Source organism: Chryseobacterium sp. MMO-72 (genome assembly GCF_037146035.1).
Taxonomy (GTDB): Bacteria; Bacteroidota; Bacteroidia; order Flavobacteriales; family Weeksellaceae; genus Chryseobacterium; species Chryseobacterium indicum.
In genome coordinates, this window is sequence record NZ_JBBCWG010000023.1 from 1 (window position 1) to 41,782 (window position 41,782).

Sequence of the window (41,782 nt, forward strand, 5' to 3'; positions counted from 1 at the left end):
TTTTTGTTCGTTTTTCGCGGTTCCCCCCCTTTTTTTTTTTTTTGGGGGCGCGGGGGCGCCCCCCCCCCCGAAAACCTAAAAAGAGCTCAGACATGCCGCTCAATCACGACTATAAAGTTGTCGGATCATAAAAACGCGAGACAATAATCAGCATTTCAGCATCACAGATTTTAAAACAGATCCATAATCCGACAGATTCTGTAAATTAATTTTTTTGATAAAACCCATATTAAAATCGTTTCACCGAACCCTATTTTAAGAAACTTTTTCCGAACTTTGACCTATAAAATTTAAATTATGTCACAATCGCTTACAAGCAGAACGCCGAAACCAAAATACGACGTTGTTCTAATAGGTGGCGGAATTATGAGTGCCACTTTAGCTACATTATTACACGAATTTGATCCTGAGCTCGAAATAGCTATTTTCGAAAGGCTGGGAAGGTTTGCCAAAGAAAGTACAGCAGCCTGGAATAATGCAGGAACAGGTCATTCAGCGTTTTGTGAGCTTAATTATACTCCCGAAAAACCCGACGGAACCATTGATATTTCCAAAGCGGAAAGCATTGCCGAACAGTTCGAAATTTCAAAACAGTTCTGGTCTTACTTAATTACCAAAGGTTACATCAGCGAACCTAAGGATTTCATCAATTCCTGTCCGCACATGAGTCTCGTTTTTGGAGAAAAAGATGCAGAATATCTTAAAAAACGTCATGAGAGAATGTCAGAATCCGTTCTGTTTAAAGGAATGGAGTTTTCAACCGATCACGATAAATTGAGAGAATGGATTCCTTTGGTAATGAGCAAAAGAAATCAGTCTGAAGTAATGGCGGCAACCAAAATGAATATGGGAACAGATGTTAATTTTGGAACATTAACCAGAAAAATGGGAAGACATTTGCTGGAAGATTCCAATGTTGAAGTTTTCCTGTACCACGAAGTAAAAGACATTGATCCGAAAGAAGACGGAACATGGGAAATGAAAGTGAAAGACAGAATTCATAATCACAAACAGGAAGTAGAGGCGGATTTTGTATTCATTGGGGCAGGAGGGTATGCTTTGCCGTTGTTAGACAGTTCAGAAATCAAAGAAAGCGAAGGCTACGGCGGTTTTCCGGTTTCCGGACAATGGCTGGTAAGTCATAATCAGGAATTGGTAGAAAAACATCAGGCAAAAGTATATACACAGGCAACGGTGGATGCTCCGCCAATGTCGGTTCCTCATTTGGATTTAAGAATTATTGATGGAGAGAAAGCACTTCTTTTCGGACCTTTTGCAGGATTTTCAACTAAGTTTTTAAAAGAAGGAAGCTATCTGGATCTACCTGAAAGTGTGAATACTAAAAATTTGAGATCCCTTTTCGGAGCTTGGTGGCATAATATTCCCTTAACGAAATATCTGGTTCAGCAGGTGGCAATGACGAAATCCCAAAGAATTCAGCATTTGAGAGAGTTTATTAAAGATGCCAAAGAAGAAGACTGGGAACTGAAAGTTGCCGGACAACGAGTTCAGATCATTAAAAAAGATGAAAAACACGGCGGTAAACTGGAATTCGGAACTGAAGTAGTAGTGAATAAAAAAGGAACCATTGCTTCACTATTGGGAGCTTCTCCGGGAGCGTCTACAGCAGTTTATGCAATGCTGAGCGTACTTGAAAAATGCTTCCCTGAAAAACTTCATGGCGAGTGGAAAGAAAAACTGCTGGAAATAGTGCCTTCTTACGGACAGAAACTGGCAGACAATCCTGAACTTACAGAAAAAGTAAGAAACTATTCAAAAGAAAAATTGCAGCTGAAATATTAAAAAAAAGTGATTAAAGAATAGTCAGATTTCAAATTAAAATACTAAATTAGAGGAACTGACTATTTACTTCACAAAGAAATTATGTCAGAAACAATTGTAAAACCGGTGATCGTGAAAGAATTATTAGAATCCCTCCAGATTAAGATGGAAGAGGAACGGCAGGTAATTGTACATTGCTGTTTTCCGGCTTCACCATTCTTTGGGAACTTCATCAGAATCTGGCAGTCTACCTATCTTTTTGATAATCAGTCAGAACATCAGAGCAAACTAATTCATGCAGAAAATATTACCATCTATCCCGACTGGACTCCGGTTCCGTTTATGAGAGATTTCTGGTTTACTCTCGTGTTTTCAGGATTGCCGAAAGATTGTGAAAGTTTTGATTTAAAGGAGATTATTCCGGAAGAAGGCGGGTTTTTTGTGGAATCCATCAAACGAAATTCATCCGATATCTACCGTGTGAAAATTTCAGAATCTTACTGAAAATTTAATTCGCTGAATAGCTTATTTACAGTAAAATTTTCATCGTAAATCATAGTTTTAAGTTCATGAAAAAATACATATTTATCTTTTTACTTTTTCCACTTCTGATATTTTCTCAAAAATTGTCAAAAGAAGAATCCGAAATTAAAAAATTTCAGAAAGAACTCAATGCAGAATATTTAAACCCGAAAGAAACTCCTTTGCGCGGAGATAACTTTAAAAATTTTAAGCAGCATCCTTTCTTTCCGATCAATTTAAAATACAGAGTTACTGCAAAATTCCAGAAAACGGAAAACGCAAAACCCTTTGATCTTCCTACCTCTTCAGGCAAAACAAAACCTTACAGAGAATTTGGAAAAGCAACATTTCAGTTAGACGGAAAGTCATATACATTAACGCTGTATCAAAGTCTGGATTTAATCAGACAGAAAAAATACAAAGACTATTTATTTCTGCCTTTCCGTGATGCCACCAATGAAAAAGAAACCTACGGCGGTGGAAAATATCTCGATTTAACGATTCCGAAAGACAAAACCATTATTCTGGATTTTAATAAATCGTATCATCCTTACTGTGCCTACAACGCTTACGATTACAATTGTCCCGTTGTTCCCGAAGAAAATAAGCTGCCGGTTGAAATTCGGGCAGGAGTAATGTATGAAGACATTTATCATCATTAAATTATGGTAAAATTAAAATTTTTTGAACCGAAAGATTTTCCCGGAGTAAGTTATACTTTGGACGAAACGCAATTGCAATACACCGCTACCGCAGAACAGGCACTACAGAAAATTGAAGAACGCAGCGATACCCTTGCTTTTCCCATAACCATTCTGGAAAATAATCTTCCGGTCGGCTTTTGTGTGTTGGATTTCGGAAATGATAAATTAGATATCACAGACAATCACAATTCCATGTTACTTCGTTCCCTTTCTGTAAATCCTCAACTGCAGGGAAAAGGAATCGGAAAAGCTGCAATGATTCTTCTTGATGAATTTGTTAGGGAAAACTTCAGAGACTGCAATGAGATTGTTCTTGCTGTGAACCAAAACAATACTTCTGCTTACGAATTATACCTCAAAGTCGGCTACAAATTCGACGGAAAAACAAGAATGGGCAGAAGCGGAATACAATATCTGATGTACAAAAAACTCTAAACAAAATTTCTGAAAAGATCGTTGATTCCGTAAAACGAATTTAGCTTAATCCGCAAAATAGTAAACTTTAAGAAATTTTTAATTCAGAATTTTCATGTTTGGCGTGAAACTTTCACCTAAATTTGAGTAACATCAAATAATAAAACATGGAAATATCTCTTCACAATCAGGTTGCTGTCGTTACCGGAGCTTCCAGTGGAATTGGTTCGGGAATTGCAAAATCACTCGCTTCAGCAGGAGCAACCGTAATTGTTAATCACTCTTCAGAACACTCTTTAGATGAAGCAAAAGCCGTTTTAAAAGAAATTACCGATGCAGGCGGAAACGGAATAACCTATCAGTGCGATGTTTCCAAAGAAGATCAGGTCATTAAAATGTTTCAGGATGTGGTTTCACAATTCGGAACAGTCGATATTCTCATCAACAACGCAGGCGTTCAGAAAGACGCAAAATTCACCGAAATGACGCTCGATCAGTGGAATACCGTCATTGGCATCAATCTTACAGGGCAGTTTTTGTGTGCAAGAGAAGCCATTAAAGAATTTCTTCGCCGTGGTATCGATCTTTCGCGTTCCGTTGCCTGTGGAAAAATTATTCACATCAGTTCTGTTCACGAAATCATTCCTTGGGCAGGTCACGCCAATTATGCTTCAAGCAAAGGAGCCATCAGAATGCTCATGCAGACTTTGGCGCAGGAATATGGTGCAGACAAAATCCGTGTCAATTCCATTTGTCCCGGAGCAATTCAGACGCCCATTAACAAAGCTGCGTGGAGTACTCCCGAAGCTTTAAATTCCTTATTAGACTTAATCCCTTACAACAGAATCGGGCAGCCACAGGACATTGGAAATATGGCGGCGTTTCTGGCAAGTGATCTTGCAGATTACATCACCGGAGCCAGTATTTTCGTAGATGGCGGAATGACAACTTTCGAAAGCTTTTCAACAGGAGGATAATTCTTTGGGCACACAATTCCGGCTTTCACTACTCGCTTTTTTGTGCCTTTGCTTTTTCCGGAGCTTACAAAAAGAGCTCAGACAGACCGTTCAATCCGGGGCGCATTTAAGCCGAAGCAGAGAAGAAAGTCTTTCAAAAATCAATTGTTACTGATGAATCCGTTTCGCTGTCAATTTTAAAATAAGCATTTAAATTATCATTCTGAAAACCTCATAGGTTTTTAAAACCTATGAGGTTTCACAAAACAATAAAATATTCATAGATTATTGGTTAATCATCATTTATAAAAAACATGAAAGAAAAAGAAAGACTGTCCGACGTTACATGGAAAAAATGGGGACCTTACGTCAGCAACCGCGAATGGGGATTGGTGCGCGAAGATTACAGCGCAAATGGTGATGCATGGAACTACACCAATCACGACATTGCGGAAGCCAAAACCTACCGTTGGGGCGAAGAAGGAATCTGCGGCATCTGTGATGACCTTCAGAAACTTGTTTTTTCAGTCGGATTCTGGAACAAAAAAGATAAAATGGTGAAAGAACGCTTCTTTGGCTTATCAAACGGTCAGGGAAACCATGGTGAAGATGTGAAAGAATATTTTTACTATCTCGATTCCACGCCAACGCATTCTTACATGAAAATGCTGTACAAATATCCTCAAAACACATTTCCCTATGACGATTTAATAAAAACCAATGCGGAAAGAGGAAAAGAAGATCCCGAATACGAATTAATCGATACCGGAATTTTCGACCAAAACGAATACTTTCATATTTTTATTGAATATGCCAAAAAAAGTCAGAACGATATTCTGGTAAAATTAACAGTGGTCAATAAATCAGAAAAAGAAGTTCCGTTAATCGTTCTTCCTACAGTCTGGTTCAGAAATACATGGAATTGGGGATATAATAATTACAAACCACTGATGAATGCTGAAAATTCAGATTGCATCAGGATTAATCATCAGGATTTAGAAATCAAAAATGTATACGCAGGAAATGCTCAGAAAGTATTATTCTGCGATAATGAAACGAATAATGAGAGACTGTATCATTCTCAAAACCAGTCAAAATATACAAAAGACGGAATCAACGATTTTGTCATCAACGGAAATTCCCAGTCTGTAAATCCAAAAGATTTTGGAACAAAGGCTTCCTTTTTCATCGATGAAAATTTTAAACCAAAAGAAACAAAGATTTTTGAATTCAGACTTTCGGATCAGGATCTGAAACAGCCATTTCAGGATTTTGAAGAAATTTTCGTTTCAAGACAAAATGAAGCAGACGAATTTTATGCAGACATTCAGTGCGGAATAAAAACAGAAGACGAAAAACTGGTTCAGCGGCAGGCTTTTGCAGGAATGCTCTGGAACAAAATGTTCTATCATTACAATGTGGAACGTTGGCTGAAAGGAGATCCGTCACAGACTCCTCCTCCAAAATCCCGTGAACACATCAGAAATTCTGAGTGGAAACACCTCAACAACGAACACATTATTTCCATGCCCGATAAATGGGAATATCCGTGGTACGCAACGTGGGATCTGGCTTTCCACACCATCAGTTTTTCATTAATTGATCCGGATTTTGCAAAACATCAGCTAAAATTGTTTCTTTTTGAATGGTATATGCATCCAAACGGACAGCTTCCGGCTTATGAATGGGATTTTAGCGATGTAAATCCTCCCGTTCATGCATGGGCTGTTTTCAGGGTTTTTAAAATAGATGAATATCTGAAAGGAAATCCTGATCTGCAATTTCTGGAAAGTGCTTTTCAGAAACTCCTGATGAATTTTACATGGTGGGTCAATAAAAAAGATAACAACGGAAATAATATTTTCGAAGGAGGATTTTTAGGACTCGACAATATTGGTGTTTTCGACCGGAATATGCCGCTTCCAAACGGAGAACATCTTGAGCAATCCGACGGAACAAGCTGGATGGCAATGTTTGCTTTAAATATGATGAGAATTGCTCTTGAACTTGCTTTGTATAACAATGTGTATGAAGAAATGGCGATGAAGTTTTTTGAGCATTTTCTGGCAATTGCCAATTCTCTGGACAACATGGGAGAAGAATGTTTCAGCCTTTGGGATGAAGAAGACGAATTCTTTTATGATGCCATTGCTTCAAGCGACGGAGATCATATGTATCTGAAATTAAGAACAATTGTGGGACTTATTCCTATGTTTGCGGTTGAGGTTATCGATGACGAAATGATCGAAAAACTTCCGAATTTCAAGAAAAGAATGACCTGGGTTCTGGAAAATAAACCTGAACTGGCTGCTTTGGTTTCTCATTGGGAAGTAAAAGGTGATGAATCCAAACACTTGCTTTCTCTTTTAAGAGGACATCGTTTGAAGAGATTATTAAGCAGAATGCTCGATCCGAAGCAGTTTTTAAGCGAATTTGGTGTTCGCGCGCTTTCAAAAGAATATGAGGAAAATCCGTTTACCCTAAATCTCAACGGAACAGATTACAAAGTAAAATATACTCCTGCAGAAAGCGACAGTGGATTATTCGGCGGAAACAGCAATTGGCGTGGTCCGATCTGGTTTCCGATTAATTTTTTAATTATTGAAAGTCTGCAACGGTTCTTTTTCTATTACAGTCCCGATTTTTTGGTGGAATATCCTACCGGAAGCGGAAACTATTCCAACCTTGACGAAATTGCAGAGGCTTTAAGCAGAAGACTGTCTAAATTATTTTTGAAGGATGAACATGGAAACCGTCCTTTTAACAGTCAGTATCCCAGATTTCAGACCGATCCGAATTTTAAAGATTATATTTTATTCTATGAATATTTTCATGGTGATACCGGTCGTGGAGTAGGAGCATCGCATCAGACAGGCTGGACAGGTCTTATTGCCAAAATTTTAATGCCAAGATTTTCCAGAAAAAATATTGCAGAATCTGAGACTGAAACACCGAAAAATGTGGAATTTTAAATCAATAATATGTTACTTAACGCCAATTCTCGGGTATTAATTATTCAAATATCTGCTGAATGACTTCCAGAGAAGCTGGAATTTTAAAATCGGTGATATGGTAATGATAATACACAAGTAAGCTGTCTAGAAAATCTTTTCTGAAATTGGAATGTATTTTAATACTATAAGGATTTTCGGCCGACAGAATGGTTTTCCAAATGGCTGAAACTTCTTCTGTAAAGAGTTGATGCATTATTTCATGCGTGAAAGTTCCGGTTTCCGGATCCAGATATTTTCCCGAATTCAATAAAGGTGCAACACCCTGAATTTTTAGAATTTTAATTAAAAGAATTAAATGAGACTGATAATTCCGGTTTTCCAGCTCATCTGTAAATTCTTCAAGACAGAAAAAAATGTGATGGTTTTTGTTTTCATGTCTCAGATTTTGGTTTAAAAAATCTGAAATAAAAAATACAACCGTATTACAACGAATATCCGTATAAATATCGTTGCTTTTAATCAGTTCAAATTTTGAAATCGTCTGGATTCCGTTTCCTTTTACAGGATTTACAGAGAAATTAAGTTTGCTTAATGGAAGAAGAAGGGCTTTTTTCTTATTTTTCTTAGCATATATTCCTTTTAAAAAATAAGACTGAAACCCGTCTTCTTCAGTGAAACAATGCAGGACCGCATCATTTTCACCATATTTTATATAAGATAATAAAAATCCGCTTTGTGAATTCATTAATTTACGACAGCAATCTTTGCCGTAGCTTTATCGGAGCCGTCCTCATTGGTCATTAATACAAAATAAACTCCGGAGGCAACTCTGGTTCCTCTCTGGTTATTGAGATCCCACTCATAATATCCACCTCTTGCCACTGCGGAATGTACAACGTTTCCGGCAGCATCAGCAATTCGGATGTTGGTAACTTCTGCCAAACCTTTAATAGTAACTTTTCCTTTAAAATTAGAATAAACTACAGGGTTTGGATATACCAGAACATTTCCGAAATTTGATGTTACATCGGCAACATCTCCTTGATACGTCACAATTCCGTCATAAGAAACAAAATATACTTTTCCAGTTTTTTTATCAACCTTAATGTCCGTAATTGTATTTGTTGGGAGTGGAGAATTTTCTTTGGTAAAATGTTTAATCGTTTGCTGTCCATCAGCAGAAAGATAATACACTCCGCCGCCGTCAACAGAAACCCACTTATGATCTCCGGCATCTAGTTCGATCTGTAAAATCTGTCCGTCTCTGAAGAGTTCTTCTCCCAATCCGTTCTGTTCTATGATGATAGGTTCCATCTTTGCTGTAGAAGGGGTTTTTATTGCTGAAACAGCATTAGAAAGAACTCTTAATCCCACATCTGTACCAATCCATGCGTCCCCTGATTTATCGACAGCTACAGAAATCGTTCCATTTGCTGTGGTTGGGAAGCCATTGGGCTGGGTTAAAATATAGGCAGTATCGTCCGATGTACTTTGCGTTTTCTTTGTATCATACGCTATAAAATTACTAGTTCGCGGCGTAGGAATAAAAAGAAGTCCTTCACTATATAAAGCTTTTTGTGCCGCTCCAAATTGAGAAGTTGTGTTTTTTATCACGAAATCATCTGTTGTTCTGTCATAGGCTCCGATAGCAGTATAAGGCCCAAGTGCGGCACCATCACCAGAGAAAGCTATAGAAGCAAACAGATTATTGGAATCATCAAAGATTAAACCTACAGGTCGTCTTGTGAAGATATTGGTGGTTCCTAAATCATAACTTTTGACTAAAGTAAAATCTTTGCTTCCTGCGTTGTATTTCATTTTATAAATTCCGCGTGCACCATTGAGCATATAGTTTGTGAAGAATACATCAGTTGGATTTACTGGATCTGCTACCACGTCCAGAACATTAAAAATTGTAGAGCTACCTTTAAAATATGAAGGATATATCCAGCTCATTCCGTCAAAATAATAAAATCCTGGATTTTTTGGATTGATAATTGCGGTATTAAACCGAGCTTCTCTTCCTCCAGTTGAAACCAAAATCTGATTTTCACCATAGAGGCTGATTTTGTAGGCATAATTGAGATAAGGACCATCCGGCTTGAAAGTGTTTCCGCCCTCGTTTTTAATTCCTGAAAAGGCAGTTCCTCCATAAACACTGCTTCCAACCGTTGTTGCAGTATTGCACTCTTCTCCGAAAGTTACATTTCCGTTGAAAGTTCCGTTGGTACTGAATGTATACACTCTGCTCGCATCTGTAACGACAATATTGTTATTTGTAACAACTACATCACGCACATTAGTGAAGGACTGTGATAGAGCAGTCGGAGTTCCGTTATTATAAAGATAGGCTGTATTTCCGGAAGAAAAACTTAATACTCCTTCAGAATCTATATGGCTGAATGAGCCCGGCAATTCCGTAGTCCATGTTGAAAAAACAGGAAAAGTGGTATTCATTTCATGGCTTCTAAGACCGGTATTGGTAACAGAAAAAACTTTATTTCCGAAAATAGTAGCTTCGTTACTTGCCTGATAAACGCCTCCTGATAAAAAGAATGCTGAATCCTTAAATTCTTTCTTCTTTAAATCGAAAATTGAGACTCCATATCCTACAGAAATCACAGCAAGATCGCCGGTAATCGATATATGATTGATTTTTTTGCTTCCGTTGTATCCTGTTGCAATAGGAATATCTACAACATAAGTAATCCCATCCGGAGTGATTATATCCAGTGAACCGTTTTGATAACCTACCAGTCCGATTTTATTCTGTGGATTATAATCAAAAGCCGAAACTTTAACCTCATGTAAACCGTTTGCCTTAGAAAGTTTGGTAATTTCGCCGGTAGAAATGGTATAATAAAAAATCCCGCTGTCTGCCGCTGCAACTATTTTTCCGTTATCTTCTTTCATGGCAAGAATATTATTGTAGGAAAATAAATCTGCCCATTTTTTTGAAGAAATAGTCTGTGCATGTGCAACTTGCAGGGATGCTAAAATACCAAGAGAGATTAAAGAAAGTTTTTTCATGCTTATGCTTTTATGCTGCTGTCTATTACCTGATTATTCCAGGAAATATGTTTTACATTTTTATTAGTATCAAAAAAGAAATCTATTCTGCCGAGCAGAAGACCTGCCCATCCTACTTGATTTACCAGAACATTTTTACCCGCTCTGTTGGTAAAAGTCTGGGGTTCCGGCAGGAAGGTATGGGTATGACCGCCCAGAATAATATCAATATTTTCTGTTTTGGCAGCTAAGATTTTATCACTTATTTTATTGGGTTCGTCTTTGTAATCGTAGCCTATGTGTGAAAGGCAGATCACAAGATCACATTTTTGTTCATTTTTCAGGAAGTTTGAATAATGTTGGGCAACATCTACAGGATCGGAGTAAACCGTTTCTCCATATTGTTTTTTGCCAACGAGCCCGTCGAGTTGAATTCCCACTCCGAAAATTCCAACTTTGATTCCGTTTTTATCGAAAATCTTGTAAGGAGAAGTTTTCCCGTCCAGAACTGTATTTTTGAAATCGTAATTTGAACAGATGAAAGGGAATTTTGCATTCGGCAAAACCTTTAAAAAACCGTTCAGTCCATTATCAAAATCATGATTTCCCATCGTGGAAGCATCATACTTCATCATCGACATTAATTTGAATTCCAGTTCCCCTCCGAAAAAATTGAAATAGGGTGTTCCTTGAAATATATCTCCCGAATCCAGAAGTAAAACATTACTTTCCTGATTTCTGATCTGCTGTATTAAACTTGCTCTCCTTGCAAAACCTCCCTGATTAGGATTTTTCGTATAGCTTGCATCGAAAGGCTCTATTCTGCTGTGCTGATCGTTGGTGTGAAGAATAGTAAGTTTCGTTGCGGACTTTAAATCAAGAATGTTTAATTCTTCCGCCATCATCATATTGGGAGCTAAAGCCATTGCTAAAGTTCCGCCTCCTATTGCTTTTAAAAAACTTTTTCTATCCATTACTTCTTACCGATAAAATTTAAACGAACATCTGTATTAGAAACTACTTCAGGATTTTTCTTAAAATAATCAATGAAAAGATCTCTTAATTTCATTCCTGTAGGAATCATTTCTCCTTTCGAGAAGAATTTCATATTATCGCCTCCCAATGCAAGATAATCTGAAGTTGCAAGATAATAATCCTGATCCGGATTCACTGCCTTTCCGTTGATTAAAGCTTTGGTTAGCTGCTTATTATTGGTTTCTATATATAAATGAGAAACAGGATTGTTTACCTGATGTTCTGCATAATAATCAAAAAGTCCCTGAAGATCGCTGCCTTTCATTTTCACGATAATTACTTCATTTTCAAAAGGCATCACTTCAAAAACACTTTTCAGTAAAATATCTCCTTTCCCGATCGTGGTACGGATTCCTCCGATGTTGATGAGGGCTGCGTCTACATTTTTCTGTAAATTTTTCTTTGCCCATACATCAGCTCCGTCAAAAGTATAATCTGCTAAAAGATTGCCTAAATTACTGTTATCCCCCTGTTTTGTAAGATCTGTATTGGTATGAGAGATCTTTTGGTTCATTTCTTTGTCCAGTTTCAGTTTGTAAGGTTCAATAATTTTTACAAATTCCTCATCATTTTTCAGCTCATTATTAATAGAAATATTTTTCTGCGTTCTCACATTCGCAATCTGCATGGAAGAAGCCGAAGAAGCCGTCTTACAAGCCGAAAGAGTAGCCAGAGCAATTCCTAATAACAAGAATTTATTTTTCATACGCTGTAAATTATTTATTAAAGCATCTGTACTTATCAGTCTATTGGATAAACATTTTAGCAGATAACTTAGCCATACTTTTTTTAGTATATGCAAATATAATTATATGTATAATAAAACATTATTAATTATTAGAAATTCTTCTCGTAAATGATTAAATTTGACAAAAATAATTCTAACAGATGAGCATTTTAAAAGGAGTAGGTGTTGCTTTGGTAACGCCCTTTAATGAAGATTTATCCGTAGATTTCGAAAGTTTAACAAAATTGGTAGACTACAATATCGAAAACGGAACCAGTTATTTAGTTGTTTTGGGAACTACAGCAGAAGCTGCAACACTTTCTGCTGAAGAAAAAAAACAGGTGGTTGAACACATCATTAAGGTTAATAATAAACGCGTTCCTTTGGTTTTAGGAATCGGCGGAAATAATACTCTTGAAGTTAAGAAACAGATTGAAGAAGCTGATCTTTCTGAATTTACAGCAGTACTTTCTGTGTCTCCTTATTATAACAAACCTAATCAGGAAGGGCTTTATCAGCATTACAAAACGTTGGCTTCCACAGGAAAAAATATTATCATTTATAATGTACCTTCCAGAACAGGACAAAATGTTGAGGCAGAAACAACACTGCGTCTGGCAAAAGAATTTCCGAACCTGTTCCTGATAAAAGAAGCAGCTCCGAATATTCTTCAGTATTTTGATATCTTAAGAAAAAAACCGGAAGGCTTCAATCTGGTTTCAGGAGATGATGAATATACACTTCCTGTAACTTTGGCCGGTGGAGCAGGAGTGATTTCTGTAATCGGACAGGCTTATCCTAAAGAATTTTCTACCATGGTTCAGTTAGCTTTTGATAAAAAAGTGGATGAAGCGTATGAAATTCATAACAAGCTGGTTGAGATCACAAGACTGATTTTTGCAGAAGGAAATCCTTGTGGAGTTAAGGTAATTTTGGCAGAAATGGGAATCATCAAAAATTATCTGAGACTTCCTTTGGTAGCTGCTTCAGAAGGTCTTCATGCAAAAATTAAAGCTGAAATGGCGAATATTTAAAAGAGAATTGCAGGCATCTGCTTTAAAATGAACTGTGAATCTGCAATAACATTTGAAGCGATACTAAAATATCAGGTGAAAGATAAGTTCTTTCACCTTTTTCAATTTTTAAAATTTAATTATATGAAATTAATAGAAGCTACAGAAAAAGATATTTCTCTGATTCAGAATTTGGCAAGAAGATCCTGGGAAAGTGCCTATTCAGGAATTATTTCTGCCGAACAGATTAATTATATGTTGGGAAAAATGTATTCTGAAGAAGAAATTTCCACACATTTGAAAAATCCTGATTATCATTATTTCTTAATTTTTGATGAAAATAACAATTCTTTTGAAGGCTTTATGGGTTATGAAAACGGATATGAAGAACAGACGACCAAACTTCACAGGATTTATCTGGTTCCTGAAAGTAAGGGAAAAGGTTTTGGAAAAGAAGCCCTGAATTTTTTAAAGCAGAAAATTTCTGAGAGTAATGATAAAAGAATTATTCTGAATGTAAATAAAGAAAATAACGCTAAAAAGTTCTATGAATCTCAGGGCTTTAAAGTGTATGATGAAGTGGTTCTGAATATTGGAGACGGTTTTGTTATGGATGATTTCCTGATGGAATTTGTATTTTAAGATGCTGCAGATTGAAATTTTATAAATCTTAAACATAATTCTATAAAATGTGATTTATTTATTTTGTCCATCTTTGCAATACCAAATCACCTAAAACAGTACATTCATATGCTTGGTGCTAAGCTTTTTTAGCTTTTTATCAGTATATATTTTTTTTCATCCTTAGTGTTTAAATTCCTGTATTAATTAATGCAGGAATTTTTTATTTATGCTAGAAATAACAAATTTCAATTATATCACATTTAATTGAAATAAAATTTTTATATTTACAATAAACATAAAAGGATTTATAAAAGATGAAAATGTACGTAAAGTTTGACTTTAATACCCTCTGTAAAAAAATACTTGACGAAAAGCTTCGGGAGCATGGTCTCAAGTACAGGCTTTTGAACTTTGGTGAAGTAGAATTCTATGAATCTCTTACCCAGGAACAGCACACAACTTTCAAAAGAAATCTGGAAGATTACGGAATAGAAATTATTGAAAATCAGAAAGCTGCATTGGTACAGAAGATTAAAGATGCCATTGTGGAGCTGATCTCTTCAGAAGAAGGTGTCTCTGTAAAAGCTTCTATCTATATTTCTGAAAAGCTGAATCACAGCTACGGATATCTTTCTAATCTGTTCTCTGAAATTACCCATACGTCTATCGAAAACTTTCTTATCATCCGTAAAATAGAGTTTGCAAAAGAGCTCATTATAAGTAAAAAGCTTAGTTTTACGGAAATTGCTTACCGTCTGAATTACTCGAGTGTGGCACATCTAAGCACACAGTTTAAAAATACTACCGGTATGACGCCTTCGCAATTCCAGAAAATTATTGCACTGAGAAGGAAATTCTCACATACAAATGAACAATATCTGAAGGCTGTATGATCAAAGATTATCTGAATATCATTCTTGTAGAAGAAGATGAAGGAAAACGGATCTTTTTTGAGAATATATTCAAGGATTCAAAAATAGCCATAAGAGCAAATGTTCTTCATCATATACAATCTGCTTTGCAATTATTGGCTGAAGAAGATATTCCTACTCCTGAAATATTATGTATCAGTAAAGATCTGACCGAAAAATATGCTTCTGAATTTTTATCTGAGATTAAAGGAGATATCAAGTTTAATGATACGATTCTCGTTATTTATTCAGATAATTTTAAAAATGAAGACAAAGATGAGTTTCTGGTTAATGGAGCGAATATAGTAATGGAACTTCCTGATAATTATAATGATATGAAAAAAATCGTGAACGAAATTATTGCTATAAACTGGCAGTATCATACTTCAGGATTCAACAGAAATAATTTTATCATGAAACTGTGAAAAATTATGGTTAAATTATTTTGGAATTAAAATTAAAGTTTTATATTTGTAAAGTAATACTCACACAAAGGTGATAATTAAGTAGAGAAGATACTTATATTGTCTGTGAAGCATTACCGAAATTGAAACACAGATTTATTATATCAAAAAAACGATAAATGAATGAATAACAATTGTTTCAATCTTGAAATAAATTATATAAATCACAATGTTAGTTAAACAAAATGAATTATAATAATTTCCAATTAAAAGCGCAGAAGATCTTTAAACAAAACGGTACAATCATGAAAACTCAGTACTGCCAAAGGAATATATCGTTTCATTTTTCAAATCCTTTGTCAGAAACCTAGTTAGTTTTTATAAATAAGCAATTGGAAACATAATTCATTTTGTTTTTTTTTACTTTAATTTTTAAGCTTAAACATCATAACATTATCATATCAACACACCACATCACAAAATATTAAGCGAAAAGCGAAGTGAATTTTTAAAGAAGTAAAGTAAATTTTCTTCAAATAACAGTTTTATAAGGGGAAGCCGCGTGAAGACAAGATCTTTTCGCGGTTTTTTGTTTTCAGGAGATTTTACTCCATTTGTTTTTACCGTTATAATTTCTCAGATAGTAATTCTTAATGATCTGATTTTCCGGTCTTGATAACAGTGGATCGGCTTCTAAAATTCTTTCTACCGTCTTTTTTGTTGCCTTAATAATAGCAGAATCATTCACAAGATCTAGCCTTTTAAAATCTACAACACCGCTTTGCTGGGTTCCCAGAATATCGCCGGGACCTCGAAGCTGCATATCAACCTCTGAAATTTTGAAGCCATCGTTGGTTTCTACCATTGTTTTTATGCGGGTTCTGCTGTCTTTAGATAATTTATCCGAAGTCATCAGAATGCAATAACTCTGTTCCGCACCACGACCGACGCGTCCGCGAAGCTGGTGGAGCTGCGAAAGCCCGAATCTTTCAGAACTTTCAATAACCATTACGGAAGCATTCGGAACATTCACCCCGACTTCAATTACTGTTGTGGCAACCATAATTTCTGCTTTTCCGGAAGCAAAATAATTCATAGCAGCATCTTTTTCATCAGGTTTCATTTTTCCGTGAAGCATGGCTACATTGTAATGCGCGAAATTATCCATCACATTTTCCAGACCTTCCATCAGGTTTTTGTAATCTAAAGTCTCCGATTCTTCAATTAAAGGGTACACAAAATAAACCTGTCTTCCTTTCTGGATTTCCTCGCGGCAGAAGTTATAGACATATGCACGGTCTTTTTCTCTTCGGTGAGCCGTAATGATAGGCTTTCTTCCGATAGGAAGCTCATCAATAACCGAGACATCAAGATCAGAATAAAAGCTCATCGCGAGAGTTCTCGGAATCGGAGTTGCTGTCATGACCAGAATATGAGGCGGAATCTTATTTTTTGCCCAAAGTTTTGCTCTTTGTGCCACTCCAAATCTGTGTTGTTCATCGATGATTGCCAAACCGAGATTCTTAAATTTCACTTTATCCTCCAGAACGGCATGGGTTCCTACGAGAATAGAAAGTTCACCATTTTCCAGTTCTTCATGAATTTTATTCCGTTCGGATTTTTTGGTGGAACCTGTTAAAAGCCGGATTTTAACTTCCGTTTTTTCTAAGAGCTCTTTAATTCCGTTATAATGCTGCTGGGCAAGAATTTCTGTAGGAGCCATGATGCAGCTTTGGAAACCATTATCTTTCGCAATAAGCATCGTTAAAAGAGCAACCATGGTTTTTCCTGAACCTACATCACCCTGCAAAAGACGGTTCATCTGGATGGGACGTTTCATATCCATCCGGATTTCTTTAAGTACTCTTTTCTGAGCTCCCGTTAAATCAAACGGAAGATGATTTTCATAAAAATCATTGAAATAATCTCCGACGATCGGAAAAGGATTTCCTGCCGTATGGCTTTTATGGTGAAGTTTTTTCAGTCCGAATCCTAACTGAAAGAAAAATGATTCTTCAAATTTTAAGCGGTAATTGGCTTTCTCAAAATGTTCCATATCCTTCGGAAAATGGATGTTGAGATAGGTGTGCTGTCTTGATAAAAACTTAAATGCCTTTAAAAGATAATCCGGAAAATTTTCGTAGATCAGATTAGGGATTTCTTTGCAGATATTTCTTAACACAACCTGAAAAAATCGTTGATTCAGCCCTCTTTTGGTCAGTTTTTCAGAACTTGGATAAATTGGTCTTAGCCTGTTTTCGGAATCTTTCTTTTCTTCGATTTCTATTTCCGGATGTGGCATAGAAAACTGATTATTGAAAACATTGATTTTCCCGAAAATAAAAACTTCCTTATTCACAGGAAGCTGTTCTTTCAGCCATTTTGAATATTGGAACCATACCAGATCCATTGATCCTGTTTCATCATTGAATTTTGCAGAAAGTCTTTTGGTTTTTCCGGTCTGTATTTCCTGAATATTGGTGATTCTTCCTTTCAGTTGTACGTCTGTGGTGAGGTCTCCAAGCTGCGAAATCTTATGAACTTTGCTTTTATCCAGATAACGGAGCGGGTAGAAGTTCAGCAGATCTTCCACGGTGGAAATTCCCAATACACTTTTGATAAGTTTGGCTTTTTCCGGACCGATTCCTTTTACATATTCTATAGAGGTTTCTAAAGTCATTTTAGGAGCCACGAATTTCGGGAAATCTTCTAAAAAATAAAACCTCTTAAGCTATTTTTTAAAAGGTTTTTTAGAATAGAAGTTTTCAGAATAGATTTTATTCATAAACAAGTGCTGTAAGCTTCATTTTAACAGCCATACAAAAATCTTTTTCATAAATAAGTTTGTTAATTTTAAAGTTACAGCTCTCAGTAGGTGTATTTCCGTTTGCAGGTGCATCTCCAAAATCAAAACCTCCGCAATTACATCCGGTAAGCTGTTTTTGATATCCGTATTTTAGAATGGAACAGTTATTAGGGCATCCTGTAATGTTAATGCAGGTTACAACATGTCCTGTAGACGGAATAAAAAAATAATTGGGGGATTGATCTGCTGCTCCCAAAGGAAGAAATATTGTGGTAATTTTTTTAGATTTATCGGTTCCTACAATGGCAAGATAATACGTTTTAATATTAGATGCTGCAATTTTCACATCATCAACATGAAAATTCTGCTTTAGGTCACTTACTGCAGATTGTACTGCTTTTTGTAGTATTTCTTTTTTCACAGCCAAAATTATCTTTCCGTTTTCTTCTTTTGCAATAGGAATATCATTTAATCTTTTTGCTTTTACCGCAGTAATGGCAGAGGAAACTTTCTGTGTATTTTGAGCCATTGAAAACTGACAGGCGAAAATAAAAATTAACAGTTTGAGAATGTTTAAGTTTTTCATGATTTCTTGGTTTTTAGGTTAATAATTAAATGGTGAAAAACATTTTCTTTTCTCAAAGTTTATGATTTATTTAAAAATATTATACAGGATTTTTACGGGATCTTCTTAGTAAAATGCCCATATTTTAAACTTGTCTAAAATTTTTTATCGCAAAAGGTTTTAACACTTTAGTTGCTTAAGTTTAATATTAAATGGGAAAAAAGAGCACATAAGTTTAAAAAAAAATCAAAGATTTTTTCTCTTTGCAGACAGATTTTTGAAATACTTTAAATAAATCCAATAAAGTCTTTTGTCTCTTTTTCGGTTAAATTTAAAATTAGTTTGAACAAACTTTTAAATAGAAAAGGCTTTCAGTAATGAAAGCCTGTATTTTTATTCTTTTATTTTAGATTTAAATTTTTTCTGATAATCTTCCCACTGTTCCCGGGAACGGATTTTTTTGAAGAGATCTTTAGAAATAAATTCCAAATAAGGTTCTAATTCTCTGGCGGACAGTTCTCCCTGTAAAATAGTAATCGGATTACCGCTTTCATCCAGAAAAACTGTGCTAGGAACGGCTGCAACATTCATGTACTGCGTAAATTCGTGCAGAGAATTTTTACCTTTTTTATGTTCTGTATTCGGGTTAGAAAACTTTCTGCCGAAAATTTCGATCTCCTTTTTATCTTCCGCATTGAATTTTACCGGATAATAACTTTGATTCAGCATATCAGAAATTACCTGATGTCCATATGTTTTTTTATCCATGATCTTACACGGACCGCACCAGTCTGCGTAAAAATCGATAAGAATTTTTTTAGGATTTTCTTTTTGTGCTTTCAGTGCTTCTTCAATCGTCATCCATTTGACCTGTGCAAAGCTGAAAGTGACAAGAAAGAGTGCTATTAAACTTATAATTTTCTTCATGATTTGGTATTTTTGAAGTAAATGTAAGCATTTACTATTTTTATTTTACATCCTGCATTAATTTTTTCACAAGCGGGGAAATCAAAATTAGTACCAATCCGGCAATTACGGCATATAATCCTAATTGTTTATATCCATCGGTGTAAGTGATCAAAGAATCGTAATTCGTAGAACCTTCTTTTGCGGTCGCCAGACCGGCTCCGATGATTCCTGCAACATACTGACCGTAAGCAGATGCCAGAAACCACATTCCCATCATCATTCCCTGAAGATTTTTTGTAGAAAGCTTTGTCATGATGGATAAACCGATGGGAGAGAGGCATAATTCTCCCAGAGTGATAACGAGTAAAGCAATGGTAAAGAAATTAAGGGAAGTAATACCCTGAAGATCTGCAAAAAAACGGGTGGCGAATAAAATATAATATCCCACACCTAAAAAGACGAATCCCAGACCAAATTTAATAATGGTGTTCGGTTCAATTTTCTTTTTACCCAGCCAAATCCAAAGTAATCCGATTAAAGGAGCTAAAAAGATAATGAAGAAGGCACCTCCGGAATTGTTAACTCCATTCGGATCTAATCCTAATAGATCTTTATTCAGATTTTTTGCCGCAAAAATACTTAATGAACCGCCGCTTTGTTCATAAATTCCCCAAAATAAAATTGAGAATAGAATGAAGACTAAGGCTGCCCAAAGTTTGTTTCGTTCAGCAGGAGTCACTTTAGTCATTTCATAAAATAAATAGATTAATGTAATCGGACCAATTGTCCACATAAAATAATCTGTATATTCTGTTTTTGCAACCATTACCATGATAATCGGAACGAAGATTAATGATAAAACATACACTCCGTATTCCTGCCATTTCGGGATAGTTGCAGATTTTGTCTCATTTTCAGGATGTCCCGGCTGAAGTCCGATCGTTCCTAAGCTTCTTTGGGTAAATATGAAATTAATTAAACTTATAACCATTACCACAGCAGCTAATCCGAATGCAATATTCCATCTTAACATTTCCGGAATTACATCTGATAAAATCTCTCCTTTTCCGATGGCAATACAAAAATATCCTCCAAGTAATGCACCAAGGTTGATTCCTGCATAGAAAAGCGAAAATCCGGCATCAGCTCTTGAATCATTCGGTTTATAAAGCTGACCGACCATTGATGAGATGTTGGGTTTAAAGAAACCTGTTCCCACTACGGTAAACGCGATTCCCAGAAAGAAAAATTTGTGAGGATCTGTCGCAAGAATTAAACTTCCGACGATCATTAATAGTCCGCCCCAAAACAGAGATTTTCTGAAACCTAAAATTTTATCTGCGAATAGACCACCGATAAAGGTGAACGCATAAACAAAAGCCTGCGTTGCGCCATATTGAAGATTGGCTTCACTTTCATGAAAATTAAGTTGCGAGATCATGAAAAAGACAAGCATTCCTCTCATTCCGTAGAAGCAGAAGCGTTCCCACATTTCGGAGAAGAACAGACTCCAGATCTGTTTCGGATATTTGCCTTTAAAATTTTGTATTTCGTCTAAAGTTAAACTCATAGGTCAGTATGATTAAGTTTTAATTAAATTTTCTGTAAAATAACGGAAAAAGTCATTACCAAAGATAGTTTGCCCTCAAATAATGTTTCGAATTTATATTTGAAGGATATTAATCTATACAAATTTTCAGTCTTGTTGCAGGCTTTCAGTTTGTACTTACTTTACCACTTCAATTTTTCCATCCACAAATAAAGATTTTCTCTTTCCTCTAGGGCTTGAATCGTCAGCAAAACTCCAGAATGATTTTACGGTTCCATCTTTAGTATTGACTACCTGGCTTACTGTCCAGCCGTCTTTTTCTATCCAGTTCAGGAAATGTAAATCTTCACTAAGCTTCTTATAATCCATCTTTTCATCGCCTTCATTAATCAATCCGTTTTTATCGGTTGTTTTCCAGTGCAGCGTTGAATCTTTGTGGTAAGTTACTTCTGCTCTCATTTCCGGAAATGTAATAATGGCTTTTTTCCCGAGAAGTTCAGAATTGGCTGATGTTCTTTTTTCAGTAGGGTTTTCGTTTTTCCGGTTGCAGGACAATACAATGGCTGCCGCTAAAAATCCGTATATCGTTGTTTTCAGTGTAGCGGCAAAGCTGTTTTTGATCAGTTTATCCATTTTAGGCTGTACAGAATTGACTTTAATGGTTTTTAAATTTTGCATTTGTGTTTTCATTATGAATAATAAAGAGGATGGATATCGTTTAAATTTTATCTTATAATTGAGCATATTTGCTGTTACAAATATCTGTAAGCATATTGCTTCAAAACATTGAACAAGTTCAATAAATGAAGTCTGAATTATTTTTTGTTAACTATTTTTTTTCTTATTCTGCTCACAAATTCATGACTGATACCTAAATATGCAGCGATTTGCACATTGGTTAACCTTTGGTAAAGCTGAGGGTATTTCTCGATGAAATCAGTATATCGTTTATCTGCCGTTTTGCTGAGGTTATCAATCATTCTTCTTTGCAGGGCAACATGTGTTTTTTGTGTCATTACACGAAACAGCTTTTCGATTTTGGGCAGGTTTTTGTAAGCAAACTCCTTGTCTTTTTTAGAAATGATTAAAACTTCACTGTCTTCCAGTGCTTCTATGTTCAGTTGAGACGGTAGTTCATTTGTAAAACTGTCAATATCAGTAATCCACCAGTCTTCTGTGGCAAAGTTCAGGATTTGTTCTATTCCGTCAGAATCAATATGATAGGTCTTGAATAGCCCTTTTATTACAAAACCTTCAAACTTACAGATTTCCCCTTCTCTTAATAAAAACTGCTTTTTTTTAATGATCTTTTTTTGGAATAAGCTGTAAAATTGTGCTGATTCATCTTCAGAAAGAGTAATGTGCTGCGATATATTATTTTTAAAAATTTCTGTCATACTTCAATTATCATTAATGCTTTTTTACCTTTTAATAGAAGAGGTTTATATTTCTGTCCGTTGACGAACAATCACTTAAATTCTTTAATACGAATTTGAAATTATATTTGCTGTCATGCAGATAATTACTAAAATAAAAAAAACCTCCGACTTAGCGGAGGTTCTTGTATTTTATTTGATGCAGTTTAGTTTACACCGTGCATCATTTTCTTTAAAATAGGTGAAATTAACGCTAAAATTACAGCAGCAATACCACAAAGAACAACGAATACCATGAAGAATTCAAATAAATTGTGGATTTCAAAACCTGCAAAAGTAGGATTAGCTAAAGGCAATTGCGCTTTTTCAAAAGCTGCTGCCTGATCTGCAGTTAATGTTACTTTTTTATCTAAAACATCCTGAAGGTTAATTCCCATTTCCTGTGCCTTAGAGAATTTATCTCCTGTCGCAGGAATCAATGCTCCCAAAGAACCTGCTAAAGCATAACCTGCTGCATTGGAAATAAAGAATACGCCGTATAATAAGGATGCAAATCTTTTTGGAGCCAGCTTACCTACCAATGATAATCCGATAGGAGATAAACAAAGTTCACCACAAGTCTGAATAAAATACAGTAACATTAACCATTTGATAGCCAATAATCCTGAGTTTCCTAAATCTTTTACGTTATGTGCAATGATGAAGTAACTTAATGCGATCAGAGCAAGTCCCATTGCCTGCTTCATCGGCGAAACCGGCTCTTTTCCTTTTGCTCTTAATTTGTCCCAGATTAAGCTGAAAGGAACGGCTAAAACCACAACGAAAATACCGTTGAAAATCTGTACCATCGAAGGAGGCATATTCCATCCTAAGATATTTCTGTCGGTCTGATTATCTGCGATAAAAGTTAATGAAGATCCCGCCTGCTCAAACGCTGCCCAGAAGAAAATAATAAAGAACGATACGATATAGATTACCCAGATTCTCTGTCTTTCCACTTTATTTTCAGCAGAACTCATGATTAAGAATGCCAGAGAAATTCCTGCTGCATAAATGAAAGGATAAATAATTCCTTTAATCAGCTGTCCCATTTCTACGGCTTTAAATCCGAATTCTCCCACCAGAAGATATCTGAAAGCAAAGAAAAGAATAACGAATAACCCTCCTGTAATTCCTAATGCCGAACCGGAGAATTTAGCAGTCTGTGTTTCTCCTTCTTCAAAATCTGCGCTTGTATTGTTTTTAGGTAATCCACCAATAGGTCTTCCTTCCGGTGTAACTACATATTTATTTTTAAGAATAAAGAAAGTAATGGTACCGATTATCATTGCAATGGAAGCAGCGAGGAATCCCCATTTGAAGGCAAAAATATCTCTTACACCTGTTGTCGCATCTTTTACGTCTCCTACGTACGGACAGATAAACTGTCCTAAGAATGCTCCAATGTTAATCCCCATGTAGAAAATTGTGAAAGCAGAGTCCAGTTTTGATTTTTCCTGCTTTGGATAAAGGCTTCCTACCATCGAAGAAATATTCGGTTTGAAGAACCCGTTACCGAAAATGATGATGAAAAGAGCAAGCCACATGATGGTTTTTGCTGCATCCAGACCTCCCGAAAACGTAGAAGCACTGATAAAAAGCAAAAACTGACCAATTGCCATTAAAGATCCACCGATTAAGATGGCGTTTCTGTTACCGATATATTTATCGGCGATGAAACCTCCCAAAAGCGGAGTAAGATAACATAAAGCTAAAAATCCACCGTAGATGATTGCTGCATCAGCTTCTTTTATCAATAAGGAATTTACCATGAAGAGCGTTAATAAAGCTCTCATTCCATAAAAGTTGAAACGCTCCCACATTTCTGTTCCGAAAAGAACCCACAATCCTTTCGGATGTCTGGAATTCTTGTTCTCTACAAATTCATCCGGTTTCGGACTCAATGCTTCAGTATTATCCATTTTTATTGTTAATTTTTGTTAAGACTGACAAATATAGTTTTTTTTGTGTTTTCAGCAAGGTTTTAATTTTATATTTAAATAAAAAAGCCGCAGAATAATTCCGCAGCTTGATTTTCTGTATTGTGAACAAGGATTAATGTCCTTTTTCTTTCATGATCTTGTTTAATCTTTTCAGCATAGATAAGCCTAAAAGGGTTGCAAAGATCAGCAAAGCAAAGTTCACTAAAAAGTAGTTCATCTTATTCTCATAATTGTACCAAGTACTGGCTAAAATTCCGGAAAGCTTGTTTCCTACGGAGTTGGCAAGGAAAAATCCGCCCATCATCAATGCTGTAATTCTTGCAGGAGAAAGTTTGGAAACGAAGGATAATCCCATAGGTGAAAGACATAATTCTCCCACGGTAATAACTCCGTAACTTGTAACCAGCCACCACGGCGAAACTTTTACGGCTCCGTTATCTCCTGCCCAGACTGCCAAAACCATCACTAAACAGGATAACCCTGAAATGAAAAGTCCTAAAACAATTTTTGTTGGCGTTAAAGGCTCTTTTCCTTTTCGTCTTAATAATGCCCAGAAACCTACTACAACCGGCGTTAAAGCAATTACCCAAAACGGATTGATGGACTGAAATAATTCTGTATTGTAAAGATAGGTTTTCGCCTGAGGATTTTTCTCCAGTTCTGCACGCTGCTCGGGAGAAATATTTTTAAAATAAACATCTTTTCCCTGAACTTTTATTGTGTTCCCGTCTTTATCTTTCTGAGACTGGAACTGGTCGTCGTAAACCGGAACTTCCTTGTCTTCATAACTTTTTCCGTCTACCATGTAAATGCTTTCCAAAGGTTTTTCCATGGAAGCAGGTACACTTCTGTCGGTGTAATAATTAGCCCATCTCGTTAAAGCGGTTCCGTTCTGTTTGAAAACTGCCCAGAAGAACATACTGATCAGGAAAACCGATAATAAGGCTCCGATAGACGATTTTTCGTCCGGCTTCGCTTTGAAGTATAGGGAAGCATAGAAATAAATAACAGGAACACAGGCAAAAATAAAGGCATCTGTATTGTCGCTTCCGAAAATATTTCCGGGAATAATCCAGCCGATTGCTCCTGCAATGATTGCCGGTAAGAATACCTTCATTAATATTTCAGAAAGTTTGGTATCTCCTTCCTGAACAGGCTTCATCTGAGCGGCATGAATGTAGTGTTTTCTGCCGATGGTAAAAATAATTAATCCGACCAGCATTCCGACTCCGGCAGTGATGAAGGCTTCACCCCAACCGAATTTATTTCGCATAAAAGCAGCAATAATGTTGCAGATAAATGCGCCGATGTTGATTCCCATGTAAAAAATATTGTATCCGGAATCTTTATTGGCTTTATAGGGTTCTTCGGAGTATAAATTTCCAAGCAGGGTAGAAATGGTAGGTTTAAAGAAACCGTTTCCGATGATAATTAACGCTAAAGAAGAATAAAATAATGTAAGATCTTTGAAAACACCCATCCCGATATATCCTGCAGCCATTAAAACACCTCCGATATAAATGGATTTGATGTATCCTAACACTCTGTCCGCAAGAAATCCTCCGATAAAAGGAGTTAAGTAGGTTAAAGCAATGTACGTCCCGAAAATATCGTCCGCAGTTTTGTCGGGAAGTCCGAGACCGCCTTTTGCTCCGGTAGGTTCAATAACATACAATACAAAAATTCCGAGGATAAGATAGTACCCGAAACGCTCCCACATTTCCGTAAAGAAGAGGAAAGGCAATCCTTTAGGATGTTTAGTCTTCATAGTTTACAAATTTCAAATTTCACAAATATAGAATTTTAAAAATAATAATCGAATTTTATTAACTTTGATGGAAATAAAGATGAAGAAAATGGAAATTACGTTAAAAGATTTAGAAGATAACATCAGAACACTTCCTGAAAATTTTTATGAAGAAGTGAATGATTTTATTGATTTTTTGAAGACGAAATATAACAGAACAAATGAAAATGATTGGTCGGGAATAATATCCGAGCCTCAAAGAGAATCAATAAAAAAAGGAGTAGATGACATAGAAAATGACAGAACTTTAAGTCATGAATCTGCTCAAAAGAAAATCAAAGATTATATTGCTTCAAAGAAATGATGATGGAAATTATCTGGTCCGAAGAAACTTTAAAAAATTATTTAAAGGTAATTGATTATTTGTTTGAAAACTGGACAATTAAAGAAATCGAAAGATTTGAAAATCATTTTAATAAATTGATTGATAATCTGAAAAATCATATTGCGATTTGTCCAAAATCTAATATACTTAATTTAAGAAAATGTATAATTGATGAAAACAATTCTCTAATCTATCAGGAAATAAACAATAAAATTTTTCTCGTAACGATTATTGATAATAGGAGTTTTCATTTTTACTAATAAAAATCCGGATCTAAAGTTTAGATCCGGATTTTTTTATGCTAAATATTGGATTATAAATTTTCCAAAATAAAATCAGTCATTTTCTGATACAGTTGCGGTCTTGTCTGTCCGCCATAAATTCCGTGGTTTTTATCCGGATAAGCCATAAAATCAAACTGTTTTTTGTTCTGGATCAAAGCTTCCGAAAATTCCATAGAATTCTGGAAGTGTACGTTATCATCGGCAGTTCCGTGGATTAATAAGAATTTCCCCTTCAATAAATTCGCATATTCAGTCGGGGAGTTTTTATCGTATCCATCAGGATTTTCCTGCGGTGTTCTCATGAATCTTTCCGTGTAAACAGAATCATAATATCTCCAGTTCGTTACCGGCGCCACTGCAATTCCCATTTTGAAAACATCGGCTCCTTTTGTCATTGCCAGACTCGTCATATACCCTCCGAAACTCCATCCGAACATTCCGATTCTGGATTTATCGATATATGATTGATTTCCGAACCATTTTGCTGCCGCAATCTGATCTTCAATTTCATATTTCCCTAAATTCATGTACGTTACTTTTTTGAATTTAGCGCCTTTATAACCTGTCCCGCGTCCGTCGACACAAGCTACGATATATCCTTTCTGAGCAAGCATTTCAAACCAGATTCCGTTTCCGTTGTCCCATGAATTGGCAACCTGCTGAGAACCGGGACCTGAATACTGGAACATAAACAATGGATATTTTTTGTTTTTATCAAAGTTTTTAGGCTTGATGATCCATGCATTCATCTGATCTCCCGCTTCATTCGGAATGGTAATAAATTCTTTTTCTACAAAATTATCAGCTTTTAACTTCTGTAGCTGAGCTTCATTATTCTGAAGTTCTTTTACCGTTTTACCATTTCCGTCCTTTAGAACATAAGTATAAGGTTTTGCAGCTGTAGAAGAAGTTTCGATGAAATAATTATAGTTTTTGCTGAAATTGGCAGAATTATTTCCTTCAGCATTGGAAATCAACTGGGATTTTCCGTTTTCAATATTTACTTTGGAAACTACTTTGTTGATGCTTCCTTTTTCTGTGGTCTGAATGTAGATCTCCTTTGATTTTGGATTAAATCCGTAATAATCTGTTACTTCCCAGTTTCCTTTTGTAATCTGCTTTTTCAGTTTACCATCTTTGTCATACCAGTATAAATGGCGGTTTCCGTCTCTTTCGGAGCCCCAAAGGAAAGAATTGTCCTCTAAAAATTCCAGAGTCGGGCTGTCTGTATCGATCCATTTTTCATCCGTTTCGGTGAATAATTTCTGAACAGTTCCGGTTTTTGTATTGACTTTTAAAACATCAGAAGCATTTTGAATTCTGTCCGAAGTAATCAAGACAATTTCGTCAGGTTTTGCTGTCTGAATTACATTCGGAATATAATAATGCTTGAAACTGTCTAAATTAACGGTTGTCTTTTTACCGTCACTCAACTGATAAATATGTGCTGAAGCAACAGAGTTTTTTTCTCCTGCTTTTGGATATTTGTAACGCATTTCGCTTGGATAAAGCGTTTTACCATAAATCGGAATATAGATTTCCGGAACTTCTGTTTCATCTAATTTTACGAAAAGAATCGCATCCGAGTTTTTTGTCCATTCATACAGTCTTGCGTGTCCGAATTCTTCTTCATAAACCCAGTCTGCAAGTCCGTTTAAAATTTTATTTTTAACACCGTGCTGCGTAATCTGTGTGATTTTTCCTGAGTTCAGATCCTGATAAAACAGATTATTATCTGCAATAAAAGCCACTTTTGTAGCATCCGGTGAAAATCTTGGCTCCTGAACAAATTTTCCGTCATTAAGACTTACTGTTTTTCCGGATTTCAGATCTTTTATTTCATATTTTCCTAAAAATGAGTGTCTGTAAATCGGTTCACTGTCTTTCAGTAACAAAATTTTGGATTCATCATCAGAAAATTCATAGCTTTGGAACTGTCCATCCACAAGATTTCCTTCTTTTTGGGAAGTTTTGTAAGAATATTTTGCAATTCCTCCCTGTTCGATAACCAGATAATTTTCACCGTTTTTCATGGAAGTAATTCCGGCAATGCCTTTTCCACGGTAATATCCTGAATATATTTTATCTAAAGTAATTTCCTGAGCGGATAAACTTTGAAATGCTACAGCAACTGTAAGCGTTAATAAGAATTTTTTCATTTCTAATATTAAAAGATTTCAAATATAATAATTTTTAAAATGGTAAAAAAAGCTTTTTAAATCTCTGATTTTGGCAGTAAAATTGGATATATTAAGATACAATCAAATTAAAATATAATTATGGAAACGAATGCTTTTAACCAAAAACTGAACCGATACGAACTGGAAGATAAAATAGTATACACCGGATTTTCAAGTTACAAAGATGCCGAAGATTGTGCCCATAAAAAAGGAGGGGAACTGGTTGAAGTGGGTTTCAAAGACGGAAATGATAATCCCGAAATCTGTAATGAAGCAGGATTATTGCAAAAACAATTACACTATTTCGTAGATGCGGGAGATGAATATAAATTTATCCATTCGTCAGATCCCGGATTCAGAAAATATGCCGATGAATTGCAGAAAATAAAAGCAAAACAGCAACAGTCTCCACCCGATGAAAGATATATTGCCAATTTTGAAATCGAAAACATTGAAGACCCGATTGTAGTGATAAAAAATGATCATTTTGAATCGGTAACTTCAAGAGAGCGCTCTAAATATCTGAAGCACGCCCAAGTGTACGAAATCGGTGTCTCTTTAACCAAATCTTAAAATATCAATAGTATGAGCAAGACAAAATATTCTGAAAAAGCTCAGGAAAAAGTAGGAAAAGTAATGCACGAATTTAAGGAAGGAAAACTGAAATCTTCTTCCGGCGAAAAAGTGACCAACAGAAAACAGGCAGTTGCCATTGGAATTTCTGAAGCGAAACAGGAAGGCTTAAAAGTGCCGAAAAAGAAAAAAGAGTAACTTAAAATAAACAAGGCTTGGAAAAATTTTCCAAGCCTGTTTGTTTTAAATATTGAACCATTAAGATTGATTTAAGGAGTTAAGCCACATTAAGATGAATCATTTCTGATTTTAATATAAACTTAATAATGCTCAACAACTCAATTTTTCTTAATAGTTTAAAAGCTTATTAACAATTAACAATTAACAATTAACAATTAACAATTAACTTTAATCATTATACATAATTCTGTAATATTCATCCGCCATTCTGTCGCTGTTAAACCGATCTTTCACGTCATTCATAGAATTATACTGGATTTTTCTCCACTGATCCGGTTTGTCATAGTACGTAGGAAGAATTTCATTTTCGAGAATTTCGTATAATTTGTTAAGGTCATAATTATCCTGTTCGTAGATGCTCATATTGGCATAATCTGCTTTCGGAACTACAAAAGAATTTTCCCCGTGTTTCGCAAATTCAGGGATCCATCCGTCATCTGTGGAAAGATTTACAGAACCATTCATGGAAGCCGTCATTCCGGAGGTTCCTGAAGCTTCTCTCGGAACTCTCGGATTATTCAGCCAAAGATCAGAACCCTGCTTTAAAGATTTACTTAAGGACAGCTCATATCCTGTAAGAACTGCCATGTTTTTATGGTTTTTGCTTTCCTCCACCAGAGAATTGAATGTGGAAATCGCAGAATAATCCATCGGATAAGGTTTTCCCGCCCAAATGATCTGAACCGGATATTTCGGATGATTCAGCAATTTGTAGAATCTGTCTTTGTCATGTAAAAGCAGATCGGCACGTTTATACCCCGCAAATCTTCTAGCCCAGACAATGGTAAAAACATTTGGGTTGAATAAATTTCCGGTCTGGTCGGCTACGATTTTAAATAATCTTTTCTTCAGATGTTTCTTACGGTAATCGAAAACCGTTTCATCATTTTCATCCTTTGCGTTGTAAAGCGGTTTGTCTGCCCAATATTTGAATTCCTGCGCATTGGTAATCGAAGTAATCTCACAGATTCCCGGATATTTGCTCCACATTGCTCTGGAAACTACCCCATGAAGCTGGGAAACTCCGTTGGCTATTCTTGCCATTTTCAGCGCGCAAAGAGAATGGTTGAAACGATCGTCATCAGAACCTTCGATATTTTTTACCTCTTCCATACTGAAGCCTGAAAAATAAGACATATCATAACACAGTCTCATATTGTGCTTTTCATTCCCTGCTTCTTCAGGAGTATGCGTGGTGAAAACCAGCTTTTCTTTAACTTTATTCAGATTTCCGCCGTATTTTTTCAGCAGATGGAACGCTGCAGGAAGTCCGTGAGCTTCATTTAAATGATAAACATCTCTTTCAATGTTCATTTCATCCAGTAATTTTGCTCCTCCTTTTCCTAAAAGAATATATTGTGCCAGTTTCGTAGATTCGTTGGCATCATATAATTTATGACAGATGGTTTTAGAAATATGATCATTTTCAGGAACATCTGTTGAAAGAAAAAACATAGGAGCCGTGTGGAAAATTTCAGGATCGAGATACCATACTTTTACCCAAACCGGAGCGCTGTGAATTTCTATCTGAAATTTTATGCCGGTGTCTTCCAGAAAGCTGTACATTTTTTTCGTCCAGGTCGGCTGTAACGTCTGGTCATGATTTCTTGCCTGATCGTAATACCCGAATTTCCAGAGAATTCCGATTCCGATAAGATCCTGTTTCAGATTGTAAGCACTTCTCATGTGAGAACCCGCCAAAAATCCTAATCCTCCCGAATATATTTTCAGCACCTGCTCAATCGCAAATTCCATAGAAAAATAAGCAACTTTCTTGGAGTACTGCGGATTTACGCTAAAAGGTATTTTAAAATTTTTAAAATCCATGTGTAACAGTTTATTAAGTGAGGAGGCAAAGGTATTAATTATGAAAATAAACTCTACATTAATTATTTTATAAATTAACATTAAAAATACTTTTTGAATCTGTTTTTTATTTACCTTTAATATGTAAATTTTTGATAATCAAAACTTCATGATCTGAAACCGGAAGTTTTATGTGTTCCATAACAATAAAATAATAAGCACATGAAAAAGGCATTTTCTGATGAGGATTTAATTAAAAATCTGAGCTTATATTATCTGAACCGACACTTGAAAAAGAAGCCGATAGAGAAGTATCATCGTAAGATCGACGAATCTCAGCTGCATGACCGCGAAAAATATAAAAAGAAAGCGGAAATTTTACTGCTCAATTCTTTTATGCACCATTTCCCTGAAGTTAAATTTGAAGATTTAACCTGCGAAAGCCCCGACTTTATTGCAAAATTTAATGATAAGAAAATCGGAATCGAGCTTACCGAAGTAATCAATCATCTTGAAATGAAGAAGGTTGAAAGCAATCTGAACAAGATTTTCCGTCAGGCAGAAATTTTATTGGAACAGGAAGACACTACGAAATATCGTGGTGTTTATTTTTTAGAATTTCACTCAAACATCAGACTGGATTCTCCTGAAAATCAGCAGGAAATCATTTTAAATATTTATAAAAGCATTAAAAAAGGAAAGCCTGCAGGAAATGTAAAAAGCATCCGGAAATCTTTCCACCGAAGAAATGTTTTTATTACCCATGAGTATAATATGAATCTTTTTGATGAATTATGTTCCGAGAAAATTGTAGAGCTGATTGAAAAAAAGAACGAAAAATTTCCTTATTACGATACTTCGGTCGACGAATGTTGGCTCGTTATTGTTTCGGATATGAATTCCATCGCTTCGCGTTATACTTTTATTCAGGATAAGGAACATCTGCAAAAAGTAAACAGCCCGTTTCATAAGATTTTTCATCTGGAAAACCTTTGCGGAAATATTACAAGTATTAAGTAATTGCTGAAAAATATTTATTGTTATTTAGTTTTTGTTGAATTATTTTCGTTCAAGCTTTTGTTTTTAATTAGAATTGTTTATATTTGATAGACAACAAATTGCATTTCAATTAATAACCAAATTAACATGATATGAAAAAAATTCTACTTCTTTTTTTACTTTTTATTTCACCTATTTTTTTCGCTCAGGCAGACTGTTCATCCGCTCTTGCGGTATGCGGGAATTCGAATATTACCTATTCTCCCATGGGAATCGGGAATGTTAACGAAAATTTAGGAGGATGTTTATCTTCCGGTGAGCATAATTCAATCTGGTATAAATTTACCATTGCAACAGGCGGAACGCTTACTTTCGATCTCATTCCTACAGATCCTAATGCAGATTACGACTGGGCAATCTACGGACCGAATGCCAACTGTGCAAATCTTGGTTCTCCGATTCGCTGTAATGCAGCAACCGTTATCGGAGTAGGGGCTTCCACAGGGATGAATATGACGAGTGCGATCTTAAGCGCTGCAGGAGGATCATTAACGCCGTACTGTAAATACATGGATGTTTTACCGGGACAGACCTATTATCTGTATATAGACAATTGGGTGGATGTTCTTAATCCTACAATGGCTCCTTTTTCTCTAACGTGGGGAGGAACCGCAACATTGGCTTCACCGTTTACGGATCCTAGCATTCAGACTCATCCTTTTATTCCGCCGGGAGCCCCCGCTGCCAATCCTGCCAGTCCAAGAGAAATTATTGTTTGCGAAAATCCTATGGTTTTTGATTTTAGTACTTTATCTTCCGGGATTTTAAATGGAAACAGTAATTTCCAGATCAGTTATCACACTTCACAAAATGACGCTCTTTCCGGAGCAAATCCTATTTTGTCGCCTATTACCATTAATACGACTACTACATATTATTACAGTATTCATTATCAGGATCCTGCAAACCCTAATAACCCTATCAATTCCTGCAGACAGGTGGGAGCTTTTAAATTTAAATACGGAAATATTTCGGGAACCAATGTTACGCTCTACAGTTGTAATAACAACAATGCAGGAACCGGAACTTACGATTTAACTTCCGCTGCTGTTTTTGGAGATCCTACCGCAGTAAAGGTGTATTATAATTCACTTTCAGATCTTAATGCGGGAATAAATCCCATTACAAATACTACTAATTTCGTTTCGGCAGAGGGAACGGTATACGTTAAAATTACTTCTCAATATGGTTGTGTGGCAATTGCGCAGATTATTCTGAAGTTTTATCCGGTTGTCGTCGTTACAGAAGCTACTTTAAGAACCTGCTTTATTGAAGCTGATCCTTCTACGGGACTCTTTGATCTTTCCCTTGCGGCAGTAACCACGCAAAGCGGAACGACTAAAAAATATTATCCTTCTTTAGCAGATGCACAGAACGGTACGAACGAAATCGTAGGATTTTCAAACTATATTGCTCCCAACGGTGTCATTTACGTCAAAGTATTCAACTCCAATAACTGTTTTGCAATTGCAAAAGTAAATCTGGTGGTTATTCAGCCGGTATATTCCGCCATTCTGAAAGACAAAATTATCTGTATGGAAGATAAAACGACATTAGATGCAGGTTCCGGATTTACAGCTTATGAATGGAGTACAGGAGCCACTACACAGACAATCAGTAATGTAGGAGTAGGAACGTATTGGGTGAAATTAAAAAGCGGTAACTGTATTACCAGACAGATTGTAAAAGTCTATGCTTCTGAGCAGCCTGTCATTTCATCAGTTGATATTACCAATAATACCATAACAGTAAATGTTTCAGGTGGAACCGCTCCATACAAATATTCTCTTGACGGGATTAAATGGCAGGATTCCAATGTATTTACCAATGTTCCGAGAGGAGACAGCAGAATTTTTGTAAAAGATGCCTACAATTGTGAACCAATCGATATTACAGTGGTGGTTCCTAATCTGGTGAATGTAATTACACCGAACGGAGACGGAGTGAATGATGTGATCGATTATTCAGCTTTAGGATACAAACAGAATTTGGTATTGAGTGTTTTCGACAGATACGGAACACTCGTTTTCAAAGCGGATAAACTAAGAAATTATACATGGGACGGAACCATCGGAGGTAAAAAAGTCCCAACAGGAACTTACTGGTATTCGGTTTCTTGGAACGAAAATGATAAGAAGAACACCTTATTCAAGTATTCCGGTTGGGTAATGGTGAAAAACAGAGAATAATTTTTCAGAAGTCAATAGAAAACCGTTGCCTTTGTAACGGTTTTTGTTTTATAAAATCCCTATCTTAGATATTCAAATTTACATCATGAAAGAGTTATTGATAAAACGTTTTGAATATTATAAAATGCTCGGTGACCAATCTTTCGGGCAGCTTTCGGATGAACAGATTTTCTGGCAGTTTAATGAAGAAAGCAATTCTATAGCGACTATTGTTAAGCATATCGCCGGAAATATGTTATCCAGATGGACTAATTTTTTAACCGAAGACGGCGAAAAATCATGGCGGAACAGGGATGAAGAATTTGTTGATACTTTTAAGACGAAAGCTGAGGTTCTGGAATATTGGGAACAAGGCTGGAAATGTTTTTTTGACGCTCTGAATCAAATGAATGATGAAAATATACATTCTGTAATTTACATAAGAAATGAAGCACATACATTTATGGATGCTGTTTTCCGTCAGTTGGCGCATTATCCTTATCATATCGGGCAGATTGTGTATATCGCAAAAATGATGAAAAATGAAGACTGGAAAAGCCTTTCTATTCCGAGAAACAGATCGCAGGAATTTAATTCTGAAATGAGTCATAAATTCAGACAGCAGTAATGAAAAACTTTACCATTCAAAATAAAGGAATTATTTCTGATGAATTTTTAAATAGAAACATCAAAGATTTTCATTCTGCGTGCCAATATGTTTCAATGCTCTCTTACAAAAGAAATAATGATAAAAGCAGAACCGAATGTATTTTTGATGATTTTGGCGGAACCTGCAGCACAAAACACGCCGCCCTGAGAAAACTTGCTCTGGAAAATCATCATAGCGATGTAAAGCTCATTCTTGGAATTTTTAAAATGGATGCAGAATACACTCCGAAGATTAGCAGTACTTTGCAAAAATTTAATTTGAAATACATTCCGGAAGCGCATAATTATCTCAAAATTGATAACGGATATTTCGATTTTACGAACCGCAGTTCAAATTATCAACAATTTAAAGATAAACTGCTGATTGAAAGGGAAATAGAATTCAACGAAATTGGAGCTCAGAAAATTTCATTTCATAAAGATTTTCTTGGAGAATGGCTGAATGAAGAACGCATCACTTACAGTTTAGGTGAATTGTGGAATATCAGAGAGCAATGTATCAGAGATTTGCAGCAGATTGATGAGCCTGAAATTCAAAATTCATCCCCGGTTTGTTACCGGAACAGTCCGGAAATAAGGGATGAATTTCATCAATAGATTGAATCAATTCAGAATTCATCTTAAAATGATTATCTTTGCACCCACAAAATTCAGAATCAATAAATGTCTCAATTTCAAAGAACTGCCGCATTTCATACTCTTGGCTGCAAATTAAATTTTGCGGAAACATCTACCATTGCCCGTCAATTAACAGAAGCAGGTTACGAAAAGGTAAGTTTTGATGAAAAGGCGAATGTGTATGTTATCAACACCTGTTCGGTAACTGAAAATGCCGACCGCGAATGCAAACTTCACGTAAAAAGAGCCATGAAAGCCAATCCTGATGGTCTGGTTGTAATCGTAGGATGTTATGCACAACTGAAACCGGAGGAAATTTCACAGATTGAAGGCGTAGATTTGGTTTTAGGAGCCAAAGAAAAATTCAATATTCTGAGCTATCTTGATGATTTGGAAAAATCTGAAAATGAAGGCATTGTTCATTCATGCGAAATTGAAGAAACAGATTTTTTTATCGGAAGTTACTCCATCGGAGACAGAACCAGAGCTTTTCTGAAAGTTCAGGATGGCTGCGATTACAAATGTACCTACTGTACGATTCCTTTGGCAAGAGGGATTTCCCGTTCCGATACCATCGAAAATGTATTGAAAAATGCCAAAGAAATTGCTGAAAGAGATATCAAGGAAATCGTTCTTACAGGCGTAAACATCGGAGATTACGGAAAAGGAGAATTTGGAAACAAAAGACATGAACATACTTTTTTAGATTTAATTTCTGAGCTTGATCAGGTTGAAGGCATCGAAAGAATCCGTATTTCTTCCATCGAGCCGAATCTGTTGAAAGACGAAAGCATAGAACTGGTTTCGAAAAGCCAAAGTTTTGTTCCGCATTTTCATATCCCTTTACAATCAGGAAGCGATGAACTGTTGAAAAAAATGAAACGCCGTTATTTAACGAAATTATATACCGATAGAGTTAATAAAATCCGTGAGGTAATGCCGGATGCAGCGATTGGTGTGGATGTAATTGTCGGTTTTCCGGGAGAAACAGAAGAACTGTTTATGGAAACATATAACTTCCTGAATGAGCTTCCAATAACTTATCTGCACGTTTTCACCTATTCTGAAAGGGAAAATACAGAAGCGGCAGAAATGGAAGGCGTAGTTCCGATCACTGAAAGAAAAAGACGCAATAAAATGCTTAGAATTTTATCTGAGAAGAAAAAGATGGCATTTTACCAGACCCAGCTTGGAAAAACACTTCCTGTACTTTGGGAACACGAAAATAAAGACGGGAAAATGTTTGGCTTCACAGAGAATTATGTGAGGGTTCAGAAAGATTTCGATCAGGCTTCAGTCAATCAGATTGAATTCTTAAAGCTTGAAAAAATAGAAGCGGACGGAACTGTTTCTGTGATGAATTCTTTTGAGAGTTTTCTCGAGAAAATTTAATATTCTTTTAAACAATTCATTTAAAATAATTCAGACATTGCTATCATAGTGATGTCTTTTTTTGTTTTAATGAAATCGAAACCTGAAATCATCACATTTAATCCAAAAATAACTTCTTTCATTCATTTTTTTGATGTTTCTCAGACCGTTTATATCAATTTAAATTTTTTAACTTTGGTAAAATTCAAAATGATATGAGAGACAAATTTTTGCTTTGGGGAGCTGTTATTCTTGTTGTTGCATGGTCGGTTGCATTTTTAATAAGGGCAGACTGGTGGATTCCGGTTTTGTTAACCGCTGTGTACGCAATAGGGATTTACAACATTACGCAATCTAAACACGCTATTTTAAGAAATTTTCCTGTTTTGGGCTATTTCAGATACTTCTTTGAGAGTATTTCACCGGAAATGCAGCAGTATTTCATTGAAAGAGAAACCGATGGAAAACCTTTTCCGAGAAATCAGCGTTCTGCGGTGTACAGAAGGGCAAAAAATTTGAGCGATACTGTGCCTTTCGGAACACAGCTCGAAGTTAACCACAGAAAATATGAGGGAATCAAACATTCCATTTATGCAAAATCTCCGATGGAAGAGCTTCCGAGAGTCTGGGTAGGAGGAGAGCAGTGTTCTCAGCCTTATCATGCTTCGTTATTTAATATTTCGGCAATGAGTTTCGGGGCATTAAGTGACCGTGCACAGATTTCTTTAAACAGAGGAGCAAAAAAGGGAAATTTTTACCATAATACCGGAGAAGGAGGAATTTCTCCGCACCATATGGAAGGAGGCGATCTTTGCTGGCAGATTGGGACAGGATATTTCGGCTGTCGTGATGAAGAAGGCAAATTCAATCCGGAATTGTTTAAAAAATATTCCACTTTACCCAATGTAAAGATGATCGAAATTAAATTGTCTCAAGGGGCAAAACCAGGTCATGGCGGAGTTTTACCGGCTGTTAAAAATACCCCGGAAATTGCAAAAATCCGTCACGTAACGCCGGGATTAACGATTATTTCACCGCCTTCTCATACCTCTTTTTCTGATGCTGCAGGTTTGCTGAGGTTTGTACAGCAGTTAAGAGAACTTTCCGGAGGAAAACCTGTTGGATTTAAGTTGTGCATCGGCGATACCAAAGAATTTGAAGATATCTGCGTTCAGATGAATGTTCTCAAGATTTATCCGGATTTCATTACAATCGATGGAGCTGAAGGAGGAACCGGAGCTGCACCGCCGGAGTTCTCGGATGGAGTTGGAATGCCTTTGGAACCTGCTTTGATTTTTGTTAACAGAACGCTGAATAATTATAATGTAAGAAGTAAATTAAGGGTTATTGCAAGTGGAAAAGTTCTTACAAGTCTTGACATTCTAAGAGCCATCGCGATGGGAGCGGATATGTGTAATAATGCGAGAGGATTTATGTTCTCTTTAGGCTGTATTCAGGCTTTGAGATGTAATAATAACAATTGTCCGACTGGTGTTGCCACACAGGATAAAATGTTGATTAAAGGTCTGGATGTTGCAGATAAGGCGGAAAGGGTGTACCATTTTCATAAAAATACGCTTCACACATGTAATGAGCTGATTGCGGCGGCAGGAAGAAGTTCGTATGAAGAAGTGGATGCCACAATGTTTATGAGAGGTGACGAGTTTGATCATTTAGCAGATCTCTATTTTCCGGATATTTTAGGAAATGTAAAGCAGAAAGCTAAGTATTAATTTAAGTAAATAAAAAGCGCTTCTCAATGGGAAGCGCTTTTTTATTTTTTATTGTTCTAAAACCGGTCTTGGATTGGCTTTGTAAATCTGGAAGTTGAATACAAAACAATTATTTTTAAGAGAATAACCTGTATAATTATAATGTGCATCTCTACCAAAAGCAGCTCTTGAAGGAACGATAATTACCCCCTGTAAATTGTATGCATCTCCGTCTGATAAATTTGCGTATCCCTTAAAATATTTCAATCCTTCCTGAAGACCTTCTATTTCGTAATAGCTTCTTTCTTTACCGGCCGTTTCTTTAACACTCTTTTTTACATAATAAAACATCGGGTCTGTTAAAGGAGAGCCGCTTCCGTTGATTGTGTTGGCTAAAACTCCGGAAGTTGTAAATGCTACATTACCGTCTGTATTTGTTGCAAGATAGTAGTTTGCTCTCATCATCGTTCTGATCTGAGTTGCATTTGTTGCTTCAGGATTCGTTTCAAGAGTTACTCCTGAAGTTGGCTGCGCTCCGTTTCTTACAATATATATAACTCCGGAAGAAAGTTTCTGAGGACTTAGTTCTGATAATTTTTTCTCATTATCATCGGAAGTATCTGTAGAGCTGAATGCTTTTATATTTCCCTGTGAATCAAGGTAATTGTCATTCATAAACTTTTGGATCGCCTGATCGTCGTATGAATTTCTTACCGCAATATCGTCCGGTTCTACAAATGTTTCAACTTCACCATCCTTTTTACATGCCGTGAAACACAGAGATCCAGCAAGGATATATAAAAATATTTTTTTCATTTTTCAAAAAACTTTAATTACTTTACAAATAATATAACGACAAAAGTATAAAAAATTATGAGAATAGATAAATTTTTATGGAGCATTCGTTTTTATAAGACCAGAACCATTGCTACTGAGGAGATTAAAAAGAACAGAGTATCTATCGGTGCGTCGGTTGTAAAGTCTTCTAAAGAGGTGAAGGAAGGAGATGTAATAAAGATCCGTAAAAATCAGATTGACTATCAGATTAAAGTAATCCAGATTCCGAAAAGCAGGATCGGAGCAAAGCTTGTTCCTCTTCATATAAAAGATGTGACTGATAAGGAACAGTATGAATTATTGAAAATGCGTAAGATGTCTCAGGATTATTACCGAAATAAAGGAGAGGGAAGACCTACGAAGAAAGACCGCAGAGATATGGACGATTACGTAGAAAATGATATTGCCTCAGATTTTACAGACTGGGACGATTTCTTTGGCGAAAATGGTGACGAATCTGAAAACGAAGATTAAAAAAAGCTCTAGAGATAGAGCTTTTCTGTTATTTCACTGGCGATATCTTCCGGAGTTCTGTTGTCTGTAATTACACTAATTTGTGCTTTATTGTAGAAGTCATTTCTTTCAAACAGATGCTTTGCTATAAATTCAGCAAGATTTTCATCTGCGATATTGGCTATTAAAGGTCTTTTTTCTTTCTGTTTAGAAAGTCTTTCTGATAAAGTAGCGACAGAAGCTCTTAAAAAAACACTTTTTGAATTATGGTTGATGATTTCCATATTGTTATAATAGACAGGAGTTCCTCCCCCCAGACTTAAAATAACATTTTTTTCAGAGGCAAGAATTTCTTCCAATGTTTCTCTTTCCAGCTTTCTAAAATAGATTTCTCCCTTTTTATCGAAGATTTCGGGGATTGTCATTTTATTCCTTTTGGAAATTTCTTTATCCAGATCAATTAATTTAAAATTGAGTTTTTCGCTTAATATTTTGGAAACGTGAGATTTGCCACTTCCCATGTATCCGACCAGTGAAATTATCATGAATTTTTTTTAAACAAATTTGCAAAAAAGTTTTGAGATAAAGAAAAAACTCATATCTTTGCACCACTAAAAACGAGGGACATTATCACAGTGTTAATCGTTGATAAAGTGGCCGACTCGGTAGCTCAGCTGGTAGAGCAATACACTTTTAATGTATGGGTCCTGGGTTCGAATCCCAGCCGAGTCACAAGCAAAAAAAATTACTGGATTTTGTGATTTTTATTGCCTGCGTGGTGAAATTGGTAGACACGCCATCTTGAGGGGGTGGTTTCCTAAGGATGTGCTGGTTCGAGTCCAGTCGCAGGCACAATGCAGAAAATTTGAATAATTAGTAGTATAGCTTAATTTAATTTACAATACTATTGATTGTGGCCGACCTGGTAGCTCAGCTGGTAGAGCAATACACTTTTAATGTATGGGTCCTGGGTTCGAATCCCAGCCAGGTCACAAGTTTACTGAAAAGTAAATTTTTTTCATATTAATATTTTGTGATTTGGTGTTTCAAGGGCTTTCTAAAGAAGCCTTTGATTTTGAAAAATAAATTTTGCAGGAACGAAATAATTTGTATCTTTGCAGCTCTTAAACAGAATGTTACTTTTTTAAAGTAAATTCAAACTAAGTGACGACTCGGTAGCTCAGCTGGTAGAGCAATACACTTTTAATGTATGGGTCCTGGGTTCGAATCCCAGCCGAGTCACAAGTTTACTGAAAAGTAAATTTTTTTCATATTAATATTTTGTGATTTGGTGTTTCAAAGGCTTCGTAAGAAGCCTTTGATTTTTGGTTTAATAGTCAAAAATAGTTGGTAAAATTCTTCGTATTGCCGATTGTTACTGATGATTTAGAAAGTTTATTGAACTTTGTTTCAATAAACTTTTTTTATGGCTGAAAAT

36 protein-coding genes and 4 tRNA genes are annotated in these 41,782 nt (G+C 35.9%); 24 read left to right on the forward strand and 16 right to left on the reverse strand.

From position 1 onward, the window contains the following. Nucleotides 1–297: 297 nt before the first annotated feature. The 6 genes from mqo (at nucleotide 298) to WFH39_RS20360 (ending at nucleotide 7,350) form a co-directional block, all read left to right on the forward strand. Nucleotides 298–1,803 carry a malate dehydrogenase (quinone) gene (gene mqo / locus WFH39_RS20335; protein ID WP_336691244.1) on the forward strand — a complete coding sequence of 502 codons (1,506 nt, stop codon included), beginning with the start codon at nucleotides 298–300 and terminating at the stop codon, nucleotides 1,801–1,803. An 81-nt stretch (nucleotides 1,804–1,884) separates the two neighbouring features. Further along, nucleotides 1,885–2,286 (forward strand): hypothetical protein, encoded by a 402-nt coding sequence (locus WFH39_RS20340; RefSeq protein ID WP_336691245.1) that lies wholly within the window; start codon nucleotides 1,885–1,887, stop codon nucleotides 2,284–2,286. A 122-nt stretch (nucleotides 2,287–2,408) separates the two neighbouring features. Further along, nucleotides 2,409–2,966, forward strand: a complete 558-nt coding sequence (locus WFH39_RS20345) for a DUF1684 domain-containing protein (RefSeq protein WP_336691246.1) — start codon at nucleotides 2,409–2,411, stop codon at nucleotides 2,964–2,966. 3 nt (nucleotides 2,967–2,969) lie between these two features. Then, the gene (locus tag WFH39_RS20350) at nucleotides 2,970–3,443 is read left to right on the forward strand and encodes a GNAT family N-acetyltransferase (protein WP_336691247.1); all 474 of its coding nucleotides are present in this window, start codon (nucleotides 2,970–2,972) and stop codon (nucleotides 3,441–3,443) included. 146 nt (nucleotides 3,444–3,589) lie between these two features. Next, the gene (locus tag WFH39_RS20355) at nucleotides 3,590–4,399 is read left to right on the forward strand and encodes a glucose 1-dehydrogenase (RefSeq protein WP_214588659.1); all 810 of its coding nucleotides are present in this window, start codon (nucleotides 3,590–3,592) and stop codon (nucleotides 4,397–4,399) included. 293 nt (nucleotides 4,400–4,692) lie between these two features. Next, nucleotides 4,693–7,350 carry an MGH1-like glycoside hydrolase domain-containing protein gene (locus tag WFH39_RS20360; protein ID WP_336691248.1) on the forward strand — a complete coding sequence of 886 codons (2,658 nt, stop codon included), beginning with the start codon at nucleotides 4,693–4,695 and terminating at the stop codon, nucleotides 7,348–7,350. A gap of 40 nt (nucleotides 7,351–7,390) precedes the next feature. Here WFH39_RS20360 and recO read toward each other — a convergent pair whose 3' ends face one another. From recO to WFH39_RS20380, 4 genes are read right to left on the reverse strand one after another with little or no spacing between them, the layout of a single operon-like run. Next, on the reverse strand, nucleotides 7,391–8,077 hold the full coding sequence (gene recO / locus WFH39_RS20365) for a DNA repair protein RecO (RefSeq protein ID WP_336691249.1): 687 nt from the start codon (nucleotides 8,075–8,077) through the stop codon (nucleotides 7,391–7,393). After that, on the reverse strand, nucleotides 8,077–10,362 hold the full coding sequence (gene porZ, locus WFH39_RS20370; RefSeq protein ID WP_336691250.1) for a type IX secretion system anionic LPS delivery protein PorZ: 2,286 nt from the start codon (nucleotides 10,360–10,362) through the stop codon (nucleotides 8,077–8,079). Before porZ ends, recO begins: the two co-directional genes overlap by 1 nt. 2 nt (nucleotides 10,363–10,364) lie before the next feature. Continuing rightward, entirely contained in the window at nucleotides 10,365–11,315 is a 951-nt protein-coding gene (locus tag WFH39_RS20375) for a bifunctional metallophosphatase/5'-nucleotidase (protein WP_336691251.1), read from the reverse strand. Further along, nucleotides 11,315–12,082, reverse strand: a complete 768-nt coding sequence (locus WFH39_RS20380) for a 5'-nucleotidase C-terminal domain-containing protein (RefSeq protein ID WP_235132662.1) — start codon at nucleotides 12,080–12,082, stop codon at nucleotides 11,315–11,317. The genes WFH39_RS20375 and WFH39_RS20380 overlap by 1 nt, the downstream gene beginning before the upstream one ends. Nucleotides 12,083–12,264: 182 nt before the next feature. Between WFH39_RS20380 and dapA the strand changes: the two genes are divergently transcribed. The 4 genes from dapA (at nucleotide 12,265) to WFH39_RS20400 (ending at nucleotide 15,076) form a co-directional block, all read left to right on the forward strand. Next, nucleotides 12,265–13,137: a 4-hydroxy-tetrahydrodipicolinate synthase gene (dapA, locus tag WFH39_RS20385; RefSeq protein ID WP_336691252.1), complete on the forward strand. Its 873-nt coding sequence runs from the start codon at nucleotides 12,265–12,267 to the stop codon at nucleotides 13,135–13,137. Between the two features lie 123 nt (nucleotides 13,138–13,260). Then, on the forward strand, nucleotides 13,261–13,758 hold the full coding sequence (locus WFH39_RS20390; RefSeq protein WP_336691253.1) for a GNAT family N-acetyltransferase: 498 nt from the start codon (nucleotides 13,261–13,263) through the stop codon (nucleotides 13,756–13,758). A 296-nt stretch (nucleotides 13,759–14,054) separates the two neighbouring features. Beyond that, nucleotides 14,055–14,633 carry a helix-turn-helix domain-containing protein gene (locus tag WFH39_RS20395; RefSeq protein WP_336691254.1) on the forward strand — a complete coding sequence of 193 codons (579 nt, stop codon included), beginning with the start codon at nucleotides 14,055–14,057 and terminating at the stop codon, nucleotides 14,631–14,633. After that, entirely contained in the window at nucleotides 14,630–15,076 is a 447-nt protein-coding gene (locus WFH39_RS20400) for a response regulator (RefSeq protein ID WP_336691255.1), read from the forward strand. The genes WFH39_RS20395 and WFH39_RS20400 overlap by 4 nt, the downstream gene beginning before the upstream one ends. A 574-nt stretch (nucleotides 15,077–15,650) precedes the next feature. Here WFH39_RS20400 and recG read toward each other — a convergent pair. The 8 genes from recG to WFH39_RS20440 form a co-directional block, all read right to left on the reverse strand. Then, nucleotides 15,651–17,735 (reverse strand): ATP-dependent DNA helicase RecG, encoded by a 2,085-nt coding sequence (recG, locus tag WFH39_RS20405; protein WP_336691256.1) that lies wholly within the window; start codon nucleotides 17,733–17,735, stop codon nucleotides 15,651–15,653. Nucleotides 17,736–17,832: 97 nt separating this feature from the next. Further along, the gene (locus WFH39_RS20410; RefSeq protein WP_336691257.1) at nucleotides 17,833–18,447 is read right to left on the reverse strand and encodes a hypothetical protein; all 615 of its coding nucleotides are present in this window, start codon (nucleotides 18,445–18,447) and stop codon (nucleotides 17,833–17,835) included. Nucleotides 18,448–18,819: 372 nt separating this feature from the next. Continuing rightward, nucleotides 18,820–19,353 carry a thioredoxin family protein gene (locus WFH39_RS20415; RefSeq protein ID WP_336691258.1) on the reverse strand — a complete coding sequence of 178 codons (534 nt, stop codon included), beginning with the start codon at nucleotides 19,351–19,353 and terminating at the stop codon, nucleotides 18,820–18,822. A gap of 40 nt (nucleotides 19,354–19,393) precedes the next feature. Then, nucleotides 19,394–20,905: a peptide MFS transporter gene (locus tag WFH39_RS20420; protein WP_336691259.1), complete on the reverse strand. Its 1,512-nt coding sequence runs from the start codon at nucleotides 20,903–20,905 to the stop codon at nucleotides 19,394–19,396. Between the two features lie 156 nt (nucleotides 20,906–21,061). Further along, nucleotides 21,062–21,562, reverse strand: coding sequence for a MoaF-related domain-containing protein (locus tag WFH39_RS20425; RefSeq protein WP_336691260.1), 501 nt, complete (start codon nucleotides 21,560–21,562; stop codon nucleotides 21,062–21,064). Nucleotides 21,563–21,699: 137 nt separating this feature from the next. Then, the gene (locus WFH39_RS20430; protein ID WP_214588673.1) at nucleotides 21,700–22,281 is read right to left on the reverse strand and encodes a Crp/Fnr family transcriptional regulator; all 582 of its coding nucleotides are present in this window, start codon (nucleotides 22,279–22,281) and stop codon (nucleotides 21,700–21,702) included. A 185-nt stretch (nucleotides 22,282–22,466) separates the two neighbouring features. Then, a complete protein-coding gene (locus WFH39_RS20435; RefSeq protein WP_235132653.1) occupies nucleotides 22,467–24,221 on the reverse strand; it encodes a peptide MFS transporter in 1,755 nt (584 codons plus the stop codon). A 133-nt stretch (nucleotides 24,222–24,354) separates the two neighbouring features. Next, complete coding sequence (locus tag WFH39_RS20440; protein ID WP_336691261.1) at nucleotides 24,355–26,010, reverse strand: peptide MFS transporter; 1,656 nt, start codon at nucleotides 26,008–26,010, stop codon at nucleotides 24,355–24,357. Nucleotides 26,011–26,098: 88 nt separating this feature from the next. Here WFH39_RS20440 and WFH39_RS20445 point away from each other — a divergent pair, with 88 nt between their 5' ends. Then, nucleotides 26,099–26,353 (forward strand): DUF2281 domain-containing protein, encoded by a 255-nt coding sequence (locus tag WFH39_RS20445; RefSeq protein ID WP_235132651.1) that lies wholly within the window; start codon nucleotides 26,099–26,101, stop codon nucleotides 26,351–26,353. A gap of 334 nt (nucleotides 26,354–26,687) precedes the next feature. Here WFH39_RS20445 and WFH39_RS20450 read toward each other — a convergent pair whose 3' ends face one another. Continuing rightward, nucleotides 26,688–28,817 carry a S9 family peptidase gene (locus WFH39_RS20450; protein WP_336691262.1) on the reverse strand — a complete coding sequence of 710 codons (2,130 nt, stop codon included), beginning with the start codon at nucleotides 28,815–28,817 and terminating at the stop codon, nucleotides 26,688–26,690. Between the two features lie 120 nt (nucleotides 28,818–28,937). Here WFH39_RS20450 and WFH39_RS20455 point away from each other — a divergent pair, with 120 nt between their 5' ends. Together WFH39_RS20455 and WFH39_RS20460 are read left to right on the forward strand one after the other, a co-directional pair. Then, nucleotides 28,938–29,411 carry a hypothetical protein gene (locus WFH39_RS20455; protein WP_336691263.1) on the forward strand — a complete coding sequence of 158 codons (474 nt, stop codon included), beginning with the start codon at nucleotides 28,938–28,940 and terminating at the stop codon, nucleotides 29,409–29,411. 12 nt (nucleotides 29,412–29,423) lie between these two features. Beyond that, nucleotides 29,424–29,609, forward strand: coding sequence for a DUF6496 domain-containing protein (locus tag WFH39_RS20460; protein ID WP_271246480.1), 186 nt, complete (start codon nucleotides 29,424–29,426; stop codon nucleotides 29,607–29,609). A gap of 210 nt (nucleotides 29,610–29,819) precedes the next feature. Here WFH39_RS20460 and glgP read toward each other — a convergent pair whose 3' ends face one another. Then, nucleotides 29,820–31,478 (reverse strand): alpha-glucan family phosphorylase, encoded by a 1,659-nt coding sequence (gene glgP / locus WFH39_RS20465; protein WP_336691264.1) that lies wholly within the window; start codon nucleotides 31,476–31,478, stop codon nucleotides 29,820–29,822. 201 nt (nucleotides 31,479–31,679) lie between these two features. On the opposite strand from glgP, the gene WFH39_RS20470 reads away from it, so the two are divergent. From WFH39_RS20470 to WFH39_RS20495, 6 genes are all read left to right on the forward strand, one after another. Continuing rightward, the gene (locus tag WFH39_RS20470; protein ID WP_214588682.1) at nucleotides 31,680–32,477 is read left to right on the forward strand and encodes a hypothetical protein; all 798 of its coding nucleotides are present in this window, start codon (nucleotides 31,680–31,682) and stop codon (nucleotides 32,475–32,477) included. Nucleotides 32,478–32,608: 131 nt separating this feature from the next. Continuing rightward, complete coding sequence (locus WFH39_RS20475) at nucleotides 32,609–34,705, forward strand: T9SS type B sorting domain-containing protein (protein WP_336691265.1); 2,097 nt, start codon at nucleotides 32,609–32,611, stop codon at nucleotides 34,703–34,705. Between the two features lie 85 nt (nucleotides 34,706–34,790). Continuing rightward, nucleotides 34,791–35,312 (forward strand): DUF1572 family protein, encoded by a 522-nt coding sequence (locus tag WFH39_RS20480; protein WP_336712882.1) that lies wholly within the window; start codon nucleotides 34,791–34,793, stop codon nucleotides 35,310–35,312. Then, nucleotides 35,312–35,950 carry a hypothetical protein gene (locus WFH39_RS20485; protein WP_336691266.1) on the forward strand — a complete coding sequence of 213 codons (639 nt, stop codon included), beginning with the start codon at nucleotides 35,312–35,314 and terminating at the stop codon, nucleotides 35,948–35,950. Before WFH39_RS20480 ends, WFH39_RS20485 begins: the two co-directional genes overlap by 1 nt. Before the next feature lie 66 nt (nucleotides 35,951–36,016). Continuing rightward, nucleotides 36,017–37,363, forward strand: coding sequence for a tRNA (N(6)-L-threonylcarbamoyladenosine(37)-C(2))-methylthiotransferase MtaB (mtaB, locus tag WFH39_RS20490; RefSeq protein WP_336691267.1), 1,347 nt, complete (start codon nucleotides 36,017–36,019; stop codon nucleotides 37,361–37,363). A gap of 194 nt (nucleotides 37,364–37,557) precedes the next feature. After that, complete coding sequence (locus WFH39_RS20495; RefSeq protein WP_336691268.1) at nucleotides 37,558–39,075, forward strand: FMN-binding glutamate synthase family protein; 1,518 nt, start codon at nucleotides 37,558–37,560, stop codon at nucleotides 39,073–39,075. A 48-nt stretch (nucleotides 39,076–39,123) separates the two neighbouring features. On the opposite strand, the gene WFH39_RS20500 is transcribed toward WFH39_RS20495, so the two are convergent. Further along, complete coding sequence (locus WFH39_RS20500) at nucleotides 39,124–39,870, reverse strand: hypothetical protein (protein WP_336691269.1); 747 nt, start codon at nucleotides 39,868–39,870, stop codon at nucleotides 39,124–39,126. A gap of 57 nt (nucleotides 39,871–39,927) precedes the next feature. Between WFH39_RS20500 and WFH39_RS20505 the strand changes: the two genes are divergently transcribed. Beyond that, a complete protein-coding gene (locus WFH39_RS20505) occupies nucleotides 39,928–40,365 on the forward strand; it encodes an RNA-binding S4 domain-containing protein (RefSeq protein WP_214588689.1) in 438 nt (145 codons plus the stop codon). 8 nt (nucleotides 40,366–40,373) lie between these two features. On the opposite strand, the gene WFH39_RS20510 is transcribed toward WFH39_RS20505, so the two are convergent. Beyond that, entirely contained in the window at nucleotides 40,374–40,889 is a 516-nt protein-coding gene (locus WFH39_RS20510) for a shikimate kinase (RefSeq protein WP_336691270.1), read from the reverse strand. 114 nt (nucleotides 40,890–41,003) lie between these two features. Between WFH39_RS20510 and WFH39_RS20515 the strand changes: the two genes are divergently transcribed. From WFH39_RS20515 to WFH39_RS20530, 4 genes are all read left to right on the forward strand, one after another. After that, nucleotides 41,004–41,076: transfer RNA gene (locus WFH39_RS20515), tRNA-Lys, on the forward strand. A gap of 37 nt (nucleotides 41,077–41,113) precedes the next feature. Then, nucleotides 41,114–41,196: transfer RNA gene (locus WFH39_RS20520), tRNA-Leu, on the forward strand. A gap of 67 nt (nucleotides 41,197–41,263) precedes the next feature. Beyond that, nucleotides 41,264–41,336: transfer RNA gene (locus WFH39_RS20525), tRNA-Lys, on the forward strand. A 177-nt stretch (nucleotides 41,337–41,513) separates the two neighbouring features. Then, nucleotides 41,514–41,586, forward strand: a tRNA-Lys gene (locus WFH39_RS20530). Nucleotides 41,587–41,782 lie beyond the last annotated feature (196 nt).

What these genes read in the sequence shown, in the direction of transcription:
- mqo (WP_336691244.1), top strand. Translation starts at nt 298, where the DNA reads ATGTCACAATCGCTTACAAGCAGAACGCCGAAACCAAAATACGACGTT.
- WFH39_RS20340 (WP_336691245.1), top strand. Translation starts at nt 1,885, where the DNA reads ATGTCAGAAACAATTGTAAAACCGGTGATCGTGAAAGAATTATTAGAA.
- WFH39_RS20350 (WP_336691247.1), top strand. Translation starts at nt 2,970, where the DNA reads ATGGTAAAATTAAAATTTTTTGAACCGAAAGATTTTCCCGGAGTAAGT.
- WFH39_RS20355 (WP_214588659.1), top strand. Translation starts at nt 3,590, where the DNA reads ATGGAAATATCTCTTCACAATCAGGTTGCTGTCGTTACCGGAGCTTCC.
- WFH39_RS20360 (WP_336691248.1), top strand. Translation starts at nt 4,693, where the DNA reads ATGAAAGAAAAAGAAAGACTGTCCGACGTTACATGGAAAAAATGGGGA.
- recO (WP_336691249.1), bottom strand. Translation starts at nt 8,077, where the DNA reads ATGAATTCACAAAGCGGATTTTTATTATCTTATATAAAATATGGTGAA.
- porZ (WP_336691250.1), bottom strand. Translation starts at nt 10,362, where the DNA reads ATGAAAAAACTTTCTTTAATCTCTCTTGGTATTTTAGCATCCCTGCAA.
- WFH39_RS20375 (WP_336691251.1), bottom strand. Translation starts at nt 11,315, where the DNA reads ATGGATAGAAAAAGTTTTTTAAAAGCAATAGGAGGCGGAACTTTAGCA.
- WFH39_RS20380 (WP_235132662.1), bottom strand. Translation starts at nt 12,082, where the DNA reads ATGAAAAATAAATTCTTGTTATTAGGAATTGCTCTGGCTACTCTTTCG.
- dapA (WP_336691252.1), top strand. Translation starts at nt 12,265, where the DNA reads ATGAGCATTTTAAAAGGAGTAGGTGTTGCTTTGGTAACGCCCTTTAAT.
- WFH39_RS20390 (WP_336691253.1), top strand. Translation starts at nt 13,261, where the DNA reads ATGAAATTAATAGAAGCTACAGAAAAAGATATTTCTCTGATTCAGAAT.
- WFH39_RS20395 (WP_336691254.1), top strand. Translation starts at nt 14,055, where the DNA reads ATGAAAATGTACGTAAAGTTTGACTTTAATACCCTCTGTAAAAAAATA.
- WFH39_RS20400 (WP_336691255.1), top strand. Translation starts at nt 14,630, where the DNA reads ATGATCAAAGATTATCTGAATATCATTCTTGTAGAAGAAGATGAAGGA.
- recG (WP_336691256.1), bottom strand. Translation starts at nt 17,735, where the DNA reads ATGACTTTAGAAACCTCTATAGAATATGTAAAAGGAATCGGTCCGGAA.
- WFH39_RS20410 (WP_336691257.1), bottom strand. Translation starts at nt 18,447, where the DNA reads ATGAAAAACTTAAACATTCTCAAACTGTTAATTTTTATTTTCGCCTGT.
- WFH39_RS20415 (WP_336691258.1), bottom strand. Translation starts at nt 19,353, where the DNA reads ATGAAGAAAATTATAAGTTTAATAGCACTCTTTCTTGTCACTTTCAGC.
- WFH39_RS20420 (WP_336691259.1), bottom strand. Translation starts at nt 20,905, where the DNA reads ATGAGTTTAACTTTAGACGAAATACAAAATTTTAAAGGCAAATATCCG.
- WFH39_RS20425 (WP_336691260.1), bottom strand. Translation starts at nt 21,562, where the DNA reads ATGCAAAATTTAAAAACCATTAAAGTCAATTCTGTACAGCCTAAAATG.
- WFH39_RS20430 (WP_214588673.1), bottom strand. Translation starts at nt 22,281, where the DNA reads ATGACAGAAATTTTTAAAAATAATATATCGCAGCACATTACTCTTTCT.
- WFH39_RS20435 (WP_235132653.1), bottom strand. Translation starts at nt 24,221, where the DNA reads ATGGATAATACTGAAGCATTGAGTCCGAAACCGGATGAATTTGTAGAG.
- WFH39_RS20440 (WP_336691261.1), bottom strand. Translation starts at nt 26,010, where the DNA reads ATGAAGACTAAACATCCTAAAGGATTGCCTTTCCTCTTCTTTACGGAA.
- WFH39_RS20445 (WP_235132651.1), top strand. Translation starts at nt 26,099, where the DNA reads ATGGAAATTACGTTAAAAGATTTAGAAGATAACATCAGAACACTTCCT.
- WFH39_RS20450 (WP_336691262.1), bottom strand. Translation starts at nt 28,817, where the DNA reads ATGAAAAAATTCTTATTAACGCTTACAGTTGCTGTAGCATTTCAAAGT.
- WFH39_RS20455 (WP_336691263.1), top strand. Translation starts at nt 28,938, where the DNA reads ATGGAAACGAATGCTTTTAACCAAAAACTGAACCGATACGAACTGGAA.
- WFH39_RS20460 (WP_271246480.1), top strand. Translation starts at nt 29,424, where the DNA reads ATGAGCAAGACAAAATATTCTGAAAAAGCTCAGGAAAAAGTAGGAAAA.
- glgP (WP_336691264.1), bottom strand. Translation starts at nt 31,478, where the DNA reads ATGGATTTTAAAAATTTTAAAATACCTTTTAGCGTAAATCCGCAGTAC.
- WFH39_RS20470 (WP_214588682.1), top strand. Translation starts at nt 31,680, where the DNA reads ATGAAAAAGGCATTTTCTGATGAGGATTTAATTAAAAATCTGAGCTTA.
- WFH39_RS20475 (WP_336691265.1), top strand. Translation starts at nt 32,609, where the DNA reads ATGAAAAAAATTCTACTTCTTTTTTTACTTTTTATTTCACCTATTTTT.
- WFH39_RS20480 (WP_336712882.1), top strand. Translation starts at nt 34,791, where the DNA reads ATGAAAGAGTTATTGATAAAACGTTTTGAATATTATAAAATGCTCGGT.
- WFH39_RS20485 (WP_336691266.1), top strand. Translation starts at nt 35,312, where the DNA reads ATGAAAAACTTTACCATTCAAAATAAAGGAATTATTTCTGATGAATTT.
- mtaB (WP_336691267.1), top strand. Translation starts at nt 36,017, where the DNA reads ATGTCTCAATTTCAAAGAACTGCCGCATTTCATACTCTTGGCTGCAAA.
- WFH39_RS20495 (WP_336691268.1), top strand. Translation starts at nt 37,558, where the DNA reads ATGAGAGACAAATTTTTGCTTTGGGGAGCTGTTATTCTTGTTGTTGCA.
- WFH39_RS20500 (WP_336691269.1), bottom strand. Translation starts at nt 39,870, where the DNA reads ATGAAAAAAATATTTTTATATATCCTTGCTGGATCTCTGTGTTTCACG.
- WFH39_RS20505 (WP_214588689.1), top strand. Translation starts at nt 39,928, where the DNA reads ATGAGAATAGATAAATTTTTATGGAGCATTCGTTTTTATAAGACCAGA.
- WFH39_RS20510 (WP_336691270.1), bottom strand. Translation starts at nt 40,889, where the DNA reads ATGATAATTTCACTGGTCGGATACATGGGAAGTGGCAAATCTCACGTT.